We start from the raw sequence: 57671 nt of genomic DNA on the forward strand, positions 1-57671 counted from the left end.
GCATTCGGCTTGAGCAGGTGTTCATCAACTTGCTCCAGAATTCTCTCGATGCTTTGATTGATGTCGAGGATGGCAAAATCGAAGTGCGACTCCACGAGAAGCTAGAGGACAAAAGCATCTTGATCACGTTCGACGACAATGGTCCCGGATTACCCACAGCGATGCGCACCACCCTGTTCGAGCCATTCGTTACGGGTAAGAAGCACGGCCTTGGCTTGGGCCTAGGAATTGCGCAAAACATCGTCCGCGAATTTGGAGGGGAGCTCGAGGTGACCGAATCCGCCTTGGGCGGAGCGGCTTTTTGCGTGACGCTGCCCCAGCTATGACTGAAAACAACGGCCTCGTTGTCTTTGTCGATGACGACGAACTGCTTCGCATTGCAAATAGGCAGTCTCTGACTTTAGCAGGATTTTCCGTTCGAACCTTTTCGGATGCCCAATCGGCATTGCTCGAAATCGATGCTCAATTCGACGGCGTAGTAGTCAGCGATATCCGGATGCCTGGTATGGACGGTCTCCAGTTCTTCCGAGCAATTCGTGAGATCGACCCGGAGATTCCTGTCGTACTGATCACGGGCCACGGTGATGTTCCGATGGCCGTTTCGGCATTAAAGGCAGGAGCTCATGACTTCCTGACAAAGCCATTCGCGGCGGAGCATCTGATCGCCACGGTGCGAAGTGCATGCGCGTTGCGCTCACTCCAACTAGAAAACCGCATGTTGCGCGATGCGGCGGACGCCGCTTCGCGAAAGTCTCCTTTGATCGGCGAAACAGATTCGATAGTGCGGCTGCGCAATTCGATCGAGCAGATCGCGGCAGCCAACGTGGACGTGATTATCGAAGGAGAAACTGGCACCGGAAAAGAGCTTGTTGCAAGAATGATCCATCGCGCCAGTTGCAGGCGAAAATTCCCTTTCGTGTCAGTCGCCTGCAACACTGCGCCCGCTGAGGTACTCGAAGCGGATCTGTTCGGCGATCCGGTCGCAGGCCATTCCAGTTGGCGCACAGGCAAGGTTGAGACTGCGCACAATGGAACTTTGTTTTTGGACGACATCGATGGCTTGCCACCGTCTGCACAATCACGGCTGATGCAGCTGCTGGAGCATGGAGTTTTGCGCCGTGGTCACGGCGCGTCCGATCGACCGGTCCAGATTCGCGTGGTTGCAAGTTGCAAGACCGAGCTCATACACGCAGTGCGCGAGCGCCGATTTCGGGAGGACCTCTATTACCGCCTTGATATGACACGTTTGACACTCCCCCCACTTCGGGATCGGAGGGCAGATATTCCCCTGCTTTTCGCACACTTTGTAAGCGCAGCGCTGCCAAAGGCGGCAACAGCCTTCCCAGAAATGACAGAAGCTGTTCGACGACGTCTCATTGATCACGATTGGCTTGGTAATGCGCGCGAGCTGAACACTTTTGCGACGCGTTTCGCGCTCGGACTAATTGACAAAGGAGGCGAGGACGAAAAGTCTAATCCCAAGTCGTCTCTGGCGGAACGTACGCGGTTTTATGAAGACTCATTGATTCGAGATGTGCTTACCCGGTGCCATGGCGACGTGCCAACTGCACTCGCCGAGCTTCAACTTCCTCGCAAAACTTTTTACGATAAACTTACGCGTCATGGGATTGATATTGGCAGTTTTCGAAGGAAGTCTTGAGCGTCAGCAGCTGCGATCCAGAAAGTATATGTGAAATGTCTTCGTGAGAGGCCCACTCCGCCCCACTCAACGTGCCGTGAATCGGCAGAGAGCTGGGGTAATCGAAGCCTTCTACAATGCGTTGCCGACGACCCTGCTTACAGCCATCTCTAATGGGACCGAAATCCCGACATTGAAGCGTTCGAGGGGCGAAGCTCGATCGCCGGCAGTTAATCGAAGTCTTTTACAATGTGCTTCGCACTACTGCCGGCGATACTGCGAACAGCCTTCGCGAAATGGGACCGAAATCAAGAAACCGTCGCTGATCTCTAACCACTGAACTTACCCCAAGTATTCCTGCCTTTGCTTTGGGTCTCGCCTCAGCTCTTCCAGCGCCCTGCCCTCTCGTGAAGCGCCCTTGGAATACGACCGGTTCTCCAGCTTCGCCTTGTAGCGCGGTCCGACGGTATCGTTGATGATGTCGAACATTCGCTGCTCGAAGAGCCAGTTGTCGAGGTGGCGCTGGCGGCGATCGGGATCTCGCGTGCGGCGATACTTGTCTGCGAAGTAGTTGACTTCTTCCTGTGCCTCGGCGCGGCGAGCGAGGGCGTGGTCGAGCCGTTCCTTTTGCTCTTTGGTCTGCGGTCCCATGATCTTCACGTCGCCGGAGTTGGGATCAAGGACGATGTCGTCAGGATGCGGGATCATACCCGGCTCAGGCAGGCCGGCCTTGCGGCAGCGCCCGATCTCCCTGTCCCACTGGTGCTTGTACTCGACCATCGATCCGAACAGTTCGAACTTCACCTTGAAGTGATCAGCCTCCATGCGCGCGACCATGTCGGTGAGCGTCTTCTGGACGAACCTGTTGCCCTTGAGCGCGGACACCCCCATCGCCCGGAACACTGCCTGGATGGCAGGTAGCTCAATTACCTGCTCGCCCTCGCGGATCGCGATTGGACGGTACGCTTCCATGCGCAGGAACTCCTCGGCCGCTTTCATTCCGAATCCGGTGTTCACTTGCTTGGGCTGCGCTTTTGAACGTTTCGGGCGGCCCGCAGGATTACCAGATTTGCCTTTTTCGAAACGATGCTGTGCAGGAGGCTTGGCGTAGCCAACCTCGTAAGGCACCAATAGGTTCTCGTCGCTCATCAGGCCGCCTCCTCGCCCAGGATGAGGCCATGACGCTGCTCGGTGACGTCCTCGAAAGTCTCGTTGGAAACAGCCAGCTCTGCACTCTTGCCGGTGAGCTTCTCCCAACGCCGAACAATGGTGTCGCAGTAGAGGGGGTCGTACTCAATGAGCCGGGCACTGCGCCCCGTCTTCTCGGCCGCGATCAGCGTCGAGCCGGAGCCACCGAAGCAATCGAGCACAACCTCGCTGCGGCGCGAGCAGTCGCGGATGGCGTCGGCAATCAGCGCGACCGGCTTGACCGTCGGGTGCATCGCCAGCTCTTCGCTACGCGCCGAACCAATGCTGCTGATTCCGGCGTAGTCCCATACATTGGTGCGGTAGCGACCGGTCTCGCCAAGACCGAAGCTGTTGGTGTGCTCCGCCGTGCCCTGTTTGAACACGAAGATCAGCTCATGCTTCGAGCGATAGAATGCGCCCATGCCGCCATTGGTCTTGTTCCACACCACCAGGTTCTTGAGCTCGGTGAAGCATTGCTGCCCCGCCGCGAGCAATTCGCCCATGTGGCGCCAGTCCATGCAGACGAATGCGATGGCGCCGTCGCGCATCACGGAAGCTGCATTGCCAAGCGTATCGGCAAGGAACGTCGTGAACTGGGTCTGACTCATCTCGCCAGAGGCAAAGGCGAACTCGCGGTGCTTGACCGTACCCAGCCCGCACACATTGCCATCGATCTTCACATTGTAGGGCGGATCGGTGAACACGAGGTCGGCTTTCTCGCTGCCCATGAGCGCTTCGAAGTCGAGAGGGCTGCGAGAGTCACCGCAGAGCAGCTTGTGCCGTCCGAGCAACCAAAGGTCGCCCTGCCGCGAGACAGGCGTGCCGCTTTCGACCTGCAATTCGTCTTCAGCCGCATCCGTGCCGGCCGGGTCTGCTTCACCGGCTTCATCCAGAACAAAGTCAATCTCAGCCAAGCTGAACCCGGTGAGCTCGACATCGAACTCGAGATCGACCAGCGCCTGGAGCTCGATAGCCAGGATCTCGCGGTCCCAACCGGCATTCAGAGCCAGCTTGTTGTCCGCAATAACGTAAGCGCGGCGCTCGGCATCGCTCAGGTGCGAAAGTGCTATCGTCGGCACGGTCCTCCACCCGAGCGATTTTGCTGCTTCAACCCGGCCGTGGCCCGCAATGATCTCGCCGGCGTCCGAGACCAGGACGGGATTGGTAAATCCGAACCGCTCGATCGACCGTGCGATCTGCTTGATCTGTTTTTTGGAATGGGTGCGCGAATTGCGCTTATAGGGCCGAAGCGCACTGATTGCGCTTTCGACCACCTGGAAGGCGGTATTCTTCATCATGTTATCCTTCAGCTGTCGCAGCGATGGGAGATTGTGATATACATCAAACGCGTCCGGTTGAAAAGATCATAACAAGAACATTTGTCGCTCGAAAAGAACGCTCTGCCGCAATTTTGTGGTTCTGCTTCCGTATATTGTCCAGTAAGCTGGGCGATAGCGGGCGCTCACCACCGGCCCTGTTATCCCTCCCTGAAATCGCTGTTCGTTTACGATCGGTTCGCTGTTCCGCGCGCGGCAATTCCCTGTTCTGCAGAACTAAATTCCCTGATCCGTGGGCAGGGAATTAAGGTGCTGAGTCGCGGTTTTCTGCGGCGCTTGGCTGTCGAGCCACACTTCAGCAGCGCTCCAAAATGATCGAATTCCCTGTTAATTGCCGAAGAACAGGGATTTTCTGCCTGAGACTGGTCCGCTCAGGACTGCGTCGCGCACCAATCAGTCCGGAATAACTCCCCCTGAAGGGGTCCCCTGTAGATCAGGCGACCGGAATGGCGCAGTTCTGCGGCAATTTGGGTATCCGCTGATGTTCGGTGCAGTCAGAGACTCTTGCATTCGCCCAAACAAATCGCGGCAAAATGCCAAGCGTCTCTGGCACCCAAATCCTGACTGCAGTTGAGATTGGCGAGATTGGCCTCCGGCGAACCCGAGCGGCGCGCGCTGGTCAGTTCAGGCGAGCGGCAGGTTGATGTCCTGCAGATTACGAGAAGTAAGCATTGCTGGCTGCCGCCCTTCGGCAATGACGGTGACGATATCTGGAGCGAGGCAGCCAAGTGTCGCAAGCTGCCTGGCCTTAAACGTGTGGGCAGCGATTTGCCGGCGTGTCGCGCCTGGTTCGCTGCATAATCGAACCAGGAAAACCGCCTTCTATGTCAGCCTGGATAAGTTGAGCAGTAACACCCTCTTGCAAAGGCACAAAAGAAGCTCGCTTTCGGCGCGATGAAGTGCCGCTGGCGGCAACAAAGTCATCCGATTTTCTTCCCCTTTTGCCCAAGAGCAATGGAGGCGTTCCGGCGACGGGACGCAATGGTTCAAATGCCATCACAGCAATGTCCGCTTTTTGCGCCTTTGTAACTTTGCCGCACTTCGCTACCCTTCGGATTTCATGGTGGGACAAGCGTGAATGGAAGCGGGGGTTCAATTCAACACGCCGCGACAAGAGCGGGGCCCTGCCTTCGCCAGGCTGTTTGGGCGTTTTCAGTTAAAGGCCGCGGACGGCCGCGAAGTCATCATTTCGAACCGCCGGGTGCGCGCAGTGCTGGCAATGCTGTGTCTGGAGCCTGACGAGCCTATCGAGCGCGACTACCTCAGCAAACTGCTCTGGCCAGGTCGGTTCGAGGCTCATGCCAAGGCAAGCCTGCGTCAATGCCTGCTCGAGCTGGGCAAATCGCTTGGCACGATAGATGGCGGCATTGTTGAGGTATCGCGCAATCGGATCAGTCTTCGCTCCTCGGCAATCCAAACCGACCTGGGAGAACTGGAACGGGCCCTGCACCTTGGCGATTATGCCGGTGCTGCATGCCAGCTTGCAGCCTTCAGTACGACCCCTCTGCTCGATCAGATGGAATTCGGCGAGGCCTTTGCGGATTGGCTCGCACGGCATCGTGCACAGGCCGAGCAGCGATTGCAGTCTGCGATCTCAACCGGACTTGCCGCATTGGCGCGCGCCGGCAACCACGAACTCCACGCGCGCCTGCTGGAAAGCTGGTTGCTGCGCGAGCCCAGCGGGCAGCGCCTCGCCGCAGCCAAGCGGGCGGGCGGCAAGACGCCGATCGCGGTTCTGCCGTTCCGGTCGATGGGCATGGATGAGGAGCAAACCTACTTCACCGATGGGATCGTCGATGAACTGATCACGGCGCTTGGCCAAGTTCCGCAGCTGCGTGTCGCTGGCCGGACCTCGTCATTCCATTTCCGCAGTAGCGATATGGCGCTGCCCGCGATCGCCGATGCACTCCGGGTATCGTACCTGATCGAAGGATCGGTTCAGCGCCAAGGCGCGCAAGTCCGTATTTTCGTGCGCCTGATCGACGGCGCAACCGGCTTCGAGATCTGGGCGGAGCGCTATGATGGAACGCTCGACAACATTTTCGGCCTGCAGGAGGCCATCGCACGCGCCGCAACCGCGACACTGGCCGATAAGCTTGGCCTGCTTATGGACACGCCGATCGTTCACGCACTAACTGCCAGCAAGGAAGCATACGACCTCTATTTGCAGGGTCGCGCGCTTGGAACGCGGATTTTTGGCGATGGTGTTCTGGACCATTCCATCCAGTTTCTGCAGCAGGCGCTGGAGATCGATCCCCTGTTTGCCGAAGCCTGGGTCGAACTGGCCGAGGCGCATCACAATGTAGCGGTCTACACTCAGTGCTTTGATCGTAACGCTGCCGCGCAGCGCATGGCAGTCTGTGCCCGCAAGGCCATCGAACTATCGCCGCAGCTAGGCTATCCCTACGCGCTGCTCGGCACCTACGAGTGGACACAGAACAACATCGTCGGCGCACTCGACTTTGCATTCAAGGCTTATCGCCGCCAACCGGACCACCCCGGAGTGGCGATGCGGGTCGCCTCGTTCCTGATCTATTGCGGGCGCACTGCCGACGCGGTTCCCTACGTGAAAACAGCGCTCGATCAGGATCCGATCGACCCTCGCAAATATGCCTTGCTGTGGGCGGTGCATTTTGGCCGAGGTGATTTTGAAGAGGCGCTTAAAGCCGCGCAGAGGGTCGTCGATCTCGGCTGGCCATCGACCTATCTGGCGTTCACCTCCGCGGCAATGGGCCGGAATGAACTGGCGATCGAGCAGTATCAATTCACCAAGCAGCTGGTGAACACGATGATCCTACCACCGGTCGGGAGTGGTCCGATTTCAGACGATGCGATGGACGCCTATTGGCTGATGGCGGCGAAAGGCATTTGCGGCTGTCAGGATGCCGATCGCCAGATCTACGGTCAGGTGCTGGAAATGATGTACCGCACGCTGCATGACAAGGCTGATATGGCGATCAGCGGACCGGCCATTTTCATGGGAAATCCTGACCTGGTGTTCAAGACTTTCGGACACCATCTGACGCCGGCCAACATCCTCAGTCTGTTGGTGCTGTGGGCTGATGTCGATCCGATCCGCCGGGTGTGGCAGCACAGCGAATTCATCCCCTTCGCCCAGCGCATCGGCATGGCTGCGGCTTGGGATAAGTATGGCTGGCCTGACTTGCTGCCGCCACCCGATAACCGGGACGGCAGCCACGATTGACGCACTATTGACGGTTTATTGACGGTCGGGCGGATTGACGCCTGACGCTACGGCATCGCACTATCAGCGCCGGGGAACGCAGACATTTTTAACCTCTTTCCGGGCCGGGATTACCTCGGTTCCGGTGCCGGGAGAACTGTGTCTTCCGGGGCGGGATGACAGCGTGAACGCAACGGAAGCGAGCCGACACCGCGTCGCGGATTTTTGGATGCTCACCCGATGATGGGGAGCAATTAGGCGGAGTGAAGACCATGATGAACATGAAATCGATCCTGACCACGGCAATCATCGCGGCAACCGTGGCGATGGCCAACCCTGCGGCGGCCCAGGAAACAAACTACAAGCTCGGCACGGTCTGGACGGCAAGCCGCATCAATGTCTTGCCAGGACAGTTTGAAAATTACATGGATTACCTCGCATCGCAATGGAAGCGTGTGCAGGAATTCGGCAAGAAGGAAGGCGTTGTCCTGTCCTATCACGTCCTGACGGTGAACAACCCGCGCAAGGACGAACCCAACGTGATCCTGCTGGTCGAAGCGAAGGACTATATGACCATCGCCCAGCAGGACGCGTTCAGCGGCAAGCTCAACGCATTCCTCGCCATGGATGACCGCAAGCAGGATGCGGCGTCGGGCGCGCGCGGACCGATGCGCGAGCTCTGGGGCTCCACCGAATACCAGGAATTGATCCTGAAGTAGGCGAACCGCTTCAGGACAATGGCAGGCGGGGCGCCAGTCCCGCCCTGCCTGCCATTTCCAACTTGCCTCGTCCCGCCTCCCGGTATTCCAGGAGCCCGCCATGCCAACGATCCACGAAGTTGCCTGTGACTTCACCGCAATGCTGCGGGCGGGGCACTTCGTGGCCGCCGGTGACCGGTACTGGGCCGACAACGTAACCAGCGTCGAGCCAGCGGATCTGCCGGGTGGAATTCGCGCGAGTGTTTCGGGCATCGATGCCGCGCGGATCAAGTGCGCTGCGCGCTTCGGCGCGGTCAGGATCGACGAGATCGGGATCGACGGGCCGTTCGTCACCGGCAACCAGTTTGCCCTGTTTCTCGATCTGGTGACCTTCGATGCGTCCAGTGGATTGCGCCAGCCTTTCACCGAGATCGCACTCTACACTGTACGCGACGGTCAGATCGCCGAGGAGCGACATTTCTATGCATGAGACCAAGCTCGCCGAGCCGCTCGGGCATCGTGTTATCGCCAAGATCAGCTGGCGGATCCTGCCGTTGATCCTCCTGAGCTACATGGTCGCGGTGATGGACCGGGCCAACATCAGTTATGCCTCGGTCCAGATGAACGCCAGCCTGGGCTTCAGCGCGGCGGTTTATGGCCTTGGGGCAGGCGTCTTCTTCATCGGCTATTCGCTGTTCGAAATACCATCTAACTTGCTGCTGGTCCGCTTTGGCGCGCGCCGCTGGATTGCACGGATCATGCTCACCTGGGGGCTGATATCGGGCCTGATGGCCTTCGTTCAAACCCCGGCGCAGTTCTATGTCATGCGGTTTCTGCTCGGGGTAGCCGAGGCCGGATTTTATCCCGGCGTGTTGCTCTACCTTTCGCAGTGGTTCCCGGCGACCTGGCTGTGCCGCGCGGTCAGCCGGTTCTACATCGCCAACCCGATCAGCTTCATGGTGATGGGGAGCATTGCCGGGCTGCTGATGAGCCTCGACGGCGCGCTCGGCGTGGCCGGGTGGCAGTGGATGCTGCTGGTTGAAGCGATACCGGCGCTGGTGATTGCGTGCTTGCTGCTGCTGTACTTGCCCGAACGGATTGAGACCACCGCCTGGCTCAGCGAACCTGAAAAACAGTGGTTACTGGACCATCACGCCGCCGATCACGCTGCCTCGGGGGCGGTCCAGCATGATTTCTGGCGCACCCTGTGCAACCCGGTGGTGCTGGGCATCGGCCTGACCTGCGCGCTGACCTTCATGTGCGCCAATGCGCTCACCTATTCGACGCCAAAATTGCTGATGCAGGCAACCGGTTGGTCGCTCGGCACGGTCGGATATGCTGCGGCACTGGCAAATATTCCAACTGTCATCGCGATGCTGGCAGTGTGCTGGCATTCTGATTACCGCCGCGCGCCACACTACCATATCGCCGCTATGCTCGCGATTGCGGCAGTCGGCGGATTGGGAATGGCTTGGGCATTTCAGGCCCCTGCCGGGCAGGCGGTGGTCTCGGTTCTTGCCGCCTATTGCCTGTTCAATGCTGCAACCACAGTCGTTGGCCCACTGACCATGCCTGCAGCCAGCGCAACGCTGCATCCTGCAAACCGCGCCGTGGCCTTCGCCGCTATCAACACAATCGCACAGGTCGGCAATTTCCTCGGCCCGGTGCTTTGGGGCTACGCGGCCGGCCGGACTGGCAGCTTCCAGTTCGGCTTGAATATCGTGCCGTTCATCCTGCTGATCCCTCTCGGGCTGATCCTTTTCATGCGCAGGAACAGGCCCCGAACAATCGTTCTGGCCACCGCAGCAGCATAGCCGACTTCTTTCGCCGTTCCCGCCCAAACAGGACACAGTCATGGCATCAATCGCACCTTCGGTCCCGCAGACCTTGATCGAGGATCAGTCTTTCTTCGGTCATCCCAGAGGCCTGGTCTATCTTGCCTTCACCGAAATGTGGGAGCGGTTTTCCTATTACGGCATGACCACGCTGCTGGCGCTGTACATGACCAAGCAACTGCTTTTGCCCGGACATGCCGAGCATGTGATCGGATTGGGAGCGCTGCGGGATATCTTCGAGTTTCGCGGGCCGATGTCCAATGTGGCATTCGCCTCGCTAATCTTCGGCTGGTACGGCGGCCTCGTCTATTTCACGCCGCTGTTTGGCGGAATGATCGCCGACCGCTGGCTTGGCGCCAAGCGGACCGTGACAGTGGGCGCGGTGCTGATGGCGGCGGGGCATCTGGCGATGTCGTTTGACGGGAGCTTTCTGTTAGCGCTGGTGCTGTTGGTGCTCGGATCAGGGTGCCTCAAGGGCAATGTCACAACGCAGGTCGGCTCGCTCTATCCAGAGGCGGCGGACTCGCTGCGCCAACGCGGCTATTCGATCTTTTCGACCGGCATCAATGTTGGGGCGGTGATTGGGCCCCTGGCAACGAGCGCGCTGGCGGCCATCTATGGCTGGCACGCCGGCTTCGCTCTGGCGGCACTGCTGATGCTGCTGGCGCTGGCAGTCTATTTGGCCGGACAGCGGCACTTGCCGGATCCGCAACACGTTAGAACGCAAAAGGCTGAACATCCGCCGCTCAGCGCCACAGAGCGGCGGCGCCTGCTGGCCTTGTTCGCCGCGATTGCTTTGGTGGTTCCAGCGGCCACCGGGTTTTTCATGATTGGCGGGATCGGGATGATCTGGATCGATCAGTACGTCAATCTAGCCTCGCCGCTCGGCGCGGTCCCGGCGGGCTGGTTCAACTCGCTCGATTCGTTCGTCAGCATCCTCTCTGCGCCGGTGCTTATTGCGCTGTGGACATGGCAAGCACGGTCGCGGCATGAGCCGTCAGGCATCACCAAGATGGCCATCGGCGGCGGCATAATCGGGCTGTCTTCGCTGGCGCTTGCTGCAGGAAGCTACCTTTCACCCGCTCCGGGCTCGGTTCCAGTGCTGTGGGCGGTCGCCGGGTTTGGTGCGATGGGCCTGGGATTCATGTGGTATTGGCCGGTCTTGCTCGCGCTCGTGTCCGGGAGCGCTCCGCCGAAAGTCAATTCGACCATGATGGGCGCAGTCTTCCTGGCGCTATTCGTCAGCGCAGTCGCTGGGGGCTGGGTCGGCAGCTTCTATGATCAGATGAGCCCGGCCGCGTTCTGGTCCCTGAACGCGGCGATTGCCGGGACCGGCGCGCTGCTCACGATCCTTTTGGGGCCGACACTCCGGCGTGCGCTGGCTGTCGTCGGACCAGCCTCTGCTCAACCGATCGGTTCCCTTGGATAACCTGTTTAGCACAAACCGCGCATGGAAACATTGGCTGAAGGGGTCGAGGAGCAGGACCAGCTCGAAGTGCTACGCCGTGAAGGTTGCCAGAATATCCAAGGATTCCTTTATAGCCGGCCGGTCCCATCAATCGAAGTCGAAGGTCTGATCCGCAAATGCCACGGCGAAGCCAATCGCTGGGTAGCGTGATAGACTCCGATGGTGATTAAGCGGCCCGCACTTTAGGACGGATCCATGGCGTAGGGTTTTGCGTGAGTTGGACGGGTAATCTAACCGTCCGTCACCCCTTTTAGTTCTGGCTCATCGACCTACCGCGCCTGAACACCGCCAGCGCTTTTGCCCTTCATTCCCACCCACGTCGTCCCGCCCGAGGGTAGCGCCTGCAAGCCTGATAGCTAGTTTTCGCATTCTGATTGCCGTTCGATCGAGGCCCTCACCGAACCAGGTTCTGCATCAGGCCGGCGGCTATGCGATGATCCTCCTGCACGCCGAGATTGGCCACGAGGACGACCACGACGGCGAGCACAGTACAACGGCAGCAAGCTCCGCTGACGCTCGCCGGAACTGGCGACTATGAGCCGCTGAGATTGCGGCGAACAGCCTGTTCGCGAGTTAAGATTGGAAAGGGCCGGTCAAGGTCTGTCCGACCAACATTCCGTCAACCGATCGGCATTCCCGGGGGCACCGCAGGGAGCAGTCGGCGATCGGCAATGTATCTGGACATTGCTTCACGGTCCGCGAGCAGTGCGCCCAGTCCGCGACGCCAGTTGCCTTCATCGCCACGCGCGCTGGTCGCACTCAGTCGCTTCGCCCACGCTAACAGCTGACCGTCAAGCTCAAGGCCGATCGAACGACCCAGCACCGAGTCTCGTGACCGCCTTGCCAAGTCCAGTGCAATCGTCGTCGCAATGCGTCGCCCGACCGCACCCTGCCCGGCGACGGCATCGGCATGGGCAAGAAGTCGTGACACAACTGTACCCGCCGATGGAATCTTCGGATCACCAGTATGCTGCATGTCGAGCCGGTTGAGCCGCTGCGGATCGAGCAGGCTGGCGAGGACATGGACAGCCCCGATCTCGGTGGCGCGCAGGCTGTCGAAAACCGGTCCGCCAGCGGTCGGCATGATCTCGATCTGTGTGGCGTAGTCTCCATCATCTCCCTGGGCGAACGACAGCAAAGGCTGGAGTCGACTCGGAACCGTAAGCGCCTCGATAGAAAGGGCCGCAATCAACGCCTCTAGGGTCGCGTTCTGCTGCCCGGCGGGAACGGACGCAACCTTCGCGCCATCCCCGGCTAATGCGGTCGGGCTGGTCATGCCGCCGAGTGACTTTGCAGTCGCTTCGATCTGGAAGCGATGGAGCAGCCAGATCGGCACGAACGCACGGCGCAAGCTTGCCATGTCCTGCCCGTCCGGGACGGCATCGACATCGAAGCGCGCAAGCGCGGCCTGCCGCACGGTCATCACCCTGGCCAATTCGGCAATGGGGCCGGCCGAATCGTCCCAAAGAGCACCCTCGGGATTGCCGGTGGAGACCGGGCGCGAATCATTGTCGGAGACGAACTTCAGGCCTTTCGCCTGTGCGTCCTGAGCAAGCCGCCGGCCGTCGGCATCGGTGGAGGCATAGAGATAGCGGATCGCAAATCTGTCCCATTCACCAACCCCGACACCGTAGGCATCGCTCAAGTCGATCTTGCCGCCGTTCAGCGTTATCCGCGGGGCCGGGTAGTCCATTACCGAGTACCGTCCCTGAGTGCTGGCTGCAAAATTGTGCTGCAAACCGATGGAATGGCCGACCTCATGTGCGCCAAGCTGGCGGATGCGGGCGAGCGCTGCGGCGATAGGATCGTTGGGATCGCCGCTGCCGGAAAGTCCCGCGCCAACCAAAGCCTGGAAGATCAGCACATCTTGCTGCGCGCGCTGGGAATCGAGCATTACGCTGCCCTTGAGGATCTCTCCCGTTCGCGGATCGACGATACTTGACCCGTAGGCCCATCCGCGGGTCGCACGATTGACCCAGTTGACGACGTTGTAGCGCATGTCGAGCGGGTCAACGCCGGGCGGCAGTTCCTCCGCCCGAAATGCGTCTATGTAGCCGGCCTGATCGAACGCCTGAGCCCACCAGCTCACTCCCTCAATTAGCGCGCGGCGGATTGCTTCGGGCGCGCCGGGATCGACATAGTAGACGATCGGCTTGACCACGCGCGATCTCACCGCCGTGGGATCAACCTTTTCCAGCCGGTGCCGCCGTGCGACTTTGCGCAACATCGAGCGACCGAGCGGAGTCGAGAAATCGTACTGCGGCACATTAATCACATAGTCGTATGGATCATGCCGCAATGGCAGGGGCTTGTTCGGCAGGCGCACCAGCGAATGGCGAACCCACAAGGCCAGGTCGGTTCCGGTCGGTGAAACCTGGCGAAGTGCGGGCGCGGGCTTAGCGGTCGCAAAGCTGAGCAGCGCGGAGAACTCGACGTTGTCCGGGAAGGCGCGCACTTTGGCCGGGTCGGCGATAGATCGGCTGGCAACCAGCGCATAACCTTCGCCCAAAGTTTGCGCAAAGCCGAAGTGGTCCATCGCCAGGAACGGGGCGAAGTCAAAGCTGAAGCTCCCATCCTTGCTTGTGGCGGCCACATCGCCGACCCACAGGGTCGCGTTCGAAAAACTGTTCGCGACGGATGCCTGTTGCGCCGCCGAACCGCTGGTGGCGACGAAGGTGGTGTTTTCCAGCTCTGCGAGAACCTTGCCGCCTGCCCGTCGGAAGCGAATTATGCCATTTTGCAGGGGCGCACCGCGGTCGAGTGGGCCGCCCTCGGCAGACGCTCCCACGCCAGTCTCGATTTGCGCAACATAGATGTAGCGCGCGGCTATCCCATTAGCGTCAGGTCGAGGCACCGTCACGACGATCTTGCCAGTTTCCATGCTGGCAGCGACCGGGAGGAGCGCGTCTTCCGCGTGAAGTGGTGTCCCAACGCACATATTCGCAACGAGACCCGCGACTATCACCCGTTTGATCATGCTATGCACCTCCAGCACGACATTTAGCGTCCATGCGGAAGCTGTCATCCTCAATCACGTAGTTCCAGACATGCCGACTTGGCGCCATCGGTTCCGATTAAGTCGATGCTCCGACGCTGGCTGGAAATTGAAAGCGTGAAACGCCCAGTGAGATGACTCCTGCGCACCCACGAGATGCGTGGTGACGGCGGTCAAAGGCTACCCTGAGCGGCGATTGGATCCGAGGCTAGCCTGCTTGGTCTGTACGCTGTTATCAGGTCATGGGTTCCCTGTTCTGTGGGTAGGGAAATTGGACAGAAAACGCCAGATTTCTCTAGATTTACAAGCCGATCAGACGGACCGCGAAGCGTAGTTGCTGAACTTCGCGCGCGAGGCGATTGCCCGGCGCAAGGCATCGCCCGCCCTGCTGCGCCGAGATTTCAGGCTGCTGCAGGCCGATGACGAAGTGCTCGCCTTCATGCGCGGTTGCGGCGAGGAGCCGATGCTCTGCGTCTTCAACCTCGGCCATCGCACCGGGCGCTTCCGCTTCAATGGTCCGGTCGATTGGCTTCTCTCGTTCGGCAAGGCTTGCGGCGAAGGGGATGAACTCCCCGTCCTTTCGGCCTATGTCGGCAGGGTATGAACGGCGAAGGGAGTGGACGATGACGGAGCGTTTGATCGGCGCTGTCGAGGCGGGCGGCACCAAATTCGTGCTCGCCGTGGCGCGCGAAAGCGGCGAAGTGATCGCCGAAACGCGCATCGCCACCCGCACCCCGGATAAGTGCCTCCCCGAAATGGCAGCCTTCTTTCGCCATGCCGCGCAGGCGCACGGACCGATTGCCGCATTCGGCGTGGCCAGTTTCGGTCCCATCGACATCGATCCGGCCTCGGCAGACTATGGCCGCTTCACCACCACCCCCAAGCCCGGCTGGGCCGGCGCGCGGTTCCATGACGTGCTGGGTGAATTCGGTGCGCCGATCGTGGTCGATACCGATGTCAACGGCGCGGCGCTGGGCGAATGGGCAATGGGCGCGGGGCAAGGCTGCCACACGCTGGCCTATACCACCGTCGGCACCGGCATCGGCACGGGCGTGGTGCAGGACGGGCATTCGCTCGCTGGGTTCTCGCACTTCGAAAGCGGTCACATTCCCGTGGCGCGCGACCCTGTTCACGACCCCTTCCCCGGCCGCTGCCCGTTCCACGGTGATTGCCTTGAAGGGCTGGCCAGCGGTCCGGCGATCGAGGAGCGTTGGGGGTCGAGCCTCTCGAAACTGGCGAGCCCGGCCGGACCATTGGAAATCATCGCCGATTACATCGCCCAGCTGGCGGCCAGCCTTGTCCTCCTTCACATGCCCGACCGGCTGGTGTTCGGCGGCGGAGTGATGAAGACCCCCGGCCTGATCGATGCCGTGCGCCGCAAGGCCGAGGCGCGGCTGGGCGGATATGTGCAGGCGCCACAGCTCGATCCCGGTCTGCAGCGCTACGTCATGCTTCCGGGGCTGGGCGACGAGGCGGGAATCACCGGGGCGATCCTGCTGGGCAAGCGGGGGCTTGGAGGCGATCATTGACAAGTCCGGGTTTGGCAGCGAGTTCGCTCGCGACAATCGAATGCAATCCGGAGCAGAGGTTTCGCGCATGAGCCATGGGACGAATCCTCCGGCCAAGATTCGCAACATCGCCGAACTGGCGCGGCTGGCGGGAGTATCGGCTGGCACCGTCTCGCGCGCACTCGCCGGCAAGTCGCTTGTCAACAAGGAAACCCGCGAGCGTATCGTGGAAATCGCGCGCGAACATGGCTTTCGCCCCAACCAGATGGCCCGGCGGCTGCGCATGCGGGAAACGCGGGTCATTGGCGTGGTCGTTCCTCTCGGCCATGAACAGCGCCAGCACCTGTCCGACCCGTTCTTCATGGCGATCCTCGGGCACCTTGCCGATGCGCTGACCGAAAACGGCTATGACATCATGCTCAGCCGCGTGATCCCCCATGCCGATGACTGGCTGGAGCGCATCGTCGAATCGGGCATGCTCGATGGCGTGCTGGTGATCGGCCAGTCGAACCAGATCGAGACGCTCGAACGGGTGGCCGGGCATTACAAGCCGATGGTTGTCTGGGGCGGCCGTGAAGCGGGGCAGGTCCACTGCACGGTCGGAGTCGACAATCGGGCCGGCGGCAAGCTCGCGGGCGAGTGCCTGATCCGCGCCGGCCGCAAGTCTCTCGCCTTCCTCGGCGAAACTGGCGTTCCGGAACTCCGCGACCGTTTCCGGGGCCTGTGCGATGCCGCGCGCGAGGCAGGCCTGCCCGAGCCGGAGCATCTGCATGTCCACCTCGCCTCGGACACCATGGCCGCGGAAATTTGCGGCCATGTCGCTCGCATCCGGACGGGCATTGACGGCATTGCCTGCGGATCGGACCTGATTGCCATGTACGCTGTCCGCGCGCTGGCCGATCATGCGATTTCAGTTCCGGGCGACGTTTCGGTCACCGGCTTCGATGACCTGCCGCTCGCCGAACAGACCGTGCCGCGTCTCACCACGATCAGCCAGAACATCGCCGAAGGAGCGAAGGAAATGGTTCGACTGCTGTTCGAACGAATTGCCGGCAAGGACACGCCATCGGTGGAGATGGCCCCGCAGTTGATAGTGCGCGATACGGCCTGACGGGTCCTTTCAGGCGGCTTCGATGCGGCAGTCAATTGTAACTGAAATCAACTCCTCGATTTCGTCGAACAGCTATCCGATCATCATCAGGCTGGCATTGCCCCCGGCAGCGGCGGTGTTGATCGAGATCGACACTTCCTCGACCAGCCATTCGAGCGGATAGGCCAGCGGCTGGTCCTCGCGCGCGGCGTGGACCGAGAAGATCGGTCCCGGCATGGCCGCCGATGTCTCGGTCATGGCGGCCACGCGGGCCGGTCCTCCTTCGACAAGGGCGGCGGCGTAAGGTTCACTGCCAGAGCTGTGAAGCACGGCGGCCACGCTCGCCGGAAGGCCCTCGGGAACGTTCATTCCCTCCACGGTCGCACGATTTCCGGTGGCGAGCACTGCGGCGATCTGGGCGAAAAGCCCTTCGCGGGTCGCCGGCCGCAGCAGGATCCGGCCGCGCGGATGCAGCTCATAGAGGTTGCGTTCCCCGACCGGCCCGGCCAGTTCCATGCTGGCACCCAGCGCCGAAGACTCGCCATAGCGGCGCGCGGTCGCAGCGGCATCAGCTTCGCCCGCCATGTCCAGCCAGTCGATGAAATCATGCAGCGGCGTTTCGAGATGTCCGGCGCGCGCACCGAACACCGGCGGCACAGTGACCAGCCGGCCAAGATAAAGCGGCCCGCCCGCCTTGGGTCCCGTGCCTGACAATCCGCGCCCGCCAAAGGGCTGGACGCCGACAATCGCGCCGATGACATTGCGGTTCACATAAAGGTTCCCGGCCTTCACCCGCGCGGTGACATGGGCAATCGTCTCGTCGAGCCGGGTGTGCAGGCCAAAAGTCAGCCCGTAACCGGTGGCGTTGATCGCATCGATCAGCTGCCCCAGCCGCTCGCGGGAAAAGCGCACGACATGCAGCACCGGGCCGAAGACTTCTCGGGTGAGGTCGGCGATGGAGTCCAGTTCGATGATCGTCGGGGCCACGAAAGTACCGTGCCGGGTGGCATCGGGCAACGTCCGCCTCTCTACTTTGCGACCGAGCGCGCGCATCGCGGTGATGTGCTGCTCGATGGTCGCCTTCGCCTCGGCAGTGATGACCGGGCCGATATCGACCTTGAGCGCGTCAGTGCGCCCGACGCTCATCTCCGCGAGCGCGCCCTTCAACATGTCCAGCGTACGGTCCGCCACCTCTTCTTGCAGGCACAGCACGCGCAGTGCCGAACAGCGCTGGCCGGCGCTGTCAAAGGCCGAGGCGATGACATCGGCCACGACCTGTTCGGTCAGCGCGGAGCTGTCGACGATCATCGCGTTCTGTCCGCCGGTTTCGGCGACCAGCGGGATCGGCTTGCCCGCAGGCGACAGCCGGGCGGCAAGCTGGCGCTGGATCAGCCGCGCAACTTCGGTCGAACCGGTGAACAGCACGCCCATGGTTTCCGAGGCTCCAACCAGCGCCGCGCCGATTGCGCCATCGCCGGGAACGAATTGCAGGGCATCGACAGGCACGCCCGCTTCATGCAGCAGCCGCACTGCCTCGGCGGCGACGAGCGGGGTTTCCTCCGCCGGCTTGGCGAGCACCGGGTTGCCCGCAACCAGCGCCGCGGCGACTTGTCCGGTGAAGATCGCCAGCGGGAAATTCCACGGGCTGATGCAGACCACCGGCCCCAGTGGCACCTGCGCCGCGCCGAACGTGGCACGGGCCTGCTGCGCGTAATAGCGCAGGAAATCGACCGCCTCGCGGACCTCGGCAATGGCATTGGGCACCGACTTGCCCGCCTCGCGCACGATCAGGCCGAGCAGCAGCGGCATGCGCGCCTGCAGCGCATCGGCAGCGCGTTCGAGGATCGCGGCGCGCTCTGCAACCGGGGTATCGCCCCAGCTTGAGGCCGCCGCGCGGGAGGCGGCCAAGGCCGCCGCTTCGGGCGATGCCTCGATCACCATGCCGACCACGTCGCGGTGATCGGCGGGGTTGAGCACGGGCCGCATTGGCCCTGCGCGGTTCGCCGGCGCGGCTTCCCACGCTGTGTCTGCGCTTTGTCGCAGGCTCTCGGTCAGCGATGCCAGTGCCGTCTCATCACTCAGGTCGATCCCGCCCGAATTGCGCCGCCCCGGATAGAGATCGCCCGGCAACGCAATGGCCTCGTGCCGGGTGCCCGGCTGCGGCATCGCGCGCGTGACCTCGACAGGATCGGCAATCATCGCCTCAACCGGCACCGCCGGATCGGCGATGCGATTGACGAACGAGGAATTGGCCCCGTTCTCCAGCAGGCGTCGCACCAGATAGGCGAGCAGCGTTTCATGCGTGCCGACCGGCGCATAGATCCGGCAGGGCCGATCGAGATTGCCCGTGCCGACGACCTGTTCATACAGCGGCTCGCCCATCCCGTGGAGGCACTGGAATTCGTAGTCGCCGATCGCGAAATCGAGCCCGGCAAGGTGATAGACGGTGGCCAGCGTCTGCGCATTGTGCGTGGCGAATTGCGGGAACACGGCATCGCGCGCGGCAAGCAGTTTGCGTGCGCAGGCGATGTAGGCGACGTCGGTGTGGACCTTGCGGGTATAGACCGGGAAATCGGCCAGCCCATCGACCTGCGCGCGCTTGATCTCGGCGTCCCAATAGGCGCCCTTGACCAGCCGCACCATGATCCGCCGGCCGGCGCTGCGGGCCAGATCAACGATCCAGTCGATGACGAAGGGACAGCGCTTGCCATAGGCCTGAACCACGAAGCCAAGCCCATCCCAGCCGCCCAGATCAGGATCGCGCGCCAGGCTTTCCAGCAGGTCGAGCGACAGTTCGAGCCGGTCGGCCTCCTCGGCATCGATGTTGAAGCCGATGCCATAGGTCTTGGCGAGCACGGCCAGCGCTTTCACACGCGGCAACAGCTCGTCCATCACCCGCTCGGCCTGCGGCCGCGAATAGCGCGGGTGCAGCGCTGACAGCTTGATAGAGATGCCGGGGCCACCATAGATGCCGCGGCCGTTCGATGCCTTGCCGATGGCGTGAATCGCGTTGTCGTAATCCCGGTAATAGCGCGCCGCGTCAGCCGCCGTCGCCGCCGCCTCGCCCAGCATGTCATAGCTGTGCTGGAAGCCCTTCGCCTCCAGCCCCTTCGCGCGCCTCAGCGCCTCGCCGATGGTCTCGCCGGTGACGAACTGTTCGCCCATCATCCGCATCGCCAGATCGACGCCGCGCCGGATGACTGGTTCGCCGGCCCGCGCGACAAGGCGTTGCAATGCCGCCCCCAGCCCGCGATCATCGACGCTGCCGACCAGCTTGCCGGTGACCACCAGCCCCCAGGTCGCGGCATTGACGAACACCGATTTTCCGCCGCCAAGGTGCGAGCCCCAATCGCCGCCGGCGATCTTGTCGCGGATCAGCGCATCGCGTGTGGCATGGTCGGGAATGCGGAGCAGCGCTTCGGCGAGGCACATCAGCGCCACGCCTTCCTCGCTCGACAGCGAATATTCGTGGACCAGCCCTTCGACGCCGCTGCCTTTGTGATTGGCGCGCAAGGTCGTTACCAGCTCGCGCGTGGTTTCGCGAACCTGCGCCCGCATGGCCTCATTGAGCGTCGCGGCTTCCAGCAGCGGGCCGAGGCACTGCGCCTCGTCGCGGCGATAGGCTGCGGTGATCGCCGCGCGCTGCGGCGACGGAGCGCGGACGGTGGGGGCAAAGGCGGAGAAAGCGGCGGGCTGAGTCATGCCGGCATCCTATCCCATTTGTTTGGGTCAACCTGACCTAATTCAGGCCAATGAATAGCCATATCGACTTAATTGTGACGATCTGTTAGGCAAAAACTATGCCCAGACCATCAATTACAGTCGAACTGGACGATTTCGACCGCAAGATCGTTGCCGTCCTGATGGAAGATGGCCGCATCACCGTCACCGACCTTGCGCAGCGCGTGGGCCTCTCCAAAACGCCGTGTCAGGTGCGCTTGCGCAAGCTGATCGACAGCGGCGTGATCCTCGGCTTCCGCGCGGTCGTCGATCCGGCCAAACTGGGCCTCGATCATGTCGCCTTCACCGAGATCAAGCTGTCCGACACGCGCGAACAGGCGCTCGAGGCATTCAATGCCGGCGTGCGCCGCATTCCCGAGATCGAGGAATGCCACATGATCGCCAGCAGCTTCGACTATCTGCTCAAGGTCAGGACCGCCGACATCCGGCGCTATCGCATCGTGCTGGGCGAGCGGATCACCAGCCTGCCCCACGTGGCCAGCACATCAACCTTTGTCGCGATGGAAACCATCAAGGACCCGTCCGGCTAGGGACCTTCTCTTCAGACCGCATCTGCAAGATCCGTTTACTCACCATCGGAATGGTCAGCATCGTGCTGCCCAGTGCCGCCAGCAACAGCGCGGTGAAGGTTGCGCTGGTTATCAACTGCTTGTCGAACAGCACGCTGACAAAGATGATCATGATCAGCGCCTTGGTCTGCAAAAGCCAGCCGATGACCGTGGCATCGCCCTTCTTCCAGCCGAGGATCCTGCCGGCAAGGCCGACGCCGGCCAGTTTGCCGACGACCATCGCGGCCAGCAGGATCAGGCTGACGCCAAAGATGGCGTAGCCGCCGATTTCCCAACTCGTGCGCAGCCCGGTCGACAGGAAGAACACCGGCATGAAGGCTAGCAGAACGACGTCGCGGAACTGGTCCATCTCATCCAGATCGAACCAGCCCGCATCGAGCGCGGCACCGGCAAGGAAGGCACCCACCATGAAATGGAGGCCCGACCAGTCGGCGAGGAAACCGCAGGCCGCCAGCCAGACCAGCGCGCAATACCAGCGGTCCCGCTTGGGAATTGCCGCCATCAGGCGGCGCACGGCCCAGACCGCAACGCCAAAACCGATGACGAAGGCGGCTTGCCGCTCCACCCTCTCCCAATCGAGCAGGATGACCGCCAGCACGCCCCAGATGATCACATCGTCGAGACTGGCATAGCGCAAAATGCGCTGCCCCAATGGACTGCGCAGGATGCCCAGTTTGGTCAGGAACAGGACCAGGATCGGCAAGGCCGTGACGGCACAGGCCATGCCGATGCCGGTAACGAACTGCCAGTCCTGTCCCTTGGCACCCATCCACGCTGCCGGGTTGCCGAAGTACAGGAGCGCAGCGGCGACGGCGGCTCCCAGCACCATCGGGGCGACCATCGCCAGGCCTGCGGTGACCACCGTGTCGCGGCGGCTGCGCCAGGCTTCGCGGAAATCCAGTTCAAGCCCGGCAACGAAAACGAACAGCATGACCGCCCACCAGGCGATGCCGTTCAGCGCGCCAATGACCTGCGGCGTGAAAACCAGCGTGTAATAACCCGGCAGTGCCGCGCCGAGCACGCCCGGGCCCAGCAGGATACCCGCGATGATCTGCACCACCACCAGCGGCGCCCAGTGATCGGTCTTGCCCAGCCGCCAGACCAGATAGGGCACGCTGAAGATCAGGATCAATGCGAGCAGGAAAAGCTCGGTAACAGGGGGCGCACTGGTCATCGGTAGCCCTTTAGGCCTGCTCTGCGGTCGCCGGACGGCGGGCGTACCAGCCGAAGCCGGCAATCACCGCGTAGCAGATGGCCGGCAGGATGAAAGACATACCAAGGCTGCCGGTGAGGTCGGCGATCATCCCGGTAATCAGCGGGATCACCGCACCGCCGAAGATCGCCACGTTGATGATGCCCGAGCCGTCAGCCGCCCGGCTGCCGAGTTTTTCGCAGGCGAGTGAGAAGATCGTCGGGAACATGATCGAATTGGCGAGGCCGACTGCCAGCAGGCTATACCCGGCAACTTCGCCGGTCGTCTGAGTGGAAATGGCCAGCAAGGTCACTGCCCCAAGCGCCGCCCCGGCGAGGACCTTGCCGGGACTCAGGAAGCGCAGCAGGGCCGAACCGATGAACCGGCCAACCATGGCCCCGCCCCAGTAGATGCCGATCATCTTGCCGGCTGCCTCGGAATTGAGACCCATAACGTCGGACAACTGCAGGTAATTGACAATGATCGAACCGATCGCGACTTCCGCGCCGACGTAGAGGAAGATGCTGAGCGCACCGAGGCCGAAACGCGGGCGTTTCAGCAGGTCGAGCCCGGCAAGGCCCTGGCTCTCTTCATGGCGTTCGCCCTTTAGCGCATCGCGGAAGTACCAGACCGCGCCGGCGACAAGTGCCAGCGCGAAGGCGAGGCCAAGGTAGCCGTGGACGATCGCCTGACTTTCGGCGGTGCGATAGGCATCGAGCTCTGCGCCCTGCAAATCCGCCATGTTCACTGTCGCGAGACTGCCGAGGATCAGGATCGCCCCGAAAATCGGGAAGAGCGTGGTGCCAAGCGAGTTGAACGCCTGCGCGAAAGTCAACCGGCTGTGCGCGGTGGCGGGCTTGCCGAGCATCGAGATCAGCGGATTGGCGACCACCTGGACGATCACCACGCCGCTCGCCAGCACGAACAGGGCCAGCAGGAAGACACCGTAAGTCGCCGTCTGGCTCGCCGGGATGAACAGCAGGCAGCCGGTCATCATGATGAGCAGACCGGCCACGGCTCCGCGCATATAGCCAATCTTCTTGACCAAGCGCGCACCCGGGATGCCGATCACGGCATAGGCGGTGAAGAAGCAGAACTGCACCAGCATCGCTTGCGTAAAATTGAGCGTAAACAGCTCTTTCAGCTTGGGAATGATAACATCGTTGAGGCTGGTGATGCCGCCAAAGATGAAGAACAGGCCCATGACGAACAGGCGAAGCTGCGGCGCATCGACACTCGATTGATCTGCGGGGGCATCGGAAAGTGCAGTGGCCGTGGGACCAAGTGCCATGGGATTTGCTCCTGAAGCTAGCCGGCCTTGCCCGGACAGGGAATCGACGATCCGACCGGTTCGATCCGGACGTTGCGCAGAGTTGCGGTAAAGCCCTTGTTGGCGGTGATCCGCAAGGGGGTGCCGACCGCAGAGAGGTTGGCGCCCGCATCCTTGAAGCAGCGCAGCGGCACGCGGGTCTCGGTCGGCTGGCCGGCGGGGGCGGCACGGACCACGGGCCCGATGTCGAACGCGGCGCCGGCAAACGACAGGTCTACCGGCCCGGCGGGCGCCGAATCAATGCGCCATTCAAGCAGCAGGGCATAGTCGCCGCCCAGCTGCCGGGTGAGATCGACCGTAGGCCCGTCAATTGCGATCGAGCCGCGATCGGTCCAGGTGAACTGGCGCGAATCTTCCTGCGCGGCGAGGTCCATGGCCCGCGCGGTCACGGTGCTGTCGAGGCCAAGCCGCCACGGCGAGGGCACGGCGCCGCGCGTCATGTAGGTGTCTTCGCTGGCCGAGGCGGCAAGGTCCACGCGGGGGTCTTCATTGACCGCGCCGAGCTTTGCAGGCCGGGCGTAAGTGAGGCCGTAGCCCACCGGGAACAGCGGCTTGGCGACCGGTGACCTGGCATCGGCCGGCCATGCAAACGGCAGACGGCCGGCGAAGTCCCGCTTCGGCTTGCCATCGGGCTTTGCGACAAGGACATCGGCCAGCCCTGCGCCCTGCGTCCCCGGCAGCCAGGCCGCGACGAAAGCGTCGGAAGCATTGATCTGCGGCCCGGTGAACATCGGCCGGCCCGAAAGGAACACCGAAACGACACGGATACCGGATGCCTTCAGCCGGGCAACAAGCTGCTGCTCACCCATGTGGCCGCGAAAGGCGAGATCGGGGCGGTCGCCCTGAAATTCGGCATAGGGCTCTTCGCCATAAACCACCACGGCAACATCGGGGCGGTCCGTGAACGTGCCATTAGGTGACAGGACAGTCTTTCCGCCGGCAGCGCCGATTGCCGAGGCGAGCGCGCGTCCGATGGTCTGCCCATTGGGGAAATCAGCGGCGGTCGTGTCAGTTCCTTGCCATGTGATCGTCCAGCCGCCCGCCTGCATCGCCATATTGTCCGCGCCCGGTCCGGCGATCAGCACGCGCGCACCGGGGCGCAGCGGCAGGACCCCGCCATTGTTCTTGAGCAGGACGAGCGAGCGCGCCGCCGCCTCTCGGGCAAGCGCGAGGTGCTGCGGCGCACCGACTTGCGCTGGATCTCCGCGCAGGACGGGCTCTGCACCCAGCAAGCCCAGCTTGGCCTTCACGCGGAGGATTCGCCGGACGGCATCGTCGATCCGCGCCATCGGCAAGGTGCCGTCGCGGGCCTGCCGGACAGTCGTTTCGTAGAGGCCCTTCCAGCTGTCAGGCGCCATGGCGAGATCGAGTCCAGCCGTGAAGGTCTGCGGGCAATCGGTGACGGTGCAGCCGGGAACCTGCCCGTGGCCGTTCCAATCGCCCACGACCAGCCCGGCAAAGCCCATGCGGCCCTTGAGCACGTCGGTCAGCAGGCTCTTGTTGCCGTGGTGCTTGACCCCTTGCCAGCTCGAGAAACTGGCCATGACGGTGAGCGCGCCAGCGTCGATCGCGGCGGGATAGCCGACGGCATGGCGGGCGACGAGTGTGCGCTCCGACATCTGCGCGTCGCCCTGATCCTTGCCATCAAGCGTGCCGCCATCGGCGAGGAAGTGCTTGGCCGTAGCCGCCACGTGCAAAGGTCCCAGCGGGCGTCCCTTGGCCAGCGGGCCCTGCAAGCCCAGCGTCATCGCGCGGCCATAGCTGGCGACCTGTGCCGGATCGGCGGCATAGCCTTCGTAACTGCGCCCCCAGCGCAGGTCCTGCGGCACGGCAAGCGTTGGCGCGAAAGTCCAGTCGATGCCGCTGCCGGCAACTTCGGCGGCTGTTATCTCGCCGATACGCCGGATCAGCGCCGGATCGCGCAGAGCGCCAAGGCCGATGTTGTGCGGAAAGATCGTCGCGCTTGGCAGGTTCGAATGGCCGTGGACCGCATCGACGCCCACCAGGATCGGCACGCCCGCCCCGCTCTTGCGCGATGCCTCACGGAATTCGTTGACGAGGCGCAGCCACTTCGCGGCATCGGCCCGTTCATCGCCATAGGGTCCGGAATTGCCCCCGGCGAGGATCGAGCCAAGCGGATAGCGGGCAAGGTCGGCGGGCGTGATCGCGCTGATGTCCGCCTGGATCATCTGGCCGACCTTCTGTTCGACCGTCATGCCTGCGAGCATCCGGGTAATCGCCGCCTCAGTTGCAGGATCGGTAACAGCGGCGGGGCTTTTCGCCGCTGGCCATACGGCGGGGCGCGCCTGCCCGTTCGCCTTCGCAGCGACTGCCGGAGTGCCCGCCTGAAGCGCCGCGGCACATCCGCCGGCGAGCAAGGTTGCCACCATAAGCCAGCGCCTGAACTTCATACGATCCCTCTACCCCTGCCCGTCTGTGAACGTTCTCAATCCCTAACTGACATGAGACGCGGGCAAAATCAAGCGGGCTGTCAGAATTGCCGCGCGTAGGGCCGCAGAAGCAGGCCAGCACCCAGCGAAAGCGCGGAAAACAGCAGGAACAGCGCGGCGAACCCGAACTGCGGCACCAGCGCCAGGGTGAACCACGGCATGATCAGCGACGGCACCGTGTTGGTCAGGTTGAACAGGCCCAGATCGCGCCCGCGCCGGTCGGAGCGCGGCAGGACGCGCAGGGTCTGTCCGGAATGGAGCGCGAGGAAGATCGAGGTGGCAAAGCCGAACACCGCATAGGTCGCGATGGCCACCGGCAGCGTCGGTGCCAGCGCCATGCCGATCAGCCCTGCCGCCGAGACGAAGGCGCAGGCAACCAGCGGCGTAAACGGGCGGCTCGTCCGGTCGGCCCAGCGGCCCGCCCACAGCGCGATCGGCGCGGACAGGATCAGCACCACGCTGAACACGCGCGCGGTGCGGTTGTCGCCCATCTCCGGATCAATCGAGCGGAACCAGAAATAGAGGTACGAAAACAGCGCGGCCTCGGCGATCTGGACGGCAAGCCGCGCGAACCACATACGCCGCATGGCCCCGCGTCCTTCAGCCGCAAGGGCTGGACTGCCAAGTGAACTGGCGCGCGCTGCTTCATTGGCAACCGCCGGCTCGGACACCTTCGTCGGCGGTGTGACCAGCAGCACGGGCACCACGCAGCAGATTACCAGCGCCCCCACCAGCACCAGCCGCGTGTCGGCGGAGGCCAGACCCGGCAGAGTAACGAAGGCCCCGGCCAGCGCCCCCAGCCCCGGCGCAAAGGCCAGCAGGCCCCCCAGCGAGCCCATCTGCGCATCGGCCACGCAGTCCCCCGCCCACGCCGCCAGCGGCGCGAGCATCATGTTCAGCGCCAGTTGCCAGGCTATGATGATCGCTATCAGCGCGGGCAATGTCTCAGCCTCGCGGAACAAGGCGAGGAGCCCGCAGGACAGGACCAGCCCCAGCCAGACCCATTCCTTGCGCCGGCGAGTGATATCGCTGAGATAGCCGAACCCGATGAAGGCCGCGCTGGCGGCAATCGCCCCGGCAAAGGCGATATAGGCCAGCCAGCTCACCCCAGCCGCATCCCCGGCCAGCAGCGAAACCCGCACCGGCAGCAGGATCGTCAGGAAGGGAACGTAGGCAACCGATCCGCCGGCCCAGGCCAGCGCATAGAGCAACAGGAAACGCTGCGACTGCCGGGCAGTTGGCAGCGGTTCAGTCACGGGTGCCGGCAGTGCAGGCGGCGACCGAGCCGCGTTCGACCAGATCCGCCGAGATGACCGTCAGCGCATCCGGCCGCGGCTCACCTTTTTGTGCGGCGATGATCAGTTCGACCGCCATTGACGCGGTGGCAGCGATCGGCTGGTCGATCGCGGTTAGCGGCGGCTGGGTGAAGTGCACCAGCGGCGTATTGTCAAAGCTGATGACCGACAAGTCACGCGGCACTTCCAGCCCCAGCGAGCGCGCGACTTCGAGCGTTGCCAGCGCCATCTGGTCATTGCTGGCGATGATCGCGCTGGGCGGATTGGCCGAGTCCAGCAGCCGCCGCGCTGCCCGTTCGCCCGAGGCATAGGTGAAATCGCCGGGTTCGAACAGGCCATCAGTCGGCAGCGCCGCAGCCGCCATCTCACCCTGCCAGCCATCGACGCGCCAGCCGCTTAGCGCATATTCGGGATCGCCCGAAATGAAACCGATATTGCGATGGCCGAGGCCGATCAGGTGGCGGGTCGCGGTCCGGGCCGAGCCTTCGTCGTCCATCGAAATCGGGATGCCTTCGCCATTCTCCTGCGAGCCGATGCGGACGAAGGGTATCTTCTGCTGGGCAAGAAAGCGCACGAGCTGCGGGTTGTCCGAATGCGGCGGGGTAAGGATGATCCCGTCGGGCTGCAACGCGGCAATCGCCGCCAGAATTTCGCGTTCGACATGGTCGTTGTGCGTATCGACCAGTTCGAAGATCATGCGATAGCCGTGCTCGGCGCACTTGAGCATGCCGCCCAGCAGCATCTGATCGACCCAGTCGGTGCCTTGCCGCGCGCGCCAATCGGCAATCGTGCGATCGCGGTCATTGAGCGCGAGGATCAGGTATGAGCGCGAGCCGCTCATCCGCTGGGCAGCGATCGACGGGACATAACCGAGCCGGTCAATCGCTTCCTGGACGCGCTCCTTCATTTCCGGGCGGACATTCGGCTCGTTGTTGATGACGCGGCTCACCGTCTGCAGGGAAACCCCTGCATCGGCAGCAACATGCTTGATCGTGACAGCCTGTCGGCGCCTCGCCATTCCCTACTCGCCCTTCCCGGTGGGTCGATCCACGGCGGCGGTAACGGGCTTTGCGCCTTTTTGCCAGACGCGGACCCAATCAATGGCGAAGCGCTTCGGGAAATCCTTGCGCGAAACGCCGCCCAGCCCCCGCGTTTCGGCAAGCTTGCCGCCGATGGCGAGGTTGAGGATCAGGTGGAACTCCTGATCGAACGGCGCGCCGGGGGTCTTCGATCCGGTGGACCACCAGTCCTTGCTCCTGCGCTCGGCAAAAACCCGGCCATCGAGCAGCCAGACGATGCGATCGGGGGCCCATTCGATGGCATAGGTGTGGAAGCCGTCCAGCACCTCCGGCGCGTGGACTTCGTCGCCCGAGTGGACATTGGCGGGCCATTTCGCACCGAAATGCAGCGTGCCAAGGATGGTATCCTCGCGCCCGCCCTTGCAGGTCTTGCAGGGGACGCCAAGGTTGACCGCCTCAAGGATGTCGATCTCGCCCGATGCCGCCCATGGGCCATAAGTGTCCTTTTCGGGCAGCATCCAGATCGCCGGCCAGGTGCCTTGCCCTTGCGGCAACTGCGCGCGGACCTCGACCTTGCCATAGCGCCAGGCAGCCTTGCCCCGCGTGGTCAGCCGCGCGGAAGTGAACTCGCGGGTGGCCTGCCCGCGCGGATCAGAGGCGGCCTTGCGCTGCGCTTCGGGCAGGGCCGGGCCGGTATAGCGTTGACGCCGCGCGGTAATGACCAGCTTGCCATCGGCAATCGCGGCGTTGGCGGGACGCGCCGTGTAGCACTGCCGCTCGTCATTGCCGCCGCCCCAGCAATCGACATCGAAGCCCCATTTGGCCGGGTCGATGGCTGGCTGGTCGAACTCGTCAGACCAGACCATCCGCCAGTCGTCGGCGAGTGCCGGTGCGGCGGATAGCATGGCAATGGGCGCTGCCAAAAGGGCGAAAAACCGCATTTTCACGCCGCTTCCGCCGCGCGCGCGCCGCAATAGCTTGCGACATAGGCATGGTGCTCGGGCAGGCTGCCGACCGTTTTCGCCACGCTGTCGCGCAGGCCGGAGAGCAGGTGATCCAGCTCCTTGTCCGAAAGCTTCGTGGCGATGGGATGGTAAGCCTTTGGCATGATCCCCTGTCCCATCATCACCTGAACCCAGCTGTTCTCGGCGAAAAGCTCCTCGTTCTTGCGGAACACGCGGCCGGTTTCGCGGAACAGTTCGATCTTCTGGGTGAGGCTATCGGGGATCTCCATATCGCCGCACTGCCGCCAGAACGGGCTGTCGCGCCGCTCGGTAGCCTTGTAGTGGAGGATGAGGAAATCACGGACCTGCAGCATGTCGGTGTGCTGCTGTTCGTTGAATTCGGCCACGTCGCGCTCGCTGACCTCGCCCATTGGCATCATGCGGATGAGGCGGAGGATAGCGCGCTGAATGAGGTGGATGCTTGTCGATTCCAGCGGCTCCATGAAGCCGCCCGAAAGCCCGATTGCAACGCAGTTGCGATGCCATTGCTTGCGCCGCGCGCCGGTGGTGAAGCGAATGAAGTTCGGCTCGGTCAGCCGTTCGCCTTCCAGCGTGCTGAAGAGCCGGTCGAGCGCCGCGTCGCGATCAAGGTAGCGGCTGCAATAGACGATGCCGTTGCCCTGCCGGTGCTGCAGCGGAATGCGCCACTGCCAGCCGGCATCGTGGGCAATCGCGCGGGTGTAGGGAATAGGCGGACGGACAGAGGCTGTCTGGACGGCGATGGCGGAATCGCAGGGCAGGTAATGCGTCCAGTCATCAAAGCCGACATGCAGCGCGCCTTCGATCAGCAGGGCGCGGAAGCCGGTGCAATCGACGAACACGTCACCTTCAATGCGCTGCCCGCTATCGAGCACCAGCGCGGCGATGTTGCCGTTGCCGCCGTCAAGTTCGACCCTGCCGATCTTGCCTTCGATCCGCACCGCACCGTCCGCCTCTGCCAGCTTGCGGAGGTATGCGGCGTAAAGCGTCGAATCAAGCTGGTAGGCATAGTTCATCCGGTTTTCCGGAAGGTGCGCGAATTTGCCGGCATAGGCGGCCTTCAGCTCAAGACAGTAGTCATCGAAGCTATGCTGATGCCCCTTGGTCAGTCCGTGCAGCCAGAAGTGCTGGAAGCCTGCCGTCCAGTGATCGCGCCCGGTGAGGCCAAAGGAGTGGAAGTACTTGTCGCCGTCCAGCTTCCAGTTCTCGAAAGCGATGCCCAGCTTGAAGGTGGCTTGCGTCGCCGCCATGAATTCCGCCTCACCGATGCCCAGCAGGCGGTTGTAATTGACCAGCGGCGGGATGGTGCTTTCGCCCACGCCGATGGTGCCGATCATATCGGATTCCACCAAGATCAGCTCGATCGAATCTCCCATCGTCCGGGCCAGCGCGGCGGCGGTCATCCAGCCGGCGGTGCCGCCGCCGGCGACCACGACACGGCGCTTTTTGTATTCACTCATCATCGGCTCAGTGTCCTCAGGAGGAAGGATCGCAAGCGACCGGCGGATTCGGCGTCGAGCGGATCAAGCACGACGCGCGCGCCTGCCGGGATGTGGGCAGTGGCCTCGGGACTGTTGCCGAAGACATAATGATCGAACAGGTCGCGCCAGATCGCCTTTTCGGCCGCGGGCAGATCACGGATCGACAGGATCGCGTGATTGAGCGCGTCCTGCGGCTGGCCAAGAAAGCGCGGCGTTTCACGCCACCAGTAATTCATCAGCACGTTGAACGGGGCCAACCCTTCGACATGGTGCCACCACATCGACGGGATGAACACGGCATCGCCCGGCTCCAGTTCGGCCACCAGCGCGTGCTCCAGCGCCTCGGCAAAGCGCGGGTGGGCGGCAAGGTCGGGTGCATGGAAATCGACCATGCTCACCGCGCGGCCCGCCGGGGTATTGTCGATCGGGCCGAGGTAGAGATAGCGGAACTGACCCGGCGGGAACAGCGTGAAGCGGCGCTTGCCGGCAACACAGCAGGCGAGGTTGTCGGGAAAGTCATTATGCGCGGCGATGCGCGTCGGCGTGCCGATCCACAGGCTGACCAGCGGTTCGCGGGCGCCGAGGTCGAGGCGGTTGGAAGCCTCAAGTCCGTCGAAATGGGTCGGCACGTCGATAGAGCCGAGGTAGATCATCGGCGCATCGGCGCGGCCTTCGTTGGCGTCGATGCCGGCAAAGATGTCAGCCAGCTTGCCTTTCGCCATCTGGAAATTCATTTGCATGGCGGCATCGTAGAACAGCCGGTCATCGCCGCCGGGAGCGCCGATTGACACCGCGAAAGGCACCGGGCGGGCGTGATCGGCGAGGTAGCCTCGCGCCTCTACTGCCGAGCGCAGGCCGGCTTGCACCAGCGGCCAGTCACGCACGAGGCCGCGGATCACGAAGGGCGTGGCCGCACCGCGCAGCAGGCTGTCCAACGCGGCGGCATCGGGTGCCTCGCGCTCCTCGGCGACCGTCAGCGCGGCAAAGATCGAGGCGCCGGCTTCAGCCACCCATGACCTTGGCGTTCTTGCGGTCGACCAGCTTCGAGAACTGCGAGAGCGAGGCCAGCGCCATGTACAGCGGGCCGAGGTGCCCGGCAGCGAGCAGATCGCGCAGGGCATCGCCATCGAGCGTCGCCAGCTTGTCCTCGTTCACCGTCTGGAAGCCGACCAGCGAATGCTTCGATCCGTCCCCCAGCGGCACTTCCAGGGTGAAGGGTTCGATCAGCGCGTGGCGTTCAAGCGCGGCAAAGAAGTCCTCGCCCTCGCGGTGCGCATGGTCGAGGTCGCCAAGCATGGCGGCGATCCTTTCGAGGTGCGGGGTCGGCTTGCCCTCTTCGTCGAAGACGAGCGTGCCTTCGCCGCTGGACGACACGCGCGGGTGGTCCATATCGACATGGACTTGCGGTTCGGTCCCTTCGCTGGCCGGGCGGCCAATCAGGAAGGGCTGGATCGACAGCGCCAGCGGGCGGTATCCGGCGTCCCAGCGGTCACCGCCGAGGAACAGGTTCTCCCCGTCCTCAAAGCCGAACAGCGCGAGTGCCGACATCCGGCCTGAGGCAATGTCGCGGCGGAAGACGATCGGGAAATGCGCCTGCACCTGACGGAATTCGGCGGGAACGGTCAGGCAGGCCATGGTCGCATCGCCGTAAGCCGCCCCGGCCTCGACATGGACGCGCAGGCCGGCATGGTCACCGCTGTTGAGGATCTGGTGGTTGCTCATCGCGAGGCAAGTTCTCCCTGTGCCGCATTCGTTGTGTTCTTGGCCGCCTGTGCGGCTGCGGCAGTGAAATAGTCCCGGTTGGCCGGCAACGCCGATGCCAGCGCGCGGGAACGATCGCGAACCTCGGCCAGCTTGCCCAGCGCGGCGGGTGAAGGATTACCCGCAAGGGCGGGCGGCGCAAACCCCATGCCGTAGAGCACGTAATGCTGGCTGGCGGCGGAAAAAATCTCGTCGATGCGCGGCAGGTCCCAGGTCGATGGCGGCTGGTCGCGCCACAAGGACAGGCATTCGGCAAGGCGGGCAGGAATGGTCTCGGGCGCGCGCTGCGCCAGCCAGTAAGGTTCGGTCCGGCGGCTCAGCACGTAATGCAGCTTGAGGAATTCAACGATGCGGTCCCAGCGATAGCGGAACAGATCGTTGAAGCGCCCACCGTGGATGTTCATCGCTGCGCGGCTTTGCGGGAAGTTGTCGGCCAGTGCCTTGATCGACAGTTCGATCAGGACGATGGCCGATGCCTCCAGCGGTTCGATAAACCCGGCGGACAGGCCGACGGCGAGGCAGTTGCCGGCCCAGAAGCGGTCGCGGTGGCCGGTAGCGAAAGCCAGCTTGCGGGGGTGCAAGCTGGCCGGATCGACGCCGGGGACATGGACTCCGACATAGTCCCCCAGGATCTGCGCGGCGCGATCATCCGACAAGTGGCGCGAGCTATAGACGCAGCCGATGCCCCGGCGGCTTGGCAAGGCGATGTCCCACAGCCAGCCCGCCTCGTGCGCTGTGGCGTTGGTCTGCGATGCCACGGCGCTGTCTGGCGCAACCGGCACTTGCACCGCCAGCGCGCGGTCGTTGAACGACACGTCCGAACGGTCGACCCATGCGGCACCGCAATATCCGCCGATCAGGATCGCCGCCTGCCCCGAGCAATCGATGAACAGGTCCCCGGCCAGCGGTTCGTGGCCGCGCAGCTCCAGCGCGGCGATATCCCCGCCCGCGCCCGCTACAACTCCCGTCACCGCCGCGGAGACATGGCGGACGCCCAGCCGGCCCGTGGCGTGACGTGCCAGCAGGGCCGCAAACTTGCCGGCATCGAGGTGGTAGCCATAGTTGAGCGCGCCAGCATAGTCCGGCATGGCGCGCTGGCGCGGGGCAAGATTGCGGGCGCTGGCAGCGTGCTGCGCAGTCATCGCCTTGGCAAAGCAGCATTCCGGAGCCGACGCCTGCCACGCAGCCAGAAGGTCACGCATGTCGCCGGAAGGCGGCGGCGTGAAGGGATGGAGATAGCTGTCCCCTGCGCTGCCATCCAGCCAGCCATCAAAGCGCGAGCCCTGCTTGAACGAGGCATCACATTCGCGCAGGAATTCGTATTCGGAAATGCCGATGGTCGCCAGCGTCTCGCGCATGGTCGGCCAGGTGCCTTCGCCCACGCCAATGGTCGGAATGTCGGGCGCCTCGACCAGGGTGATGGCCAGCTGCGGGTGCCGCGCCGCGAGCAATGCGGCCGAGAGCCACCCTGCGGTGCCTCCTCCGACGATCACGACCTGTTCAACCGCGCTGGACATTACCGGGGCACCCTACCGTGCATCTCAGAGGATAAAAGAGCCGCACTGCCTTTGGGGGCAGTGCGGCTCAAGGTGTCTCAGGGAGGAGACAATGGCGTCACATCAGAACGAGAACCGTGCGCCCGCTGCATAGCGCGCATAACCGGGGGCCGAGAAGAACACGGTCTGGTCGTTGCGCATATGGCCGCGGCGATCGGCGTTGGTGATGTTGATCCCTTCGGCAAAGACGGTCAGGCCCTTGCGCAGTTCATAGCTCATGCTGACGTCGAACTGGCCATAGGGCTTCACATAGTAAGGATCGAAGCCATAGCCGGACAGGAAGCCGTCGCGCCAGTTGTAGGCGATACGGGCCTGCAGGCCGTTCTTGTCATAATAGAGCACGGCATTGGCGCTGTCGCTGACCCCGTTCACCGCGAATTGCGGCACGGTGTAGCGCAGGGCATTGTCGAACTTCGTATCGCTCTTGACGATCGTGTAGTTCAGGATCGCCCCGAAGCCGGTTTCCCAGAAGCGGTGCTGGATCGCGAACTCCCAGCCCCACAGCTTGGCTTGCTGGGCGCTGTTGGTCGGCTGGGTGATGATGAAGTTGACCAGCGGATCGCCCGAGGTGCCGATGATGCCGCCATTGGCCGCATCATAGGTCGAAGGATACTTGGCGGCGATATAGGCAACGATCTGCGCCGCCGAGGCGCCCGAACCCAAGGCAGTTCGGGCTTCGGTCGCATGCGGGCCAGCGGCGGCGTTCGTCAGGCCGAATGCGGGCTGGTTGACCTGCGTCTGGCTGATGAAGTTGCGGACCTTCTTGTGGAAGAACCCGGCCGAAATGTAGCTGTCATTGCTGTAGTACCACTCTGCCGAGAGATCGATGTTCTTCGACTTGTAGGGCAGCAGGCCGGGATTGCCGCTGGCGCCGGTGCTGCCTCCGATGCGGATCGGCGAATCCAGCGTCGTGCCGCCTTGCAGCGAGCCATAGTCGGGCCGGGTAATGGTGTGGCTGTAGGATGCGCGCAGCTTGATGTTTCCAACCGGCGACATGTCGAAGTCGAACGCCGGCAGCCAGTTCTCGTACTTGCCCTTTAGCGATGCGGTGGCCGATGCCGCGCCATAGATGATCGCGGTTTCGTTGCCGCCGGTCCAGACCGTGCGGTTGGGGATCGGGACCAGCGCCGATGAATCGATCCTGGTGTTTTCATAACGCAGACCCATCCGCAGATGCGCCGGGTTGGTGAACAGATCGAAGGTGTGCGAGCTCTGGATATAGGGCGCCCAGGTCTTTTCCTTGACCGTGCGGTCGGCGGTGAACTTGGCAAGGCAGGTGCCCGCCGCCTGCGACGAGGCGCAGATGCCGAGCTGGGAATCGAGCAGCTTGATCAGGGCCACCGTATCGACCTTGAAATAGGTCGGGATGATGCCTGCGCCGTTCGATCCGATCATGCCCTTGAGGTCGTTGGGCAGGTCCGTGGGCGAATAGAGGCTGTCAGGCGTGTTCGCCGCTGTCAGCGTGCCGCCCCAGGTATCGTTCTGGATGACACCGAAGGCCGAGCGGACTTCGTTGTCGGTATAGGTCACGCCGAAGTCGAGGCTATCGATGAACGAGGCGTCGAAATCATAGCCGCCGCGCAGCGAGAACTCGTTGAGTTCGTCGCGCATATAGGCGTTGCGGAAAGCGTTGCCGGCCGGGCGGATGTTGGCCGCGTTGATTTCCGAACCCGGATACATCGTTACCGAGATCACCGGCATGTCAGTGGTGAAATCGACCTTCTGCGACTTCACGCCAAAGATCGCGCTGCCCACGGCAATGCCGCTGCCATAGGGCAGGGTCGGCTTGCTTTCGGCGGTCGAGTGGTGGCCATCAAGCTCAAGCCGCAGGCCGCCGGGGCCGTCCCACTTGAGGTTGCCGCCGATAGAGCGGTTGACCGAACGGTTGGCCGCAACCGCGCCGGTAATGGCGAGATCCTTGCCCGGGCCGAAGTTCTCGGCATAGAAATTGGGGCCGGCGGCGGGGCCATCGGTCCAGCTGCTGCTGGTCTGGTCGTGGTTGAACCACACGCCAATAGAGTTGGTCCGCGCGTCGATGGTGTTCTGCGAGAAGGTGTAGTCGATCGTCGCGGTCAGCGTATCGGTCGGCTTGACCTGCAGCACGGCCTGGCCGTTGATCCGCTCGCGATCAAAGCTGGTGAAGTCGTAACCGGCGTTCTGGGTGACCTGATAGACCGTATTCGGCCCCGGGCGGTTCTGCGTCTGGGCAAAGTTGCCGCGCCAGTCGTTGGCGTCAACCGGCAGCGAACCCCAGTTGTTTTCGTTGCCGAGGTAGCCTTCGCGCCAGCCGGCGTTGAACTGCGCCTGGCTGCCCTTGCGGCGCTGGTACGAACCGCTGACCAGCACGCCAATGCGGCCGTCGGCAAAGGTATCGCTGATGATGCCCGAGACTTCCGGCGCAATCTTGCTGCCTTCGAAGCGTGAGGTGTCATAGACGCCCTTCACGCCGATGCTGCCGGTGAAGCCATTGCGATCGAGCGGGCGCGCGGTCTTGATGTTGATCACCGAGCCGATGCCGCCGGTGGCCAGGGTGGCGCGGCCCGACTTGTAGACTTCGACGCCGGCGATGCCTTCGGAAGCCAGGTTGCCGAAGTCGAAGCTGCGCGATGCCGGAGCGCCGCTGCTGCCGCCAAGGCTGGAAGCGGGCATCTGGCGACCATTGAGCAGGACAAGGTTGAAATCGGGACCAAAGCCGCGAACCGTCACGGTCGAGCCTTCACCGCTGTTGCGGTCGATCGACACGCCGGTGATGCGCTGCAGCGATTCGGCGAGGTTGGTATCTGGGAATTTGCCGATATCCTCGGCCGAAATGGCATCGACCACGCCCTGGCCGTCGCGCTTGATTTCGAGCGATTTGGCAAGGCTGGCGCGGATGCCGGTGACGACGATGGCGTCCGGCTCGGCTTCGGCATCGGCGCTTTGCGCCATCGCAGGCTGGGCGGCAGTGCCAAGCGCAACAATCGACGTACCGATAAGGAAGCGTGCGATCATCGGATTGCGGAAGGCCTTCATCAACGATTCTCCCCCAGAAAACGGCGCGATTGCGCGCTCGTCATGCTTGTTGTGAACGTTCACCTAAATGATAACGTTCACTTCGTCAAGCCAGTGCCATTCGTGGTTTTGAACTTGCGGCCTGCATAGTGGCAGAAACACCGCCTTTCCAACAGGTCTGAAGCTGGCCTCTGGCCAAGCACAAGCGGGGGATGGCTTGGCAGGCGCGATGGGCTAGACAGCAGGAATGACCAGACCTCTCCTGACGCTTTTCACCCTCGCATTTGCCCTGATGCCGCTTGCCGGTGCCGCCGCGAAACCACCGCGCGCCGAAGTGGATGCGATTTCCCCGCAGCGCTTGTCTGATGATGTGCGGGCGCTGGCATCGGATGCCTTTGCCGGCCGTGCGCCGGGTACGGCGGGAGAGGACAAGACCATCGACTGGCTGGTCAGACGGCTGAAAGCGATCGGCCTGCAGCCCGGCGGCCCGGACGGCGCGTGGACCCAGCCCGTCCCGCTGGTCCGCACCCAGCTTGGCAGCGGGACGATCACTGCCAATGGTGGATCGCAAACCATCGCCCTCGTCCAGAAGCGCGACATTTACCTCAGCACGGTGCGCCCGGTCGACCAGGTGCGCATTGCCTCGGCCCCGCTGGTCTTCGTCGGCTACGGCGTCACCTCCCCAGAACGCGGCTGGGACGATTTCAAGGGCGTCGACCTCAAGGGCAAGGTCGCCGTGTTCCTGATCAACGACCCGGACTTCGAGGCCAAGGCAGGCGAGCCGGTCGCGGGGAAATTCGGCGCACGGCGGATGACCTATTACGGGCGCTGGACCTACAAGTTCGAGGAAGCCGCGCGGCGCGGCGCGATTGCCGCGCTGATCGTCCACGACACCCCCGGTGCGGGCTATGGCTGGAGTACCGTTACCGCGCCCGGCGGGGAGAACTATGACGTTGCCGGCGCGCCGAACCGGGTGGCCCTGCAGGGCTGGCTGGAAGGCGATGCCGCCAGCCGGTTGTTCGCCGCCGCCGGCCTCGATCTTGCCGCCCAGCGCGTTAAGGCGCGGTCGGCCAATTTCCGCCCGGTCGAACTGGGCATCGCGCTATCAGCGGACCTTCCCGTGACGCACGAGGCACTGATGAGCCGCAATGTCCTCGCAAGGATCGACGGGGAAAAGCGGCCCAAGGAAGTGGTCATGTTCGGCGCCCACTGGGATGCCTATGGCCAGGGCGCGCCCGATGCGCAGGGGCGCACCGTGCGGCCCGGGGCCAACGACGATGCGCTCGGCGTGGCCGGCTTGCTCGAGGTTGCGCGGGCCTTCAAGCGGAGCAAGGCGCCCGATCGCAGCGTGGTCTTCGCCTTCTGGACCGCCGAGGAGCGCGGCCTGCTCGGCTCGGAAACCTATGCGACGCGGCCAGTCTACCGCGCGGCGGACACGGTGGCCAATATCACGCTCGACATCTTGCAGACCGGCGGTCCGGCCCGCGATGTGATGCTGGTCGGCCAAGGCCAGAACAGCCTTGAGGACGATCTTGCCGCCGCGGCAGCCCGGCAGGGCCGCGTGGTCACGCCCGAGGCTCTGCCCGAGCGCGGGCTGTTCTACCGCGCCGATCACTTCCCGCTGGCCAAGCGCGGAGTACCGACCCTGCTGTTCATGGCGATCAGCGGTGCTCCTGATCTCGCAACCGGCGGCCGCACCGCCGGTCAGGCGTGGCTCGATGGCTATATGCGCTGCTATCACCAGACCTGTGACCAATGGAGCGAGGCGCTGAACTTCGGCAGCGCCGCGCAAGATGTTGCGCTCGCCTACCGCGTGGGCCGCGATCTCGCCACATCGGCGCGCTGGCCGAAGTGGCGCACGGATTCCGAATTCCGCCAGACGCGGGCCAAGGACGGGCGCTAACGGTAGTGCGGCCCTAGCGTGGGTGCCGCGCGGCCAAGGCAATCCCGGCGAGATTTTGCCCGCGTTTGATCCAGCGAATTCGCGCGCCGGAGAGCTGTTTGGCAAGGTCCAGCACGGCGGCGGCATGGGCATGCGGGGCTTGGCCAGCGCGCAAGGCTTCGCCCGCGTGGTCGATGATTTCGCGGGCATCACCGATCAGCACAATGTCTTCCAGACCAAGTGCCAGCGCCTGCCGTAACGCGCAGATCAGCGCCAGCCACTCAGCATCGCTGTTGGTGCCTTGCCCCAGATCGTCGAACAGATACGTCACGCCGCGGATCACCACCGCAGCCTCGATGGCTCCCGGGTTGGGGCGGCAACCGCCATCGAAATAGACTTTGGCCCGGCTGCGGGACTTGGACGTTTCCATTCGGATAGCTGCTACCTCAAAAGCCAGTGGCCCGAAACCGGCGAGGATGCCTCTCGCGCCAAGCGCAAACTGCGGGCCTTCCCCTGTTGCCCAGAATGCCGGCTTGGGGCAAAGGGGCGCGATCAGATTCTTAAGGTCCGGAACCGACATGACGACTTCGCGAAACGAGCTGAACGGCAAGCTGGTGGTGCTGGTGGGCGGCAGCGGCTTTTTCGGCGCTCACGTGGCGCAGGACCTGCTCTCGCGCGGCGCGCGCCTGCGGGTGGTGTGCCGCACGCCCAAGAAGGCTTACCGACTGAAGGCGCTCGCCAACCTTGGCCAGATCCAGTTCGTCCGCGCTGACCTTGCCGACCGTTCGGTCCTGCCTGCAATCGTCGCCGGGGCTGACGGGGTGGTGAACCTCGTCGGCGCGTTCAAGGGCGATCTCGATACGCTCCACGTCCGCGCCCCCGCCGCCCTGGCCCGCGCCGCTCGCGAAGCCGGCGTTGGCGCTTTCGTCCAGATTTCCGCGCTGGGCTGCGATGCCGAGAGCGATGTCGACTATGCCCGGACCAAGGCCGAAGGCGAGGCCGCCGTCCGCGCCGAATTCCCCGCCGCGACGATCCTGCGCCCGTCTATCCTGTTCGGTCAGGACGACAATTTCGTGAACATGTTCGCCGGCCTGATCTCGCGCCTGCCGGTGCTGCCGGTGTTCGGACCCGAGGCAAAGTTGCAGCCGGTCTTCGTTGACGACGCGGCGGAGGCCGTGGGCAATGCGCTGGCCAATCCGGTGGCCTTTGGCGGCAAGACCTTTGACCTTGCCGGTCCCGACGTGATCACCATGGGCGAGCTCAACCAGCGCATCGCCGCCGCGCAACACCGCAAGCCGCTGTTTGCGGAGCTGCCCGATGCCGTGTCCGGCCTGATCGCCGCCGCCACCGGCTGGATGCCGGGCGCGCCGCTCAGCACCGACCAGTGGAAGCTGCTGAAGGCCGGGAACATCGCCTCAAGCGGCCTTGGCATCAAGGCGCTGGGCGTGGAACCGCGCCCGCTCTCGCTGTTCCTTGACCGCTGGATGGTGTCCTACCGCAAGCATGGCCGGTTCGGCAGCAAGGCCAGCGTGTAAAGCCTGCCTCGGGCGTCATCCCGGCAAGACCAGCTTACCCGTCCACATCCCCGTAATGCTCGGGGGGCTGAATGCCGTCTTGCCGTTCGGCGAGCAGCGGGCGAAAGCTCGGTCGGCTTTTCATCACCGCGTACCAGCTGCGCGACTGGTCGTGACCGGCCCAGTCGATGCCGCCGAGATAATCCGCCACCGAAACGTGGGCGGCAGCGGCAATGTCAGCCAGGCTCATCGTCGCGCCGCCGATCCACGGGCGGCGATCGAGCAGGTAATCGACATAGTACAGGTGCTCATGCGCCAGCTTCATCGCTTGCCGCAGCGCGCGGCTGTCTGGCGGCTGGCGCAGGATCACGCGCTTCTTCATCTTTTCCAGCAGCAGCGGGCCTGAGACGTCCTCGTAGAAATTCTCGTCAAACAGCGCCACCAGCCGCCGCACTTCGGCTCGGGCCGAAGCATTGCCGGGGATCATCTGCGGCTTTTCCGCGGTTTCCTCAAAATATTCGCAGATTGCCCGGCTGTCGCACAGCGTCAGCTTCTTGTCCGGATCGTGGAGCATCGGGACGCGCCCCGCCGGGTTGCGGCCGAGAAACTCGTCGCGCCCTTCCCACGGATTTTCGCGCCACAATTCATAGCCCACGCCCTTTTCGGACATGAGCAGGCGCACCTTGCGGCTGAAGGGGCACAGGGGAAATTGGTAAAGCTGCCACATGACCTGCCCCAATGGCGCAAAGCACCGCCCTGCTCCAAGCCATAAGGCCTGGAACAGGGCTATTTTATCTGTGCAAAAGCCAGATCAGTAGTCGCGGGGGTCGGAATAGCGGTCAGCACGGCGGTCCGCGCGGTCGATGGCGCGGCGCATCTCGTCAGCCATGCGTTCGAATTCGGGGATCATGCCCTCGATCGCACCGGCAGTGCGGCCCATCTGGCCCATCGCGCGCGGCATTTCGCGGGCGATGTCGCGGGGAAGTTCTCGGAGGTCAGGCCCGGCGAAGTCGCGCACCCGCGCGTCATAGGGCACATCGCGAAGGTCCGGGTCACCCCATTCGCCCACGGCGCGGGCGAGCGGCCCGACGCGCAGGTCGAGAAGCATCTCGCTCATGATCGCGGCCATGGCCGAGGCGCGCGCCTGAACCACCGGATCGGTCAACCGTTCGGCGACGCGCGAATCGTGGCGGGCGCCATGGCTGGCAGGCCGCGCCATTGCGGAAGAGGGGACCAGCGCTGCGACTGCGAGCGCTGCGGCGAGCGACATGCGTGATATCATCCCGAACCTCCTGAATTGGGACCAAAGTAGCCGGATACATTACGCGCCGCTCGCTTTCAGGTGGCTGAATGGAGGGCAGATTCGCGGCTGACCGCACTGGAGGCGGGACAGAGTGTTGAGCTTCAGAAGCTGCCCTTCACCTGGAACGTGAAGATCGGCCCGATCTGCCGGTTGCGTTCCTCGGTAAAGGCGACCGGCGCGGTGGTGCGCGGGCCGGTGAACACCGTGCGGTTCCAGTGCTGGCGCGCGCCGAGCAGGTTGTTTGCCTGCAGCCGCATGGTCAGCCCCATGACGTCCTTGTGCTCGATAAAGGCCGAGCCCCAGAACGGCCCTTCGTAATCATGGCCAAATTCGGTCAGCCGGTAGCTCATCGACTGTTCGAAATGGCCGATCCCCAGCCCCCAGGCGACTTGCGATCCGGGGATATCGTGCCGCAGGTTCGCCTCGATCCCCAGCTTGGTATAGCCGTTGAACGGGATGCGGCCGCTGCCCAGCGGGTCCTTGTAGGAGGCGTTCTGGTAGAAGGCCTGAAAGTTCACCTTGGCGCCCTTGAAGCCCAGCGGGTCGAGGTTGATCGTGCTGACGTTCTCGATGAAGCGCACCCGCGCGCGCGGCACGTTGCCTACTGATTCCCCGCCGCCGATGGGGATCAGCGTGACGTAATCCTGCGTTTCCTTGGCAATCCAGTGCAGCTTGGTCGAACCCCAGGGGCCAAGGCCCTTGTTGATCTCGCCCTCAAATGTCCAGTCCTGCCGGGGGCGCAGCTGGTTGTTGCCGGTATTGGCATTGCCGTTGTCGAGGAACACGCGGGCGAGGAAATCGTAGAACGACAGCTGGCCGACCTGCCGCCGCAGCTTGATATTGATGTCGAAGTCCTTCGACGGCTTCCACGCCAGCGACAGCGAGCCCTTTGGCCGCACGAAGCTGCGCACAAGTCCTCCCGGCCCGGTCTGCGCCAGCGTCGAACGCTCGACCGCGCCGATCACCTGCAGCGTCAGGTTCTTTGCCAAGGGGCGCGAGAAGCTGAGCGAACCTTCGTAACGGTCCTCCTTCACCCCGCCGCCCGCCTCGGGGAACGGCACGATATCAAACGTGCCGCCCGCGTTCAGCGTGCCGAGCGTGGCGCTGGTCTCGAGCCGGTTGAACGCCGCCTCACCCGCCGCCTGCCAGCTGCCGCCCAGCATCTTCCAGCTGTATTCGGCGCGGGCGATATGTTCGGCGCGCTCGCCGATCTGCTCGAACCGGTCGCCGGTTGCGGCGGCACCGGTCGACGGCACGGAAATCACGCTTTGCCAGTATGGTTCGTGGCTCGCCCGGTCGAGGCCGATCAGCTTGAGCCGGCCGGGTCCGAGCGCGAATTCGAAATCGCCACCGAACTCGCGGTTCCAGCCGCTGAGCCGGGACGAGACCAGCCGGGTGCGCGCTGTGCCGGTGGTCGGGGTGCGCAGCCCTTCCTCGTCAAAGCGTTCCCAGACGCGCTGGTAGGAGGCGTTGATATTGCCCACCGATGTGCCGTGGCCGCGGAACTTGAGCGTGCCTGAGAGTTTTGGCGCGTCGCGGTCATAGGTCCAGACATCTTCGCGGCGCTCGGTGATGCTGCCGGCGGCATCGCGGATGATCGTCGGCCCGCCCGCCGCACCGCGACTGGCATCGTTGACGAGGCTCAGCGAATATTCCGCCGCGCCCAGCTTGCCGGTGACCGAGACCGAGCCATCGTACCAGCTGGGATGGGCGTAATGCGCGCGGACCTGCGGGTTCCAGCTGAACTGCCCGGAAAAACTGTCCGACATCGAGATGACATTGGCGACCACGCCGGTCAGCCCCGGCACCTTGAGCGTTGCCGCGTCGACAAGATCGATCCGCACGACATTGCCTGCCGGGATGCGGCCAAGCTGGGTGAAGATGTCGTCCGATTTGGAAGACAGGCGTTCCGAATTGACCAGCACGTTGCCCGAAGCCTGCCCCAGCCCGCGCGAGCCCTGATCGGCCTCGGCAATCGAAAAGCCGGGGATCTGGCGCAGCATATCAAGCGCGGATCGTGGGGCAAAGCGGGCGAAATCGGCGGCGGTGTAGCTGCGCTTGGATGCGACCGCTTCGGTCGTCTCAGGCGCGGCCTCGCCGGCTTCCTCTGCCAGCGCCGGGGCGGCGAAGATCAATGAAATGAGCGCACAGGACGTGAGATGGCGTATCGCCATGAAGGTTCTCCCAATCGTCCCGCTGGGCGATCAGGTAGCGGGGGGAGCGGCGATTGACAGGGAGCCTCGACCGGGGGCGAACCCGGTCCGACGAACGGATTCGGTCAAATAAATCAGCGCTTGGCGGTGGCAGGCACTTCGGCGTCGAGCAGCGGCAGGCAGGCGCGGACCGTGCGCCCGACGAATTCCGGCGGATTAGCAGAAGCAATCGCGCCCCTCTGCAGTTCATCGACGCGAACCTTGAGCAGGGCCTGCACGGCCTCGCGCGTGGCGCCAGTTTCGTCCATCAGCCGTGCGGTTGTGCGCACGAAGAATTCGCGCCCACGCTCCCCCAGCGGCGGGAAGGCATTGGCTCCGGGTGCGCCGCGCTTCTGGTCATAGGCGATCAGTCCGAACGCCGCCGAGCAGCGCAGCGAGGTTTCCTGCGCCAGGTTAAGCCTGGGGGAGGCAGCCGGCGTCTGGGCGGCAACCGGCAGGGCGGAAAACAACAGGGCGGAGCCAAGAAGGATGCGGTTCATCGTGCTCATGTGCCTAACCAAACCTGAACGCAGCCTAGCAATTGATGGGCCTAGCGGCGCGAAATCAGGAACACCGCGTGTTCGGCGCGAAATGCGGCCATGGCGGGCGAGCACAGCTTGTCGCCTGACAGGTACCACGATTCCTCCACCGTGATCCCGCGCGCGGCCACCAGATCGCGGAAGTCTGCCACGGTGACGTGGTGGATGTTCGGCGTTTCATACCACGCCACCGGCAGCAGCCGCGTCACCGGCATGCGCCCATTCCACAGCAGCGAAAGCCGCACCCGCCAGTGGGCGAAATTGGGGAACGAGACGAAGGCCTTGCCGCCGATGCGCAGCAGATGTTCCAGCACCTGATCGGGCCGATGCGTGGTCTGCAGCGTCTGGCTGAGGATTGCATAGTCAAACGACTGGTCGGGATAGATCGCCAGATCGCTGTCGGCATCGCCCTGAATCACCGACAGCCCGCGCGCCACGCAATTGGCCACCGAGGCCGAATCGATCTCCATGCCGCGCGCATCGCATTGTCGCTCGTCGCGCAGCACGGCGAGCAGATCACCATCGCCGCAGCCGACATCGAGCACCCGCGCGCCGGGCGTGACGTTGCTGGCGATGATCGCCAGATCGGGGCGCAGCTTGCTCATTGATCGAGGAACCCGGCAATAACGCGGTCAAGTTCGGGCACTTCGAGCAGGAAACTGTCATGCCCGAACGGCGCGGCGAGTTCGACAAAGCTCACCGGCGCACCTGCCGCGTTGAGCGCGTGAGCGAGATTGCGCGATTCGATGGTCGGGTAGAGCCAGTCGGTGTCGAACGAGACGAGGCAGAAGCGCGCCTTGCAGTCCGTAAACGCGTCCGCCAGCAAGCGATGCTCGCCCTTGGCGCACTCCTCGGCCAGATCGAAGTACGACATGGCGCGGGTGATATAGAGGTACGAATTGGCATCGAAGCGGCCAGTGAAGCTTTCACCCTGATAGCGCAGATAGCTTTCCACCTGAAAGTCGGCGTCGAAACCAAAGCTCTTGGCCTCACGGTCCTGCAGACGGCGACCGAACTTTTCCGACAGGGTGGCCTGCGACAGATAGGTGATGTGCGCCGCCATCCGCGCGACGGACAGCCCGGCGTCCGGGGCCTTGCCGGTGTTGTAATAGGCACCGCCCTGCCAGTTGGGATCGGCCATCACGGCCTGCCGGCCGACTTCCTGAAAGGCGATGTTCTGCGCCGGCATCTCGCCCGTGGCGGCAATCGCCATGACCCGCCGGGCGCGGTCCGGCCAGTTGGCGGCAAGGCTCAGCGCCTGCATCCCGCCCATCGACCCGCCGACCACGGCATGCAATTGCCCCACGCCCAGCGCATCGAGCAGCGCCAGATGCGCGCGGACCATGTCGCGGATGGTGATGACCGGGAAGCGCATTGCCCACGGCTGGCCGTCAGGCGCCAGGCTCGAAGGCCCGCTGGTCCCCATGCAGGACCCCAGCACATTGGGGCAGATGACATAGAACCGGTCGGTATCGATGCCCTTGCCCGGGCCGACCATGCGGTCCCACCAGCCGGGCTTGCCGGTAATCGGATGCGTGCTCGCCAGATACTGGTCGCCGGTGGTGGCGTGGCAGATCAGCACGGCGTTATCACCCGCCGCGTTGAGGCTGCCATAAGTCTCGTAAGCAATGCGCACGCCTTCGAGGCTCTGACCGCAATCGAGCGGCAGGGCTTTGGTCAATTCCAGCACGGTGCTGGCGGATACGGGCGCGGCATTGGCCATGGCCTGCGGACTAGAGCCTGCTCCCCGGCTGTCAATGCCCGGCTGGCTCAACGCGCGTCAATGGGGTTTCAATCGCGCGCCACGGTGCTAAGGCCCGCGCGAAATGAGCCAAGGTCCGATCCCGAAAAGCTGGATCTCCGCGATCCATGCCTATGTCCCCGGCAAGAGCACGGGCGCGGACGGTCGTCCGCTGATCAAGCTTTCCGCCAACGAGAACCCGCTGGGCACGTCCCCCGCCGCGCTGGCTGCCCGGAGCGAGGCAGCGGAGACGCACCGTTACCCCGATCCTGACAGCAAGGCCCTGCGCGCGGCGATCGGCGAAGTTCACGGCATCGATCCGGCGCTGATCGTCATGGGCACCGGCTCGGACGAGCTGCTCAACCTTGCCGCACAGGGCTATGCCGGGGTGGGCGATGAAGTGCTGTTCCCGCGCTACAGCTTCTCGGTCTACGACATTGCCGCGAGACGCTGCGGCGCGACGCCGGTGATCGCGCCCGACCTCGATTACGGCACCGATGTCGATGCGTTGCTGGCACTGGTGAGCCCGGCCACGCGGGTAGTATTCATCGCCAATCCGAACAACCCGACCGGGTCCTACCTGCCCGCCGGCGAACTGGCGCGGCTCCATGCTGGCCTGCCCGCCGATGTGCTGCTGGTGATCGATCAGGCCTATGCCGAATATGTCGCGCCTGCGGACGACGACGGCGCTTTTGCGCTGGCCGAGGCGCACAGCAACGTGCTGGTAACGCGGACCTTCTCGAAGATCTTCGGCCTTGCCGGCGAACGCGTGGGCTGGGGCACCGGCGCGCCCGGCATCGTCGATACACTCAACCGCATCCGTGGTCCGTTCAACGTTACCAACACCGCGCAGGCCATGGCGCTTGCCGCCGTGAGTGACCGCGATTTCGTGACCGCAACCCGCGACCACAACGCCCGCGAGCGCGTCCGCTTCGTCACCGCGCTGGAGGCACTGGGCAACCACGGCCTGCGCCCGCTGCCGAGCGAGGCGAACTTCGTGCTGATCCTGTTTTCCGGCAAGCTCACCGCCGAAATGGCCTACAATGGGCTGGCGGAGCGCGGCTACATCACCCGCTGGCTGCCCGGACAAGGTCTGCCGCAGGGGCTGCGCATCACCATCGGCACGGCAGAGCAGATGGACGAGATCGCCGCTGGCTTGCGCGACATGGCGGAAGCCGCGCGATGAGTTTCGAGCGCGTTGCCATCATCGGCCTTGGCCTGCTCGGCGGATCGATCGGCCTGGCCGTGCAGGATTACCTGCCGGGCGTGGCGACCACCGGTTATGACGCGGACCCGGCCACCCGGGCGCGGGCGCACGAACTCGGCCTTGCCGGCACGATCAGCGAGACAGCAGCCGATGCCGTGCGTGATGCGGACCTCGTGATCTTCTGCGTCCCCGTGGGCGCGATGGGTGCCGCCGCCGCCGAAGTTGCCGGTTCGCTGCGCGCCGATGCGCTGGTCAGCGATGTCGGCTCGTCAAAGGAAAGCGTGGCCAAGGCGCTTGCCGACGCGCTCCCCGGCGCGGCGATCATCCCCGCTCACCCGGTCGCCGGCACGGAACATTCCGGGCCAGACGCAGGCTTTGCCGCGCTGTTCCGCAACCGCTGGTGCATCATCACCCCGCCCGAAGGCGCCGACCCGGGCAAGGTCAAGGCGCTGTCCGATTTCTGGACCGCGCTGGGCGCCAATGTCGAACTGATGACGGCGCAACACCACGATCTCGTGCTGGCGGTGACCAGCCACCTGCCGCACCTCATCGCCTATACCATCGTCGGCACGGCCTCGGACCTCGAAGGCGTGACGCAGGGCGAAGTGATCAAGTATTCCGCCGGCGGCTTCCGCGATTTCACCCGCATCGCCGCGAGCGATCCGACCATGTGGCGCGACGTGTTCCTGACCAACAAGGACGCGGTGCTCGAAATGCTGCAACGCTTCAGCGAAGACCTCACCGCCCTGCAACGCGCGATCCGCGTGGGTGACGGCGACCAGCTGTTCGACCACTTCACCCACACCCGCGCCATCCGCCGCTCGATCATCGAACTGGGGCAAGATGACGCCCGCCCCGATTTCGGCCGCAGCGACCACGGCGGTACCAACACCTAAACCCTGAGGAATAAACGATGAGCTATGCTGTCTGGATTGCCCTCGCCGTCGTGCTGATCGCCGTGATCCCGCCGATCATCAAGAGCGCCCGCGCCAAGAACCGCGCGGCTGACGGCTCGGGCGACGCCGGATCGACTTCAGGCAGCGATTCGCCCTGCGATTCCAGCGATGGCGGAGATTGCGGCGGGGATTGAGCCTGCGACACCACATTCATTTGAATCGTCATGCTGAACTCGTTTCAGCATCCATCGTGCCGCACGTGCGGAACAGGGAAGCGAAGTCAAAGCTCGCCCCACATTCTCTGAGCTTCGGAGCTGGAGGCGAAGTGGATGCTGAAACAAGTTCAGCATGACGATGCGTTTAGGTGAAGCTGCTGTACCTGACCGGCATCAGGCCCGCCCCAAATCCCCCTTACCCACGGTCCCGCTTGCCATCTCGAGCATGCGGTCAAGGCTCTTGCGGGCGCGCAGGCGCAGACCTTCCTCGATCTCGATGCGTGGCTGCAGGTCACGCAGCGCGACGTAGAGCTTCTCGAGCGTGTTGAGCGCCATATAGGGGCAGATGTTGCAGTTGCAGTTGCCGTCCGCACCGGGGGCGCCGATGAAAGTCTTCTCCGGCAGCGCCTTTTCCATCTGGTGGATGATGTGCGGTTCGGTCGCGACAATCAGTTTGTCACCCGGGAAAGTCTTGGCGAATTGCAGGATGCCGCTGGTCGAACCGACGTAATCCGCGTGGTCGATGATGTGCGGCGGGCATTCGGGGTGCGCCGCAACCGGCGTTCCGGGGTGCTGCGCCTTCAGCTTGAGCAATTCGGTCTCGCTGAACGCCTCGTGGACGATGCAGACGCCCGGCCAGAGCAGCATGTCGCGCCCGAACTTGCGGTTGAGATAGCCGCCAAGGTGCCGGTCGGGGCCGAAGATGATCTTCTGGTCGGCGGGGATCTGCGCGAGGATCGTCTCGGCGCTGGAACTGGTGACGATGACGTCGGACAGCGCCTTCACCTCGGTCGAGCAGTTGATATAGGTCAGCGCGATGTGATCGGGATGCGCCGCGCGGAAAGCGCGGAACTTGTCGGGCGGGCAGGCGTCTTCAAGGCTGCACCCGGCGTTCATGTCGGGCAGGACGACGATCTTCTGCGGGCTGAGGATCTTGGCGGTATCGGCCATGAACTTCACGCCGCAAAAGGCGATGACATCGGCGCTCGATTCGGCGGCCTTGCGGCTCAGCTCCAGACTGTCGCCGACGAAATCGGCAAGGTCCTGGATTTCCGGCTTCTGGTAATAGTGCGCGAGGATCACCGCATTGCGCTCTTTACGCAGGCGGTCGATCTCGGCGCGAATGTCGAGGCCGGTGAGGTTGGTCGGCTGGGCAGTCATTGTGGCGCGTCCCTTGGGCGAGTGGTGCGAAAGGGCAGATAGGGACTAACGCCGCCTGAATCTATCCCCCGGCGATGGAAGCTGCGAGTTCCTGCACCATGCGGTTGGTGGCGGCGAGCGATACCAGCACTTCGGTCATCGCCAGAATGCCCCCGACCGTGGCGGTTGAGGGATGAATGCGGCCCATCGTGCGGCGATCATGCAGCGCCATCACGCCGACCAGACCCAGCTGGATGGCAAGGATCAGCCAACCGCCCCACGGCGCGATCAACGGCATCGGCAGGACGCGCCCCAGCGCCGGACTGGCGATGGCGATGAGCGAGCCGGTGATCAGGCGGCGGTGAAAGTCGGTCTGGCTGCGGCGGGTGATCGCGGCAAAGACGAGCCCGCCGAAAACGACCGCGCCGACCTGAGTCAATGCAAGGAAATAGGCCGGCGAATAGAATGGCGGGACATAGCCGCCGCGCAAGGCGGCTACGCCTGAAAATGACATCGAGCCGACAACAATGACCGCAAGGTAGGCGCCGATCCAGCCCAGCCGGCGATGACGGGCAAGGTCGCCCCCGGCGGCATGGCGCGCCTGAAAGACGTGCAGCGCCAGCCACGAAATCATCACCAAGGCGTGCGCGTGCGGCCAGAACAGCGTGTAGCTATAGGCAGCGCGGCCGAGCACGGCGTTGAGCGCGAAGCACGCGACGATAAACACCGCCAGAATGGTCGTGAATCTGCGGAACCATGCCGCATCGCCCACTTTGTCCATCGCCGGAACCGCTGCTGAATCCATGTAGAAAACTCCCCTATCACCCAGTCCTAAGTTACAATACTTAACACTGGTAACAAGAGCGTTTCGACAAGGTCAGACCAGTAACGACCAGCTTTCATGCACGCGCGAAACCTTGCCGCGCTGTTCAAGGTCAATCAGGTGAGCGAGCACCGAGCGCCCCGCCGCCGGCCACAGCCGTTCATCGACGCCCTTATACATGCGCGGCACCATGGCGGTGATTTCGTGCGTGCCCTCGCCCAGCAGCTTCAGGATCTGGCGTTCGCGCTGGCGGCGGTGGCCGATCATGCCGCGCACCAGTTGGCGGGTCTTGTCCACCTGCGGGCCGTGCGCCGGATAATAGACGCGGTCCTCGCGGGCGTAGAGCTTGTCGAGGCTGGCCATATAGGCCGCCATGTCACCATCGGGCGGGGCAACGACCGAGGTTGACCAACCCATCACGTGATCCCCGGTAAACAGCGCGCCACTTTCCTCCAGCGCGAAGCACAGGTGGTTCGAGGTGTGGCCGGGGGTGGCGACGGCGATCAGCGTCCAGTCAGGGCCGGAAAGCTTGTCGCCATCGCGCAGCACGCGGTCCGGCGCATAGCTCGTATCGAAGGCGGCATCGGCGCGGGGGCCGTCATCCTCATAGGCCAGCGGCGCGCAGCCGATCACCGGCGCTCCTGTCAGACGCGACAGCGGCCCGGCGGCAGGAGAATGATCGCGGTGCGTGTGCGTGCAGCAGATCGCTGCGACTTCGGCGTCACCAATCGCGGCCATCAGCGCCGCGAGGTGCGGCTCCTCGTCCGGCCCCGGATCGATCACCGCGACCCGCGCGCCGGCGCCGACGATATAGGTCTGCGTTCCGGTAAAGGTGAAGGGCGACGGATTGGGCGCGAGCACGCGCCGCACCAGCGGTTCCACCACTTCGCTTGTTCCGGTAGGCCAAGGGCGCTCGGGGATGTTCATGATCGCGCTATGCGTATTCCCAGCGGGCCTGTCGAGCGGCTAGGCTGTTACCGGGAGAGCGGAATGGCAGACGATCCTTTGATTCTGGTGCTGGACGAGGGCACGACATCGACGCGGGCAATCGTCTTCGCCGCCGATGGCGCGGTGGTCAGCGCGGCGCAGCAGGACCTGACGCAATATTACCCACAACCCGGCTGGGTCGAACATGACGCAAGCGAGATCTGGGACAAGACCCTTGCCTGCGCGCGGGAAGCGGTGGCAGCGGCCGGCGGTGCGGACCGGATCGCAGCCATCGGCATCACCAACCAGCGCGAGACCGTGGTCGCTTGGGACAAGGTGACCGGCGAGCCGCTCCACCGCGCGCTGGTATGGCAGGACCGGCGGACGGCGGATCGGTGTTCTGCACTCAAACTGCGCGGGCTTGAGGAGCACGTGCAGTCGCAAACCGGCCTGCTGCTCGACCCCTATTTCAGCGCCACCAAGGCCGCGTGGCTGGTCGAGAACGTGGCCGAAGTGCGCGATGCTGCTGCTGCTGGAACCCTCGCGCTGGGCACAGTGGAAACGTGGCTGGCTTTCAAGCTGACTGGCGGCCTGCATATATCGGACGCCACCAATGCCAGCCGCACCGCGCTGCTGCCGCTCGATGCGCCGGCATGGGACGCGGGGCTGTGCGACTTGTTCGGCGTGCCGATCGCGGCGCTGGGTGAAGTGACTGACTGCGCGGGTCCGCTCGGCACGGCGCTGCCCGAATGGCTGGGGCGCGCCATCCCGCTGACCAGCATGGTTGGCGATCAGCAATCTGCAACCATCGGCCAGGGTTGCCTCGCCCCCGGACAGGTCAAGGCGACCTATGGCACCGGGGCTTTTGTCCTCGCCAACATGGGCCCGCGCCTGCCCAAATCGGCGCACCGGCTGCTGGGCACCGTGCTGGTGCAGCAGGGCGGCAAGCGGACCTATGCGCTCGAAGGGTCGGTCTTCGTCGCGGGCAGCCTGATCCAGTGGCTGCGTGACGGCCTGGGGCTGATTTCGAGTTCCGCCGAGACCGAGGCGCTTGCCCGCTCGGTCGAGGACAGCGCGGGCGTGGTGATCGTCCCGGCGCTCTCGGGACTTGGCGCCCCGCACTGGCAGCCCGAGGCGCGCGGGGTGATCACCGGGCTGTCGTTTACCGCCCGCAAGGCGCACATCGCCCGCGCTGCTTTGGAGGCAATGGCGGCGCAAACGCAGGACCTCGCCCGCGCTTTTGCCGCGGACGGCGCGGCATGGCGGCACCTGCGGATCGATGGCGGGATGAGTGCGAATGACTGGATGGCGCAGGACCTGGCTGACCTGCTGGGACTGGAGGTCGAGCGTCCGGACATGGTCGAAACGACAGCGCTGGGTGCGGCGATGCTCGCGGGCCTTGGCGCGGGCCTGTTCGCTACGCTCGGCGAAGCGGCGACAGCCATGCGCGGCAAGACGCAGCGCTTCCAGCCATCAATGAACGAGGCGACCCGCGCCGCGCGGATCAAGGCCTGGGAAAAAGCGCTGCTGGCGGTTTAGGTCATCCCACCATGCCGCTTAGGCGGTCACGCAAGCGGCGGATCGCCGGCACCTGCATCGGCACATTATCGCGCCAGCCCCGGTCGAGCCGGGACAGCCGCGCATAGAACCGCTCGGTCGCGCCGATCAGTTCGCAAACCGTGGGTGAAAGCAGGGCCAGCCGCTCAGGATCGGCGGCGGGAAAATCGGACTGCAGCTTTCCGTAACGCCGCAACTGGAATTCGCTGATCTCGCCGCGAAAATAGGCGCGGTGGTTAAGCAGCCATGCCACCGCGTGCATCATTCGCGTGGTGGTGCGCAGCGCTTCGCACGACAGGGCAATGCGCGCTTCGTCCTCGGGGCTGCGGTCGCCATGATCGGCAAAGCTGAACATCGCGCGCACTTCGTCCGACAGGACAAGCCCCTCGCCATAGAGCGCTTCGATGATGCGCGGGTTCATGTTGGCGGGTCTCTCCATCGCCAATTGCGATAGACCCGTGAATCCGCGCGATTCAACTGCGCTGAGCGGTGATGCACAGGCCAATTCGGGACTGTGCCGGAACGGAACGTTTTCGTCCGCCTCACGGCGGTGCGGAAAAGCCATCCGGCTTTTCCTACGGCACCAGCCCGCTCCCCCTCCCGGCCACCCATTCCAGAATATCCTGCCGATGGGTGGCCGGGAGGGGGAGCGGGCTGATGCCGCAGGAAAAGCCGGACGGCTTTTCCGCACCGCCGTCAGGCGGACAAGGACATCGCTCCCAACGAAAACTCAACCCTACCTCAACACCCCGCCGGACAATTCCAGCACCCGCTCGCAGCAGGCGAACACTTCTTCGCGGTGGCTGACGACGATCAGCGCGAGGTCCGGTGGCAGATCCTGCAGCGTGGCAAGGATCGCTGCCTCGCTGGCGGCATCAAGCTGGCCGGTCGCTTCATCCAGGATCAGCAGGTCACGCGCCCGGTACAGTGCGTGGGCGAGCGCCAACCGCTGCCGTTCACCGCCTGAGAGAAACGACACTGCCTCGCCGATCGGCGTATCGAGCCCGCCGGCGAAGCGTTCGACCATGCGCAGCACGCCGGCGCGCTTCACGGCATCGTCGAAGCGCGCGGCGTCTGCTTCCTCAGGCCGCTGCGGAAAGACGACTGCCTCGCGCAAAGTCGTGCCGAGCAGGATCGGGTTCTGCGAAACGACGCCGATGCGTTCGCGCCAGGCGGGGCCATCTTCGGGAGCGAGCACCTGGCCATCGATCAGCACGCGGCCGCCATCGGGCACCGTGGCCCCGCAGATCACGTCGAGCAGGGTCGATTTGCCCGCGCCGCTATGGCCGCGAATGCCGATGCGTGCGCCTTTGGGGACCGAAAGATCGATCCCGGCGAGCACGGGTTCGCGTCCTTCCCGGCGGACCTCGATGCTTTCAAGGACCAGCGCGGCACCAAGCACGACTTTCCGCCCGGTTGCCCCTGCCGCAGCCGGCTCAGGAGCGGCGCCTTCCAGCAGGCCGAGCACGTCCTGCGTCACCGTGCCGTGCAGCGCGACCAGCCGCAGCGCCGAGCGCAGCGCCGCGACTTGCGGCAGGATACGCAGCGCGGCGAGGCCGGTGACCGCGAGCAGCGGCACCAGCTGGCGTCCTTCGCCCGGCAGCTGCGCCATGACCAGAACCAGCACCAGCGCAAGTCCCAGCCCGACAATCTCGACCTGATGGCGCGAGGATTGTGCCGAGGTGATCGCCCGCGCCTGATCAATCCGGAAGCGCTGTTCAAGTGCGGCGAAATCGGCAGCCATGCGGTGCTGGCCGTTGGTCAGGAAGATGTCGCGAAAGGCAGTTCGAGCTTCGTGCAGCAGCACGGCGCGATTGCGCGATACGCTCGACAAGGCGTCCCCCGGCAGGCGCCGCTCGCGCCAGGCGCTTTCGGCCAGCAGCGCCGCGAACAGCAGCGCCAGCGGCAGGGCGGCCAGCGGATAGAGCACGGCAAAGGCCAACCCCACCAATGCCACGCCAAGGAACGCACCAATGCCGCCAATCAGCGGCACGATGGCCTGATGCGATATCAGCGATAAGTGTTCGAAAGCGGCGAACCCGCTCGACGCGCCCTTGCGTACGTAATCGGCATAAGGCTGCATTTGCAGCGCACGAAAAGCGCGCAAGCACAGGCCCTGGATCACCGCGTATTGCGCCGCGACCGTTTGGCGCTGGGCGACCAGCCGCAGGATTGCGGCGAGCAGCGCAGCCAGCAGGAACATCGCCAGCCCCTGCGCCGCCGCGCTGCCACCACCGGCCAGCGCGTGCACGCCTGTGCTGAGCAAGGCGAGCGAGGCAACCTCGCCGGCAGCGGCCAGCGTGCTGAACACAATGGCAAGGTGCAGACTGCGCATCGGCGCTTGGCCCGCGTGGCGCATCAGCCTCCACAACCCACCAACAGACGGCAGAAACCCGCGTGAACGATCCAGCGTCTCCATCATGGTTGAAGCCCAAGGGCGCGGCGGTTTTCGCTCATGCGGGGGCTGTGGCACCTGATTCACCAGCTGACAACCTGCCAACCAGATGTTGCTCCTGCGGCACGTTTTGATAAGGCGCGCAAATGTCGTCGCAAGCCCCGCGGGTCTCCGTTGTCATGCCGGTGCATAACGCAGGTGTCTTTCTGGACGCCGCCGTGGAGTCGATCCTTGCGCAGACACGGACCGATTTCGAATTCGCCATCTATGACGATTGCTCGCAGGACGGATCGTGGGAACGCGCGCTGGAATGGGCAGCGCGCGATCCGCGCATCGTCGTCAGGCGCGGCGAAAAGCGGCTCGGCCCGGTCGGCAGCTCCAATGCCGCCGCCGCCATGGCCCGCGCGTCGCTGGTCGCCCGGATGGACGCGGATGACTTGTCCCGGCCTGACCGCCTGGCGCTGCAAGTCGCTGCCTTTGAAGCGCATCGAAGGGCCGTGCTGGTAGGTTCAACCTTCGAGATCATCGACGGCAGCGGCGCGGTCGTGCGTGAAGCGAAGCCCGGGCGCATCGGCGGGTCCACGCCGCCGTTCGCCCATCCAAACATCATGTATCGGCGCGAAGCTTTCGACGCGGTCGGCGGCTACCGCGAAGGCACCGAATATTTCGAGGATCTCGACCTCTACCTGCGGCTCGCTCCGCTCGGCGAGATGCTGGTGATCAACAGCCCGCTACTGCAATTGCGCTTTGCCGGCCAGAATGCGCGGCTGCTTGAAGAGCCAAGCGACGTGCTGCGGCAGGTCAGCCGGCAATATCCGGCGATGGCCGATGGCAAGCTGCCGCCAATGTCATTCTATTCGGTTGCGGTGCTCGCCATCCTCAAGCCCGCACGGCCGCGCCTGCTGGGGCTGATGATCAGGAATGTCAGCTTCAGCCGCCCGTTGGCGACCTTTTCCGTGCTCGCCATGATCGCACTGGCCGAGGTTTCGCCCCGGCTCGCCCGGGCGCTGAGCGGCGGGCTGGCATCGCTGCGCGAACGCAACCGCAGCCGCCGGTTCATGCCAGGCGGCGTCTATGCATGGCGCTTCCCCGCCGCGACCCAGGCCGCCGCGAGCGAAGCACCGGGGCCGATTACTTCAGAGTCTTGAGGAACTCGATGATTTCCTTGCGCTTGGCCGCATCGGCCATGCCCGCAAAGGTCATCTTGGTGCCGGGAACGTGCTTCATCGGCGCGGTCAGATAGGTGTCGAGCGTGGCTTCGTCCCAGGTCAGGCCCGATGCCTTCATCGCTTCGGAATAGGCATAGTCCGGGCCAGTCGCCGACTTGCGGCCATAAACTGCGAACAGGCTGGGTCCGACTGCATTCACGCCGGACTTGATCGCGTGGCACGTGGCGCACTGTCCAAATGCCGCCGGAGCCGAAGCGAGGCTGGGTCCGGTGTTGGCCGCAGGGGCAGGCTCGGCGGCGGTCTGCGCGGCAGGATCGGCCGGAGCTTCTGACTTGTCGCCACCGCTACCGCAGGCGGACAGCATGAGCAGGAGGGCGGGGGCAAAAGTCTGGCGCATCGAAACGCTCCTTCATGGGCGGGACATCTGCGCCATGCGTTGCCAATCCGCCGCCGTCAACGCCCTGACACTGGCAAAATCCGCCTGTCGGCTTTCCCTTTTTGCAATCAGCCTCTATCCGGGCCGGCCCGATGAGCGAGCCTGCCGCCCTTTCCCCCCTGCGCACCGAGATTGGCGCGACCCTGCGCCTTGCCGCGCCGCTGGCGCTCGCCAATCTGCTGCAGATGGCGGTTTATGCCAGTGACGTGATTTTCGTTGCGCGGCTGGGGCAGGATGCGCTCGCCGCATCAAGCCTCGCCGTGTCGATCTTCATGCTGATCAACTGGGGCCTGCTGGGTCTGACCGGTGCCGCCGCCCCGCTGATCGCCGCCGAGCTTGGCCACAAGACCCATTCGGTGCGCGAAGTGCGCCGCACGATTCGCATGGCGCTGTGGCTCAGCTTTCTCTGCGCGGCGGTGGGCATG

48 protein-coding genes (1 of these 48 running past the window's edge) are annotated in these 57671 nt (G+C 64.1%); 20 read left to right on the forward strand and 28 right to left on the reverse strand.

The window, feature by feature from the left end:
• Both RMO89_RS09485 and RMO89_RS09490 read left to right on the forward strand, forming a co-directional pair.
• A partial coding sequence (locus tag RMO89_RS09485) for an ATP-binding protein (protein ID WP_310532745.1) occupies nucleotides 1-326 on the forward strand: 326 nt, incomplete at its 5' end.
• Nucleotides 323-1660, forward strand: a complete 1338-nt coding sequence (locus RMO89_RS09490; protein ID WP_310532746.1) for a sigma-54 dependent transcriptional regulator — start codon at nucleotides 323-325, stop codon at nucleotides 1658-1660. The genes RMO89_RS09485 and RMO89_RS09490, both read left to right, overlap by 4 nt.
• A 321-nt stretch (nucleotides 1661-1981) precedes the next feature.
• Here RMO89_RS09490 and RMO89_RS09495 read toward each other — a convergent pair whose 3' ends face one another.
• Both RMO89_RS09495 and RMO89_RS09500 read right to left on the reverse strand, forming a co-directional pair.
• Nucleotides 1982-2788, reverse strand: a complete 807-nt coding sequence (locus RMO89_RS09495) for a DUF5681 domain-containing protein (RefSeq protein WP_310532748.1) — start codon at nucleotides 2786-2788, stop codon at nucleotides 1982-1984.
• The gene (locus RMO89_RS09500) at nucleotides 2788-4122 is read right to left on the reverse strand and encodes a DNA methyltransferase (RefSeq protein WP_310532750.1); all 1335 of its coding nucleotides are present in this window, start codon (nucleotides 4120-4122) and stop codon (nucleotides 2788-2790) included. Before RMO89_RS09500 ends, RMO89_RS09495 begins: the two co-directional genes overlap by 1 nt.
• A 1252-nt stretch (nucleotides 4123-5374) precedes the next feature.
• Between RMO89_RS09500 and RMO89_RS09505 the strand changes: the two genes are divergently transcribed.
• From RMO89_RS09505 to RMO89_RS09530, 6 genes are all read left to right on the forward strand, one after another.
• Complete coding sequence (locus tag RMO89_RS09505) at nucleotides 5375-7369, forward strand: hypothetical protein (RefSeq protein WP_310532751.1); 1995 nt, start codon at nucleotides 5375-5377, stop codon at nucleotides 7367-7369.
• A 251-nt stretch (nucleotides 7370-7620) separates the two neighbouring features.
• Nucleotides 7621-8067: a hypothetical protein gene (locus RMO89_RS09510; RefSeq protein WP_310532752.1), complete on the forward strand. Its 447-nt coding sequence runs from the start codon at nucleotides 7621-7623 to the stop codon at nucleotides 8065-8067.
• 100 nt (nucleotides 8068-8167) lie between these two features.
• The gene (locus RMO89_RS09515; protein WP_310532753.1) at nucleotides 8168-8536 is read left to right on the forward strand and encodes a SnoaL-like domain-containing protein; all 369 of its coding nucleotides are present in this window, start codon (nucleotides 8168-8170) and stop codon (nucleotides 8534-8536) included.
• A complete protein-coding gene (locus tag RMO89_RS09520; protein ID WP_310532754.1) occupies nucleotides 8529-9860 on the forward strand; it encodes an MFS transporter in 1332 nt (443 codons plus the stop codon). The genes RMO89_RS09515 and RMO89_RS09520 overlap by 8 nt, the downstream gene beginning before the upstream one ends.
• 40 nt (nucleotides 9861-9900) lie before the next feature.
• The gene (locus RMO89_RS09525; protein WP_310532755.1) at nucleotides 9901-11310 is read left to right on the forward strand and encodes a peptide MFS transporter; all 1410 of its coding nucleotides are present in this window, start codon (nucleotides 9901-9903) and stop codon (nucleotides 11308-11310) included.
• Nucleotides 11311-11331: 21 nt separating this feature from the next.
• Nucleotides 11332-11499 carry a hypothetical protein gene (locus tag RMO89_RS09530; RefSeq protein ID WP_310532756.1) on the forward strand — a complete coding sequence of 56 codons (168 nt, stop codon included), beginning with the start codon at nucleotides 11332-11334 and terminating at the stop codon, nucleotides 11497-11499.
• 469 nt (nucleotides 11500-11968) lie between these two features.
• On the opposite strand, the gene RMO89_RS09535 is transcribed toward RMO89_RS09530, so the two are convergent.
• Nucleotides 11969-14326, reverse strand: a complete 2358-nt coding sequence (locus tag RMO89_RS09535) for a zinc-dependent metalloprotease (RefSeq protein ID WP_310532758.1) — start codon at nucleotides 14324-14326, stop codon at nucleotides 11969-11971.
• A 352-nt stretch (nucleotides 14327-14678) separates the two neighbouring features.
• Between RMO89_RS09535 and RMO89_RS09540 the strand changes: the two genes are divergently transcribed.
• The 3 genes from RMO89_RS09540 to RMO89_RS09550 all read left to right on the forward strand — a co-directional run bounded on the left by RMO89_RS09540 (nucleotide 14679) and on the right by RMO89_RS09550 (nucleotide 16963).
• Nucleotides 14679-14948, forward strand: coding sequence for a DUF3459 domain-containing protein (locus tag RMO89_RS09540; RefSeq protein ID WP_310532759.1), 270 nt, complete (start codon nucleotides 14679-14681; stop codon nucleotides 14946-14948).
• Between the two features lie 19 nt (nucleotides 14949-14967).
• Nucleotides 14968-15873: an ROK family protein gene (locus RMO89_RS09545; protein WP_310532760.1), complete on the forward strand. Its 906-nt coding sequence runs from the start codon at nucleotides 14968-14970 to the stop codon at nucleotides 15871-15873.
• Between the two features lie 67 nt (nucleotides 15874-15940).
• Nucleotides 15941-16963: a LacI family DNA-binding transcriptional regulator gene (locus RMO89_RS09550; protein WP_310532761.1), complete on the forward strand. Its 1023-nt coding sequence runs from the start codon at nucleotides 15941-15943 to the stop codon at nucleotides 16961-16963.
• A gap of 72 nt (nucleotides 16964-17035) precedes the next feature.
• Here the strand turns inward: RMO89_RS09550 and putA are convergent, their stop codons facing one another.
• Nucleotides 17036-20644: a trifunctional transcriptional regulator/proline dehydrogenase/L-glutamate gamma-semialdehyde dehydrogenase gene (putA, locus tag RMO89_RS09555; RefSeq protein WP_310532762.1), complete on the reverse strand. Its 3609-nt coding sequence runs from the start codon at nucleotides 20642-20644 to the stop codon at nucleotides 17036-17038.
• A gap of 98 nt (nucleotides 20645-20742) precedes the next feature.
• On the opposite strand from putA, the gene RMO89_RS09560 reads away from it, so the two are divergent.
• On the forward strand, nucleotides 20743-21213 hold the full coding sequence (locus tag RMO89_RS09560; protein WP_310532764.1) for an Lrp/AsnC family transcriptional regulator: 471 nt from the start codon (nucleotides 20743-20745) through the stop codon (nucleotides 21211-21213).
• Here RMO89_RS09560 and RMO89_RS09565 read toward each other — a convergent pair.
• The 11 genes from RMO89_RS09565 to RMO89_RS09615 form a co-directional block, all read right to left on the reverse strand.
• Nucleotides 21194-22426: a cation:proton antiporter gene (locus RMO89_RS09565; protein ID WP_310532766.1), complete on the reverse strand. Its 1233-nt coding sequence runs from the start codon at nucleotides 22424-22426 to the stop codon at nucleotides 21194-21196. The two genes, RMO89_RS09560 and RMO89_RS09565, sit on opposite strands and share 20 nt — an antisense overlap.
• Before the next feature lie 10 nt (nucleotides 22427-22436).
• Entirely contained in the window at nucleotides 22437-23735 is a 1299-nt protein-coding gene (locus RMO89_RS09570) for a sugar MFS transporter (RefSeq protein ID WP_310532767.1), read from the reverse strand.
• Between the two features lie 17 nt (nucleotides 23736-23752).
• On the reverse strand, nucleotides 23753-26185 hold the full coding sequence (locus RMO89_RS09575; RefSeq protein ID WP_310532769.1) for a glycoside hydrolase family 3 N-terminal domain-containing protein: 2433 nt from the start codon (nucleotides 26183-26185) through the stop codon (nucleotides 23753-23755).
• Nucleotides 26186-26265: 80 nt separating this feature from the next.
• A complete protein-coding gene (locus tag RMO89_RS09580; RefSeq protein ID WP_310532770.1) occupies nucleotides 26266-27480 on the reverse strand; it encodes an MFS transporter in 1215 nt (404 codons plus the stop codon).
• Nucleotides 27473-28537: a LacI family DNA-binding transcriptional regulator gene (locus RMO89_RS09585; RefSeq protein ID WP_310532771.1), complete on the reverse strand. Its 1065-nt coding sequence runs from the start codon at nucleotides 28535-28537 to the stop codon at nucleotides 27473-27475. Before RMO89_RS09585 ends, RMO89_RS09580 begins: the two co-directional genes overlap by 8 nt.
• Before the next feature lie 3 nt (nucleotides 28538-28540).
• Nucleotides 28541-29443 carry a glycoside hydrolase family 16 protein gene (locus RMO89_RS09590; protein ID WP_310532772.1) on the reverse strand — a complete coding sequence of 301 codons (903 nt, stop codon included), beginning with the start codon at nucleotides 29441-29443 and terminating at the stop codon, nucleotides 28541-28543.
• 38 nt (nucleotides 29444-29481) lie between these two features.
• Nucleotides 29482-30981, reverse strand: coding sequence for a tryptophan 7-halogenase (locus RMO89_RS09595; protein WP_310532773.1), 1500 nt, complete (start codon nucleotides 30979-30981; stop codon nucleotides 29482-29484).
• Nucleotides 30981-32012, reverse strand: coding sequence for a cupin-like domain-containing protein (locus RMO89_RS09600; protein ID WP_409035532.1), 1032 nt, complete (start codon nucleotides 32010-32012; stop codon nucleotides 30981-30983). The genes RMO89_RS09595 and RMO89_RS09600 overlap by 1 nt, the downstream gene beginning before the upstream one ends.
• Complete coding sequence (locus RMO89_RS09605; RefSeq protein WP_310532774.1) at nucleotides 32005-32724, reverse strand: SapC family protein; 720 nt, start codon at nucleotides 32722-32724, stop codon at nucleotides 32005-32007. Before RMO89_RS09605 ends, RMO89_RS09600 begins: the two co-directional genes overlap by 8 nt.
• On the reverse strand, nucleotides 32721-34280 hold the full coding sequence (locus RMO89_RS09610) for a tryptophan 7-halogenase (protein WP_310532775.1): 1560 nt from the start codon (nucleotides 34278-34280) through the stop codon (nucleotides 32721-32723). Before RMO89_RS09610 ends, RMO89_RS09605 begins: the two co-directional genes overlap by 4 nt.
• A gap of 102 nt (nucleotides 34281-34382) precedes the next feature.
• Nucleotides 34383-37331, reverse strand: coding sequence for a TonB-dependent receptor (locus RMO89_RS09615; protein WP_409035534.1), 2949 nt, complete (start codon nucleotides 37329-37331; stop codon nucleotides 34383-34385).
• Between the two features lie 226 nt (nucleotides 37332-37557).
• On the opposite strand from RMO89_RS09615, the gene RMO89_RS09620 reads away from it, so the two are divergent.
• A complete protein-coding gene (locus tag RMO89_RS09620; RefSeq protein WP_409035533.1) occupies nucleotides 37558-39213 on the forward strand; it encodes a M28 family metallopeptidase in 1656 nt (551 codons plus the stop codon).
• A gap of 13 nt (nucleotides 39214-39226) precedes the next feature.
• Here the strand turns inward: RMO89_RS09620 and RMO89_RS09625 are convergent, their stop codons facing one another.
• Complete coding sequence (locus RMO89_RS09625; RefSeq protein ID WP_310532777.1) at nucleotides 39227-39622, reverse strand: reverse transcriptase-like protein; 396 nt, start codon at nucleotides 39620-39622, stop codon at nucleotides 39227-39229.
• A gap of 148 nt (nucleotides 39623-39770) precedes the next feature.
• Here RMO89_RS09625 and RMO89_RS09630 point away from each other — a divergent pair, with 148 nt between their 5' ends.
• Nucleotides 39771-40727, forward strand: a complete 957-nt coding sequence (locus tag RMO89_RS09630) for a complex I NDUFA9 subunit family protein (RefSeq protein ID WP_310532778.1) — start codon at nucleotides 39771-39773, stop codon at nucleotides 40725-40727.
• A 34-nt stretch (nucleotides 40728-40761) separates the two neighbouring features.
• Here RMO89_RS09630 and RMO89_RS09635 read toward each other — a convergent pair whose 3' ends face one another.
• The 6 genes from RMO89_RS09635 to RMO89_RS09660 all read right to left on the reverse strand — a co-directional run bounded on the left by RMO89_RS09635 (nucleotide 40762) and on the right by RMO89_RS09660 (nucleotide 46463).
• Complete coding sequence (locus RMO89_RS09635; protein WP_310532779.1) at nucleotides 40762-41433, reverse strand: glutathione S-transferase family protein; 672 nt, start codon at nucleotides 41431-41433, stop codon at nucleotides 40762-40764.
• 84 nt (nucleotides 41434-41517) lie between these two features.
• Entirely contained in the window at nucleotides 41518-41988 is a 471-nt protein-coding gene (locus tag RMO89_RS09640; RefSeq protein WP_310532780.1) for a hypothetical protein, read from the reverse strand.
• 122 nt (nucleotides 41989-42110) lie between these two features.
• Entirely contained in the window at nucleotides 42111-44183 is a 2073-nt protein-coding gene (locus tag RMO89_RS09645) for a TonB-dependent receptor (protein ID WP_310532781.1), read from the reverse strand.
• Between the two features lie 113 nt (nucleotides 44184-44296).
• Nucleotides 44297-44701 carry a hypothetical protein gene (locus tag RMO89_RS09650; RefSeq protein WP_310532782.1) on the reverse strand — a complete coding sequence of 135 codons (405 nt, stop codon included), beginning with the start codon at nucleotides 44699-44701 and terminating at the stop codon, nucleotides 44297-44299.
• A 50-nt stretch (nucleotides 44702-44751) separates the two neighbouring features.
• The gene (gene metW, locus RMO89_RS09655) at nucleotides 44752-45345 is read right to left on the reverse strand and encodes a methionine biosynthesis protein MetW (RefSeq protein ID WP_310532783.1); all 594 of its coding nucleotides are present in this window, start codon (nucleotides 45343-45345) and stop codon (nucleotides 44752-44754) included.
• The gene (locus tag RMO89_RS09660; protein WP_310532785.1) at nucleotides 45342-46463 is read right to left on the reverse strand and encodes a homoserine O-acetyltransferase; all 1122 of its coding nucleotides are present in this window, start codon (nucleotides 46461-46463) and stop codon (nucleotides 45342-45344) included. Before RMO89_RS09660 ends, metW begins: the two co-directional genes overlap by 4 nt.
• Before the next feature lie 103 nt (nucleotides 46464-46566).
• On the opposite strand from RMO89_RS09660, the gene hisC reads away from it, so the two are divergent.
• The 3 genes from hisC to RMO89_RS09675 are packed head-to-tail and all read left to right on the forward strand — an operon-like array spanning nucleotide 46567 to nucleotide 48778.
• Nucleotides 46567-47667, forward strand: coding sequence for a histidinol-phosphate transaminase (hisC, locus tag RMO89_RS09665; protein ID WP_310532786.1), 1101 nt, complete (start codon nucleotides 46567-46569; stop codon nucleotides 47665-47667).
• Nucleotides 47664-48584 carry a prephenate/arogenate dehydrogenase family protein gene (locus tag RMO89_RS09670; protein ID WP_310532788.1) on the forward strand — a complete coding sequence of 307 codons (921 nt, stop codon included), beginning with the start codon at nucleotides 47664-47666 and terminating at the stop codon, nucleotides 48582-48584. Before hisC ends, RMO89_RS09670 begins: the two co-directional genes overlap by 4 nt.
• Nucleotides 48585-48601: 17 nt before the next feature.
• Entirely contained in the window at nucleotides 48602-48778 is a 177-nt protein-coding gene (locus tag RMO89_RS09675) for a hypothetical protein (RefSeq protein ID WP_310532789.1), read from the forward strand.
• Nucleotides 48779-48973: 195 nt separating this feature from the next.
• On the opposite strand, the gene nadA is transcribed toward RMO89_RS09675, so the two are convergent.
• From nadA to RMO89_RS09690, 3 genes are all read right to left on the reverse strand, one after another.
• Entirely contained in the window at nucleotides 48974-49960 is a 987-nt protein-coding gene (gene nadA, locus RMO89_RS09680; protein WP_310532790.1) for a quinolinate synthase NadA, read from the reverse strand.
• A 61-nt stretch (nucleotides 49961-50021) separates the two neighbouring features.
• Complete coding sequence (locus tag RMO89_RS09685; protein WP_310532791.1) at nucleotides 50022-50744, reverse strand: adenylate cyclase; 723 nt, start codon at nucleotides 50742-50744, stop codon at nucleotides 50022-50024.
• Between the two features lie 72 nt (nucleotides 50745-50816).
• Complete coding sequence (locus RMO89_RS09690) at nucleotides 50817-51689, reverse strand: MBL fold metallo-hydrolase (RefSeq protein ID WP_310532793.1); 873 nt, start codon at nucleotides 51687-51689, stop codon at nucleotides 50817-50819.
• Nucleotides 51690-51752: 63 nt separating this feature from the next.
• Here RMO89_RS09690 and glpK point away from each other — a divergent pair, with 63 nt between their 5' ends.
• Complete coding sequence (gene glpK / locus RMO89_RS09695) at nucleotides 51753-53228, forward strand: glycerol kinase GlpK (protein ID WP_310532794.1); 1476 nt, start codon at nucleotides 51753-51755, stop codon at nucleotides 53226-53228.
• A gap of 1 nt (nucleotide 53229) precedes the next feature.
• Here the strand turns inward: glpK and RMO89_RS09700 are convergent, their stop codons facing one another.
• Together RMO89_RS09700 and RMO89_RS09705 are read right to left on the reverse strand one after the other, a co-directional pair.
• Complete coding sequence (locus RMO89_RS09700) at nucleotides 53230-53685, reverse strand: DUF1465 family protein (RefSeq protein ID WP_310532795.1); 456 nt, start codon at nucleotides 53683-53685, stop codon at nucleotides 53230-53232.
• Nucleotides 53686-53982: 297 nt separating this feature from the next.
• Nucleotides 53983-55581 (reverse strand): ATP-binding cassette domain-containing protein, encoded by a 1599-nt coding sequence (locus RMO89_RS09705; protein WP_310532796.1) that lies wholly within the window; start codon nucleotides 55579-55581, stop codon nucleotides 53983-53985.
• Nucleotides 55582-55787: 206 nt separating this feature from the next.
• On the opposite strand from RMO89_RS09705, the gene RMO89_RS09710 reads away from it, so the two are divergent.
• Nucleotides 55788-56789 carry a glycosyltransferase family A protein gene (locus RMO89_RS09710; RefSeq protein WP_310532797.1) on the forward strand — a complete coding sequence of 334 codons (1002 nt, stop codon included), beginning with the start codon at nucleotides 55788-55790 and terminating at the stop codon, nucleotides 56787-56789.
• Here RMO89_RS09710 and RMO89_RS09715 read toward each other — a convergent pair.
• The gene (locus RMO89_RS09715; protein WP_310532799.1) at nucleotides 56773-57207 is read right to left on the reverse strand and encodes a c-type cytochrome; all 435 of its coding nucleotides are present in this window, start codon (nucleotides 57205-57207) and stop codon (nucleotides 56773-56775) included. The two genes, RMO89_RS09710 and RMO89_RS09715, sit on opposite strands and share 17 nt — an antisense overlap.
• Nucleotides 57208-57338: 131 nt before the next feature.
• Here RMO89_RS09715 and RMO89_RS09720 point away from each other — a divergent pair, with 131 nt between their 5' ends.
• Nucleotides 57339-57671, forward strand: the 5' end (the start) of a protein-coding gene (locus RMO89_RS09720; RefSeq protein ID WP_310532800.1) for an MATE family efflux transporter. It continues 1047 nt past the right edge of the window; the window shows 333 of its 1380 coding nt (coding positions 1-333); it begins with the start codon at nucleotides 57339-57341; its stop codon lies beyond the right edge, outside the window.

Origin of the sequence: Novosphingobium sp., assembly GCF_031424035.1 — a bacterium.
Taxonomy (GTDB): Bacteria; Pseudomonadota; Alphaproteobacteria; order Sphingomonadales; family Sphingomonadaceae; genus Novosphingobium.

Coding starts and splice junctions, on each gene's coding strand:
- RMO89_RS09490 (WP_310532746.1), top strand. CDS start 323: ATGACTGAAAACAACGGCCTCGTTGTCTTTGTCGATGACGACGAACTG.
- RMO89_RS09495 (WP_310532748.1), bottom strand. CDS start 2,788: ATGAGCGACGAGAACCTATTGGTGCCTTACGAGGTTGGCTACGCCAAG.
- RMO89_RS09500 (WP_310532750.1), bottom strand. CDS start 4,122: ATGAAGAATACCGCCTTCCAGGTGGTCGAAAGCGCAATCAGTGCGCTT.
- RMO89_RS09510 (WP_310532752.1), top strand. CDS start 7,621: ATGATGAACATGAAATCGATCCTGACCACGGCAATCATCGCGGCAACC.
- RMO89_RS09515 (WP_310532753.1), top strand. CDS start 8,168: ATGCCAACGATCCACGAAGTTGCCTGTGACTTCACCGCAATGCTGCGG.
- RMO89_RS09520 (WP_310532754.1), top strand. CDS start 8,529: ATGCATGAGACCAAGCTCGCCGAGCCGCTCGGGCATCGTGTTATCGCC.
- RMO89_RS09525 (WP_310532755.1), top strand. CDS start 9,901: ATGGCATCAATCGCACCTTCGGTCCCGCAGACCTTGATCGAGGATCAG.
- RMO89_RS09530 (WP_310532756.1), top strand. CDS start 11,332: ATGGAAACATTGGCTGAAGGGGTCGAGGAGCAGGACCAGCTCGAAGTG.
- RMO89_RS09535 (WP_310532758.1), bottom strand. CDS start 14,326: ATGATCAAACGGGTGATAGTCGCGGGTCTCGTTGCGAATATGTGCGTT.
- RMO89_RS09545 (WP_310532760.1), top strand. CDS start 14,968: ATGACGGAGCGTTTGATCGGCGCTGTCGAGGCGGGCGGCACCAAATTC.
- RMO89_RS09550 (WP_310532761.1), top strand. CDS start 15,941: ATGAGCCATGGGACGAATCCTCCGGCCAAGATTCGCAACATCGCCGAA.
- putA (WP_310532762.1), bottom strand. CDS start 20,644: ATGACTCAGCCCGCCGCTTTCTCCGCCTTTGCCCCCACCGTCCGCGCT.
- RMO89_RS09560 (WP_310532764.1), top strand. CDS start 20,743: ATGCCCAGACCATCAATTACAGTCGAACTGGACGATTTCGACCGCAAG.
- RMO89_RS09565 (WP_310532766.1), bottom strand. CDS start 22,426: ATGACCAGTGCGCCCCCTGTTACCGAGCTTTTCCTGCTCGCATTGATC.
- RMO89_RS09570 (WP_310532767.1), bottom strand. CDS start 23,735: ATGGCACTTGGTCCCACGGCCACTGCACTTTCCGATGCCCCCGCAGAT.
- RMO89_RS09575 (WP_310532769.1), bottom strand. CDS start 26,185: ATGAAGTTCAGGCGCTGGCTTATGGTGGCAACCTTGCTCGCCGGCGGA.
- RMO89_RS09585 (WP_310532771.1), bottom strand. CDS start 28,537: ATGGCGAGGCGCCGACAGGCTGTCACGATCAAGCATGTTGCTGCCGAT.
- RMO89_RS09590 (WP_310532772.1), bottom strand. CDS start 29,443: ATGCTATCCGCCGCACCGGCACTCGCCGACGACTGGCGGATGGTCTGG.
- RMO89_RS09595 (WP_310532773.1), bottom strand. CDS start 30,981: ATGAGTGAATACAAAAAGCGCCGTGTCGTGGTCGCCGGCGGCGGCACC.
- RMO89_RS09605 (WP_310532774.1), bottom strand. CDS start 32,724: ATGAGCAACCACCAGATCCTCAACAGCGGTGACCATGCCGGCCTGCGC.
- RMO89_RS09610 (WP_310532775.1), bottom strand. CDS start 34,280: ATGTCCAGCGCGGTTGAACAGGTCGTGATCGTCGGAGGAGGCACCGCA.
- RMO89_RS09615 (WP_409035534.1), bottom strand. CDS start 37,331: ATGAAGGCCTTCCGCAATCCGATGATCGCACGCTTCCTTATCGGTACG.
- RMO89_RS09620 (WP_409035533.1), top strand. CDS start 37,558: ATGACCAGACCTCTCCTGACGCTTTTCACCCTCGCATTTGCCCTGATG.
- RMO89_RS09625 (WP_310532777.1), bottom strand. CDS start 39,622: ATGGAAACGTCCAAGTCCCGCAGCCGGGCCAAAGTCTATTTCGATGGC.
- RMO89_RS09630 (WP_310532778.1), top strand. CDS start 39,771: ATGACGACTTCGCGAAACGAGCTGAACGGCAAGCTGGTGGTGCTGGTG.
- RMO89_RS09635 (WP_310532779.1), bottom strand. CDS start 41,433: ATGTGGCAGCTTTACCAATTTCCCCTGTGCCCCTTCAGCCGCAAGGTG.
- RMO89_RS09640 (WP_310532780.1), bottom strand. CDS start 41,988: ATGATATCACGCATGTCGCTCGCCGCAGCGCTCGCAGTCGCAGCGCTG.
- RMO89_RS09645 (WP_310532781.1), bottom strand. CDS start 44,183: ATGGCGATACGCCATCTCACGTCCTGTGCGCTCATTTCATTGATCTTC.
- RMO89_RS09650 (WP_310532782.1), bottom strand. CDS start 44,701: ATGAACCGCATCCTTCTTGGCTCCGCCCTGTTGTTTTCCGCCCTGCCG.
- metW (WP_310532783.1), bottom strand. CDS start 45,345: ATGAGCAAGCTGCGCCCCGATCTGGCGATCATCGCCAGCAACGTCACG.
- RMO89_RS09660 (WP_310532785.1), bottom strand. CDS start 46,463: ATGGCCAATGCCGCGCCCGTATCCGCCAGCACCGTGCTGGAATTGACC.
- hisC (WP_310532786.1), top strand. CDS start 46,567: ATGAGCCAAGGTCCGATCCCGAAAAGCTGGATCTCCGCGATCCATGCC.
- RMO89_RS09670 (WP_310532788.1), top strand. CDS start 47,664: ATGAGTTTCGAGCGCGTTGCCATCATCGGCCTTGGCCTGCTCGGCGGA.
- RMO89_RS09675 (WP_310532789.1), top strand. CDS start 48,602: ATGAGCTATGCTGTCTGGATTGCCCTCGCCGTCGTGCTGATCGCCGTG.
- nadA (WP_310532790.1), bottom strand. CDS start 49,960: ATGACTGCCCAGCCGACCAACCTCACCGGCCTCGACATTCGCGCCGAG.
- RMO89_RS09685 (WP_310532791.1), bottom strand. CDS start 50,744: ATGGATTCAGCAGCGGTTCCGGCGATGGACAAAGTGGGCGATGCGGCA.
- RMO89_RS09690 (WP_310532793.1), bottom strand. CDS start 51,689: ATGAACATCCCCGAGCGCCCTTGGCCTACCGGAACAAGCGAAGTGGTG.
- glpK (WP_310532794.1), top strand. CDS start 51,753: ATGGCAGACGATCCTTTGATTCTGGTGCTGGACGAGGGCACGACATCG.
- RMO89_RS09700 (WP_310532795.1), bottom strand. CDS start 53,685: ATGGAGAGACCCGCCAACATGAACCCGCGCATCATCGAAGCGCTCTAT.
- RMO89_RS09705 (WP_310532796.1), bottom strand. CDS start 55,581: ATGCGCAGTCTGCACCTTGCCATTGTGTTCAGCACGCTGGCCGCTGCC.
- RMO89_RS09710 (WP_310532797.1), top strand. CDS start 55,788: ATGTCGTCGCAAGCCCCGCGGGTCTCCGTTGTCATGCCGGTGCATAAC.
- RMO89_RS09715 (WP_310532799.1), bottom strand. CDS start 57,207: ATGCGCCAGACTTTTGCCCCCGCCCTCCTGCTCATGCTGTCCGCCTGC.